Annotated in this window: 43 protein-coding genes and 1 pseudogene; 18 read left to right on the top strand and 26 right to left on the bottom strand. The window is 65.9% G+C overall.

Annotated elements, in window-relative coordinates:
* The first annotated feature begins 80 nt into the window (after window positions 1-80).
* Window positions 81-1,505 (top strand): mycothione reductase, encoded by a 1,425-nt coding sequence (locus AC1DIM_RS09245; protein ID WP_477710193.1) that lies wholly within the window; start codon window positions 81-83, stop codon window positions 1,503-1,505.
* Between the two features lie 24 nt (window positions 1,506-1,529).
* On the opposite strand, the gene AC1DIM_RS09240 is transcribed toward AC1DIM_RS09245, so the two are convergent.
* The 8 genes from AC1DIM_RS09240 to AC1DIM_RS09205 all read right to left on the bottom strand — a co-directional run bounded on the left by AC1DIM_RS09240 (window position 1,530) and on the right by AC1DIM_RS09205 (window position 13,209).
* Entirely contained in the window at window positions 1,530-2,555 is a 1,026-nt protein-coding gene (locus AC1DIM_RS09240) for a nucleoside hydrolase (RefSeq protein ID WP_477710192.1), read from the bottom strand.
* Between the two features lie 12 nt (window positions 2,556-2,567).
* Entirely contained in the window at window positions 2,568-3,545 is a 978-nt protein-coding gene (locus AC1DIM_RS09235; protein ID WP_477710191.1) for an aldo/keto reductase, read from the bottom strand.
* Between the two features lie 9 nt (window positions 3,546-3,554).
* Window positions 3,555-4,115, bottom strand: coding sequence for a hypothetical protein (locus AC1DIM_RS09230; RefSeq protein ID WP_477710190.1), 561 nt, complete (start codon window positions 4,113-4,115; stop codon window positions 3,555-3,557).
* On the bottom strand, window positions 4,112-4,729 hold the full coding sequence (locus AC1DIM_RS09225; protein WP_477710189.1) for a DUF402 domain-containing protein: 618 nt from the start codon (window positions 4,727-4,729) through the stop codon (window positions 4,112-4,114). The genes AC1DIM_RS09230 and AC1DIM_RS09225 overlap by 4 nt, the downstream gene beginning before the upstream one ends.
* Window positions 4,726-6,699 carry a 1-deoxy-D-xylulose-5-phosphate synthase gene (gene dxs / locus AC1DIM_RS09220; protein ID WP_477710188.1) on the bottom strand — a complete coding sequence of 658 codons (1,974 nt, stop codon included), beginning with the start codon at window positions 6,697-6,699 and terminating at the stop codon, window positions 4,726-4,728. Before dxs ends, AC1DIM_RS09225 begins: the two co-directional genes overlap by 4 nt.
* 129 nt (window positions 6,700-6,828) lie before the next feature.
* Window positions 6,829-9,642, bottom strand: a complete 2,814-nt coding sequence (locus tag AC1DIM_RS09215; RefSeq protein ID WP_477710187.1) for an aconitate hydratase — start codon at window positions 9,640-9,642, stop codon at window positions 6,829-6,831.
* A 166-nt stretch (window positions 9,643-9,808) separates the two neighbouring features.
* A complete protein-coding gene (locus tag AC1DIM_RS09210) occupies window positions 9,809-11,236 on the bottom strand; it encodes a class I SAM-dependent RNA methyltransferase (protein ID WP_477710186.1) in 1,428 nt (475 codons plus the stop codon).
* Window positions 11,233-13,209 carry an APC family permease gene (locus AC1DIM_RS09205; RefSeq protein ID WP_477710185.1) on the bottom strand — a complete coding sequence of 659 codons (1,977 nt, stop codon included), beginning with the start codon at window positions 13,207-13,209 and terminating at the stop codon, window positions 11,233-11,235. Before AC1DIM_RS09205 ends, AC1DIM_RS09210 begins: the two co-directional genes overlap by 4 nt.
* A 118-nt stretch (window positions 13,210-13,327) precedes the next feature.
* On the opposite strand from AC1DIM_RS09205, the gene AC1DIM_RS09200 reads away from it, so the two are divergent.
* Together AC1DIM_RS09200 and AC1DIM_RS09195 are read left to right on the top strand one after the other, a co-directional pair.
* A complete protein-coding gene (locus AC1DIM_RS09200; RefSeq protein WP_477710184.1) occupies window positions 13,328-13,999 on the top strand; it encodes a potassium channel family protein in 672 nt (223 codons plus the stop codon).
* Complete coding sequence (locus AC1DIM_RS09195) at window positions 13,999-14,745, top strand: potassium channel family protein (protein WP_477710183.1); 747 nt, start codon at window positions 13,999-14,001, stop codon at window positions 14,743-14,745. Before AC1DIM_RS09200 ends, AC1DIM_RS09195 begins: the two co-directional genes overlap by 1 nt.
* Here the strand turns inward: AC1DIM_RS09195 and AC1DIM_RS09190 are convergent.
* The 4 genes from AC1DIM_RS09190 to dut form a co-directional block, all read right to left on the bottom strand.
* Entirely contained in the window at window positions 14,712-15,497 is a 786-nt protein-coding gene (locus tag AC1DIM_RS09190) for a DUF3159 domain-containing protein (protein WP_477710182.1), read from the bottom strand. The genes AC1DIM_RS09195 and AC1DIM_RS09190 overlap by 34 nt on opposite strands.
* Window positions 15,494-15,856 carry a hypothetical protein gene (locus tag AC1DIM_RS09185; RefSeq protein ID WP_477710181.1) on the bottom strand — a complete coding sequence of 121 codons (363 nt, stop codon included), beginning with the start codon at window positions 15,854-15,856 and terminating at the stop codon, window positions 15,494-15,496. The genes AC1DIM_RS09190 and AC1DIM_RS09185 overlap by 4 nt, the downstream gene beginning before the upstream one ends.
* Window positions 15,849-16,571 carry a DUF3710 domain-containing protein gene (locus AC1DIM_RS09180; protein ID WP_477710180.1) on the bottom strand — a complete coding sequence of 241 codons (723 nt, stop codon included), beginning with the start codon at window positions 16,569-16,571 and terminating at the stop codon, window positions 15,849-15,851. The genes AC1DIM_RS09185 and AC1DIM_RS09180 overlap by 8 nt, the downstream gene beginning before the upstream one ends.
* A gap of 123 nt (window positions 16,572-16,694) precedes the next feature.
* Window positions 16,695-17,237, bottom strand: coding sequence for a dUTP diphosphatase (gene dut, locus AC1DIM_RS09175; RefSeq protein WP_477710179.1), 543 nt, complete (start codon window positions 17,235-17,237; stop codon window positions 16,695-16,697).
* A 114-nt stretch (window positions 17,238-17,351) separates the two neighbouring features.
* On the opposite strand from dut, the gene AC1DIM_RS09170 reads away from it, so the two are divergent.
* The gene (locus tag AC1DIM_RS09170; RefSeq protein ID WP_477710178.1) at window positions 17,352-17,840 is read left to right on the top strand and encodes a DUF3093 domain-containing protein; all 489 of its coding nucleotides are present in this window, start codon (window positions 17,352-17,354) and stop codon (window positions 17,838-17,840) included.
* A gap of 36 nt (window positions 17,841-17,876) precedes the next feature.
* Here the strand turns inward: AC1DIM_RS09170 and AC1DIM_RS09165 are convergent, their stop codons facing one another.
* Complete coding sequence (locus tag AC1DIM_RS09165) at window positions 17,877-18,176, bottom strand: DUF4193 domain-containing protein (protein WP_477710177.1); 300 nt, start codon at window positions 18,174-18,176, stop codon at window positions 17,877-17,879.
* Between the two features lie 183 nt (window positions 18,177-18,359).
* Between AC1DIM_RS09165 and sepH the strand changes: the two genes are divergently transcribed.
* Entirely contained in the window at window positions 18,360-19,733 is a 1,374-nt protein-coding gene (gene sepH, locus AC1DIM_RS09160) for a septation protein SepH (protein ID WP_477710176.1), read from the top strand.
* Between the two features lie 3 nt (window positions 19,734-19,736).
* Here the strand turns inward: sepH and AC1DIM_RS09155 are convergent, their stop codons facing one another.
* Genes AC1DIM_RS09155 through AC1DIM_RS09145 form a run of 3 tightly spaced genes read right to left on the bottom strand, consistent with a single transcriptional unit; the run spans window position 19,737 to window position 24,441 of the window.
* A complete protein-coding gene (locus AC1DIM_RS09155) occupies window positions 19,737-20,969 on the bottom strand; it encodes an alkaline phosphatase family protein (RefSeq protein WP_477710175.1) in 1,233 nt (410 codons plus the stop codon).
* 1 nt (window position 20,970) lies between these two features.
* Window positions 20,971-21,714 (bottom strand): DUF5998 family protein, encoded by a 744-nt coding sequence (locus AC1DIM_RS09150; RefSeq protein ID WP_477710174.1) that lies wholly within the window; start codon window positions 21,712-21,714, stop codon window positions 20,971-20,973.
* Between the two features lie 42 nt (window positions 21,715-21,756).
* Window positions 21,757-24,441 (bottom strand): bifunctional acetate--CoA ligase family protein/GNAT family N-acetyltransferase, encoded by a 2,685-nt coding sequence (locus tag AC1DIM_RS09145; RefSeq protein WP_477710173.1) that lies wholly within the window; start codon window positions 24,439-24,441, stop codon window positions 21,757-21,759.
* Window positions 24,442-24,553: 112 nt separating this feature from the next.
* Here AC1DIM_RS09145 and AC1DIM_RS09140 point away from each other — a divergent pair, with 112 nt between their 5' ends.
* Complete coding sequence (locus AC1DIM_RS09140) at window positions 24,554-27,064, top strand: DNA gyrase/topoisomerase IV subunit A (RefSeq protein ID WP_477710172.1); 2,511 nt, start codon at window positions 24,554-24,556, stop codon at window positions 27,062-27,064.
* A 9-nt stretch (window positions 27,065-27,073) separates the two neighbouring features.
* Window positions 27,074-27,592, top strand: a complete 519-nt coding sequence (locus tag AC1DIM_RS09135) for a DinB family protein (protein WP_477710171.1) — start codon at window positions 27,074-27,076, stop codon at window positions 27,590-27,592.
* A gap of 80 nt (window positions 27,593-27,672) precedes the next feature.
* Here AC1DIM_RS09135 and cydD read toward each other — a convergent pair whose 3' ends face one another.
* From cydD to AC1DIM_RS09120, 3 genes are read right to left on the bottom strand one after another with little or no spacing between them, the layout of a single operon-like run.
* Window positions 27,673-31,233: a thiol reductant ABC exporter subunit CydD gene (gene cydD, locus AC1DIM_RS09130; RefSeq protein ID WP_477710170.1), complete on the bottom strand. Its 3,561-nt coding sequence runs from the start codon at window positions 31,231-31,233 to the stop codon at window positions 27,673-27,675.
* Window positions 31,234-31,239: 6 nt separating this feature from the next.
* A complete protein-coding gene (gene cydB, locus AC1DIM_RS09125) occupies window positions 31,240-32,289 on the bottom strand; it encodes a cytochrome d ubiquinol oxidase subunit II (RefSeq protein ID WP_477710169.1) in 1,050 nt (349 codons plus the stop codon).
* 21 nt (window positions 32,290-32,310) lie between these two features.
* The gene (locus tag AC1DIM_RS09120) at window positions 32,311-33,912 is read right to left on the bottom strand and encodes a cytochrome ubiquinol oxidase subunit I (protein WP_477710168.1); all 1,602 of its coding nucleotides are present in this window, start codon (window positions 33,910-33,912) and stop codon (window positions 32,311-32,313) included.
* 262 nt (window positions 33,913-34,174) lie between these two features.
* Between AC1DIM_RS09120 and AC1DIM_RS09115 the strand changes: the two genes are divergently transcribed.
* Entirely contained in the window at window positions 34,175-34,561 is a 387-nt protein-coding gene (locus AC1DIM_RS09115; protein ID WP_477710167.1) for a BlaI/MecI/CopY family transcriptional regulator, read from the top strand.
* Window positions 34,562-34,568: 7 nt separating this feature from the next.
* A complete protein-coding gene (locus AC1DIM_RS09110) occupies window positions 34,569-35,555 on the top strand; it encodes a M56 family metallopeptidase (protein ID WP_477710166.1) in 987 nt (328 codons plus the stop codon).
* Between the two features lie 203 nt (window positions 35,556-35,758).
* Here AC1DIM_RS09110 and AC1DIM_RS09105 read toward each other — a convergent pair whose 3' ends face one another.
* The gene (locus AC1DIM_RS09105; protein ID WP_477710165.1) at window positions 35,759-37,867 is read right to left on the bottom strand and encodes a DNA gyrase/topoisomerase IV subunit B; all 2,109 of its coding nucleotides are present in this window, start codon (window positions 37,865-37,867) and stop codon (window positions 35,759-35,761) included.
* A gap of 256 nt (window positions 37,868-38,123) precedes the next feature.
* Between AC1DIM_RS09105 and AC1DIM_RS09100 the strand changes: the two genes are divergently transcribed.
* Window positions 38,124-38,345: a DUF7455 domain-containing protein gene (locus AC1DIM_RS09100; protein WP_477710164.1), complete on the top strand. Its 222-nt coding sequence runs from the start codon at window positions 38,124-38,126 to the stop codon at window positions 38,343-38,345.
* Window positions 38,346-38,482: 137 nt separating this feature from the next.
* On the opposite strand, the gene AC1DIM_RS09095 is transcribed toward AC1DIM_RS09100, so the two are convergent.
* From AC1DIM_RS09095 to AC1DIM_RS09080, 4 genes are all read right to left on the bottom strand, one after another.
* Entirely contained in the window at window positions 38,483-39,796 is a 1,314-nt protein-coding gene (locus AC1DIM_RS09095) for an RNA polymerase sigma factor (protein ID WP_477710163.1), read from the bottom strand.
* 241 nt (window positions 39,797-40,037) lie between these two features.
* A complete protein-coding gene (locus tag AC1DIM_RS09090; protein WP_477710162.1) occupies window positions 40,038-41,246 on the bottom strand; it encodes a DUF4192 domain-containing protein in 1,209 nt (402 codons plus the stop codon).
* A 99-nt stretch (window positions 41,247-41,345) separates the two neighbouring features.
* Window positions 41,346-42,689 (bottom strand): MFS transporter, encoded by a 1,344-nt coding sequence (locus AC1DIM_RS09085; protein ID WP_477710161.1) that lies wholly within the window; start codon window positions 42,687-42,689, stop codon window positions 41,346-41,348.
* A gap of 110 nt (window positions 42,690-42,799) precedes the next feature.
* Window positions 42,800-43,738 carry a proteasome assembly chaperone family protein gene (locus tag AC1DIM_RS09080; protein WP_477710160.1) on the bottom strand — a complete coding sequence of 313 codons (939 nt, stop codon included), beginning with the start codon at window positions 43,736-43,738 and terminating at the stop codon, window positions 42,800-42,802.
* 262 nt (window positions 43,739-44,000) lie between these two features.
* On the opposite strand from AC1DIM_RS09080, the gene AC1DIM_RS09075 reads away from it, so the two are divergent.
* The 5 genes from AC1DIM_RS09075 to AC1DIM_RS09055 all read left to right on the top strand — a co-directional run bounded on the left by AC1DIM_RS09075 (window position 44,001) and on the right by AC1DIM_RS09055 (window position 50,075).
* The gene (locus tag AC1DIM_RS09075) at window positions 44,001-45,524 is read left to right on the top strand and encodes a leucyl aminopeptidase (protein ID WP_477710159.1); all 1,524 of its coding nucleotides are present in this window, start codon (window positions 44,001-44,003) and stop codon (window positions 45,522-45,524) included.
* Window positions 45,525-45,773: 249 nt separating this feature from the next.
* Window positions 45,774-47,156, top strand: coding sequence for a dihydrolipoyl dehydrogenase (gene lpdA / locus AC1DIM_RS09070; RefSeq protein WP_477710158.1), 1,383 nt, complete (start codon window positions 45,774-45,776; stop codon window positions 47,154-47,156).
* Between the two features lie 123 nt (window positions 47,157-47,279).
* Window positions 47,280-49,001, top strand: coding sequence for a 2-oxoglutarate dehydrogenase, E2 component, dihydrolipoamide succinyltransferase (gene sucB, locus AC1DIM_RS09065; RefSeq protein WP_477710157.1), 1,722 nt, complete (start codon window positions 47,280-47,282; stop codon window positions 48,999-49,001).
* Between the two features lie 99 nt (window positions 49,002-49,100).
* On the top strand, window positions 49,101-49,451 hold the full coding sequence (locus tag AC1DIM_RS09060) for a hypothetical protein (protein ID WP_477710156.1): 351 nt from the start codon (window positions 49,101-49,103) through the stop codon (window positions 49,449-49,451).
* 195 nt (window positions 49,452-49,646) lie between these two features.
* Complete coding sequence (locus tag AC1DIM_RS09055) at window positions 49,647-50,075, top strand: OsmC family protein (RefSeq protein WP_477710155.1); 429 nt, start codon at window positions 49,647-49,649, stop codon at window positions 50,073-50,075.
* Window positions 50,076-50,176: 101 nt separating this feature from the next.
* Here the strand turns inward: AC1DIM_RS09055 and AC1DIM_RS09050 are convergent, their stop codons facing one another.
* Window positions 50,177-53,695, bottom strand: coding sequence for a S41 family peptidase (locus AC1DIM_RS09050; RefSeq protein WP_477710154.1), 3,519 nt, complete (start codon window positions 53,693-53,695; stop codon window positions 50,177-50,179).
* A gap of 82 nt (window positions 53,696-53,777) precedes the next feature.
* Between AC1DIM_RS09050 and AC1DIM_RS09045 the strand changes: the two genes are divergently transcribed.
* Window positions 53,778-54,668 carry a TIGR01777 family oxidoreductase gene (locus tag AC1DIM_RS09045; RefSeq protein ID WP_477710243.1) on the top strand — a complete coding sequence of 297 codons (891 nt, stop codon included), beginning with the start codon at window positions 53,778-53,780 and terminating at the stop codon, window positions 54,666-54,668.
* A gap of 2 nt (window positions 54,669-54,670) precedes the next feature.
* Here AC1DIM_RS09045 and AC1DIM_RS09040 read toward each other — a convergent pair whose 3' ends face one another.
* On the bottom strand, window positions 54,671-56,596 hold the full coding sequence (locus AC1DIM_RS09040; protein WP_477710153.1) for a serine/threonine protein kinase: 1,926 nt from the start codon (window positions 56,594-56,596) through the stop codon (window positions 54,671-54,673).
* A gap of 135 nt (window positions 56,597-56,731) precedes the next feature.
* Here AC1DIM_RS09040 and lipB point away from each other — a divergent pair, with 135 nt between their 5' ends.
* A complete protein-coding gene (gene lipB / locus AC1DIM_RS09035; RefSeq protein ID WP_477710152.1) occupies window positions 56,732-57,400 on the top strand; it encodes a lipoyl(octanoyl) transferase LipB in 669 nt (222 codons plus the stop codon).
* Window positions 57,397-57,671: pseudogene (locus tag AC1DIM_RS09030) on the top strand (lipoyl synthase); the annotation flags it as partial. The gene lipB and the pseudogene AC1DIM_RS09030, both read left to right, overlap by 4 nt.

Raw genomic sequence — 57,671 nt, 5'->3', positions numbered from 1 at the left:
GTCTACCGGCAAGGGGGGGGCATGCGATGGATAGTAGACTCCCTGACACGTGCCGTCCTGACCTTCCGAAAGGCCGAACCATGCCCCATTACGATCTCGCCATCATCGGTTCCGGATCGGGAAACTCGCTGATCACCCCGTTCTGGGACGGCAAGCGGGTGGCCCTCATCGACGGCGGCGTCTTCGGCGGTACGTGCGTGAATGTCGGGTGCATCCCGACGAAGATGTTCGCCTACCCGGCGGCGCTGGCCGCCGTTCCCGCCGAGGCGTCACGTCTCGGCGTGGAACTGACGCTGGACAAAGTGCGCTGGAATGCCATCCGGGACCGGATCTTCAACCGCATCGATGCCATCTCCGAAGACGGCCGGCGCTACCGGGCCGAGGAGCTGGACAACGTGGACCTGTATCAGGAATACGTGCGCTTCACCGGGCCCCGGTCGCTGACCACGGAATCCGGAACCATCATCACCGCCGACCGGGTGGTGGTGGCCGCCGGGTCCCGGGCGGTGGTGCCGGACGTCCCCGGCATGGACCTCCCGCAGGTGCATACCTCGGACACCGTGATGCGCATCGACGGCCCGCCCGGCCACGTTGTGGTGGTAGGCGGCGGATACATCGCCGCGGAGTTCGCCGCCATCTTCCACGGGTTCGGGACCGAGGTGGTCCAGGTCAACCGCTCCCAACGGCTCCTCCGCGGCAATGACGGGGATATTGCCCAGCGGTTCGCCGAATCTGCCGCCCGCCGCTGGAAGCTGGAGCTTGGCTTCTCGCTGCAGGCGGTGGAGGACAACGGGGACGGCCGGGTCACCGCGGTGTTCGACGACGGCGATGGAAAGCAGTTGCGCGTCGAGACGGACATCGTGCTGATGGCCACGGGACGCGTTCCCAACACGGACCGGCTGGACGTCGATGCAGCAGGCTTCGACCTGAGCGCTGACAAGACATTGTCGGTGGACGCGCAGCTGAGGATTCTTTCCAACGGTGAACCGCTGGAGGGCGTCTATGCGTTCGGCGACATCGCCAACCGCTATCAGCTGAAGCACGTGGCCAACCGGGAGGCGCGGGTGGTGGTCCACAACCTCGAACACCCGGACAGGCAGCGGAGCATCGACTACACAGGCGTTCCCTTTGCGGTCTTCAGCATTCCGCAGGTGGCCGCCGTCGGGCTCACGGAGGAGGAAGCCCGGCACGAGGCTGCCGACGGCGCAGACATTGTGGTGGCTGTCCAGGAGTACGGGAGCACGGCCTATGGCTGGGCCATGGAAGACTCCGAGGGGATCGTCAAAGTCATCGCGGAGAAGTCCACCGGCCGGCTGCTGGGAGCCCACATCCTCGGCCACGAGGCGTCCATCCTGATCCAGCCCCTGGTTCAGGCGATCGCGCTGTCTACCCCTGTGTCCGCACTCGCGCGGGGACCGTACTGGATTCACCCGGCCCTGACCGAGGTGGTCGAAAACGCCTTGCTGGCGCTGGACGTGGACCTATCACCGGATGCGGCGCTGTAGGGCCGGGTCTCTGCACGTGACGGTTCAGCGCAGCCGGGCCGCGAGGGCGCCGATGGATCTGATCAATTCCCCGAACGCCTGCTCCGGGTTGTTGTCCGAGACGATCCGGGCATTCGGCGGGTGCTTCCACAGATTCCGGTAGTCGGCCACGGTGGTGCCCATCAGGAGTGCCGATTCAACTTCGACGTCCACCGTGGCCAGGCGGGTTGCGTAATCGAGGGTCCCGGCGGCTACACCGGCGGCGAAGTAGTCGTGGACGTGCGCCACGTAGCCCTGCCCGTACAGCCGGTGGAACTCAAAGTAGAAGCGCAGGGCGTCGGACAGGTGCCGCACCAGCGGGCTGTCCGCGGTGCTCCTGAGCCCTTCGGGCTGCTTCGGCAGGACCAGCTCCCGCTCAGCGCAGCCGGCCGCCTCCGCCAGCCGCAATACATGTTCGGGCCGCAGCTCGATCCGCTCAGTGGTGTCCAGTGAACAGACAATGGGCAGCCGGTCGACCGGCAAGCCGCGGTAAGCCGCATAGACTTCCTTAGCTGCCTGCGGATCAACGTGCGTATTCCACTCGGCGGTGGGGGTGGTGTTTCCCTGGTGGTAGAAGCTGCCGCCCATGATCACCACCTTGCCCAGCAGTTCGGGCAGCCGCGGCTCACGCCGGATGGCCAGTGCGAAGTTCGTCAGCGGCGCCGTAATCAGGGCGGTCAGCTCCCCCGGGCTCGCCCGGGCCGCCTCCACCCACAGGTCGGCGGCGTGCCGCGGCGAGACTGACCCGGTGGGCGGCGGGAGGACGGCATGGCCGATGCCCTGCGGTCCGTGGGTTTCGGGCGTGGTCACCAGCGGGATGGCCAGCGGACCTTCAGCGCCGACGGCGACCTGCACCCCTGTGCGTCCGCACAGCTCCAGCATGGCCAGGGTGTTTCGCGCCACCTGGTGCGCATCCACATTCCCCGGCGACGCCGTGACGGCGACGAACTCGACGTCGGGAAGCGAAGCGAGGTAAGCCAGCGCCAGGGCGTCGTCGATCCCGGTGTCAACGTCCAGCAGGAGCCTGGTCATCGGCGGTGTCTCCTAAAAGAGTGCGACTTTGGGGACCTTGGGGAAGATCCCGTCGAGTTCGTCCAGCTCAGCAGGTGTGGGCACCCAGGCGATGGCCTCGGCGTTCTGGCGGATCTGCTCGGGCCTGGTGGCCCCGGCGATCACGCTGCTGACCGCGGGCTGGGCCGCGAGCCAGGAGAAGGCCACCTGGATCTCGGACAACTGGCGTGCCGCAGCGAACGCGCCGAAGCGCTGGAGCTGGTCCCAGTCAGCGTCATGGACCATGTTGGTGCGGGTGTGGCTGAGCCGGGAGCCTTCCGGTGCGGTGTCCGGCGAGTATTTTCCGGTGAGGAGCCCGTTGGCCAGCGGGAAATACGGCAGGACACCCAGGCCGTAGGCTTCCGCCGCCGGGGTGACTTCCAGCTCGGCCCGCCGGTCCAGGAGGTTGTAGTGGTTCTGGGTGGAGATAAAACGCGTCCCGCCGGCGGCGCGCGCAACGAATTCCGCCTCGGCGATTTGCCAGCCCGCACGGTTTGAATGCCCGATGTAGCGCACCTTCCCGCTGGTGACGAGGTCATCAAGGGCGGACAGGGTCTCCTCGATGGGGGTCAGCGGGTCGGGGGTATGGAACTGGTACAGGTCTATCCAGTCGGTACCGAGCCGGCGCAGCGACGCCTCCGCCGCCCGCACAATGTAGCGCCGGGATCCCCTGGCACCAAAGTCGGGACCGTTGGCACCACGCATGTCCATCCCGAACTTCGTGGCTACCACCGCATCCTCACGCCGGCCGGCCAGGGCCTTCCCCAGCATCGTTTCGCTGAGTCCGGGCTCCCTGCCGTAGTTGTCGGCGACGTCGAAAAGCGTCACGCCGGCGTCGAGTGCGGCATGCACGACGGCGTCCGTCCCCTCCTGCGACTCGGTCACCGTGTTGGCACGGCCCAGGTTGTTGCAGCCGAGCCCCACTACGGAGACGGACAGCCCGGATTTTCCCAGGCGACGGTATTCAGTCATGGTTTCCCCCTAAACGCTGAAGCTGTTGGCGGGCTTCGCCGAGTGCTTGAGCTTGAAGTTTGCCGGTTCGATAAAGGGTGCCGCGCCAATGCTCAGCTTGGTGAAGTCCAAGTCCTCCCCGCGGCTGCAGACCTTGATGGCGTTGACCGCTTTGTTCACCTCGGGGCAGAGGCAGAAGATGTTCAGCTTGTAGTCGCTGAACTCGGAGCGCTCCACGGTTCCCAGGCCACGCCAGGCCAGGTGGCTGATAAGCGCGTCCTTGGCCTTCTCCTCGAGGTACCGGTCCCGGTCGGTGCCTTCCCTCGTCTTAAGCGCGAACTGGACAACAACCCAGAACTGCTCTTCTTCGGGGATTTCGGCGTAGCCGTCCTCCGCGCACTGGACCGCGAAGGCGTCCATCAGGCCTTCTGCAGCAGCGGCGTCCGCAACGTCTGTTTCTTCGGTTTTGCTCTGGTGGCCCACTACGCCGTAGTTCATCACAAACTGGCTGTAGTCCTCGTCGAACCAGCCTTCGCGGAAGTGCAGCACTGCCTCGTCGTCCCGTTTGTAGACCCTGATAATTCCGCTCATGACCGTCCCTTCGTGAACCATTCGACGTCTGTGCCGTCGAATGGTGCCTGCTGTGCCTTGACGGCCTGGTAAAGCTCTTCGGCGGCAACCTGGATGTCCTGCACCAGGCGGTCCGGATAGTTCATGGCGACTGCGTGCTCGGCAAACTCGTCCTGGTCGTCGATAAAGACGCCGCGCCCGTCCATCCGGATGACGTCCAGATCCATGTCGATCACATGGAACTCTGTGACCGCCGGCCGGATCTCTGTCCATTCGTGGGCCACAGCGAGGTCAATGTAGACCCGGACCCCGTTGGGATGTGCCGAATCATAGAAGGTGGCAACCCAGTCCCCCGAGCGCGGCACCAGCAGCACGGCATCGGACCGGGTGTAGAACGCAGCGCCGGGACGCGAACAGAACTCGTTGGTTCCTTGAAAGATCCACCAGCCGTGCCGGTCCTCTCCCAGGTACCGTCCGGGGACCACCCAGTGGGCTTTGCCGTTCCATTTCCTGTTCCGCGCCACGACCAGCTGGCCTGGCTGGAGGCCTGCGGGAATCCTCGTGGTGCTGGTATGCGTGGCCGGTCCATACTCCCCTGCGGCCCCGGGATACTTCAGGGCGTCTTCTTCCCTCACAGAATCGGGAGGCTGCCGGTAGTAGGGTGCTCCTGGCCTGGCAGGGGACGCGCAAACGGAACCTTCGTCCCCAAAACCTGCGCGACGACGTCGTGCGTTATCTGCTGTGCCGTCAGCCCCACCCGTTCCATAACCTGGCTCCTGGTGCCGTGGTCAAGGAACTCTGCGGGAAGGCCCACCTCGTTCAAGGCGGTGTCGACCCCGGCGGCGCGCATCTCCTGCCGGATCCGTGATCCCACACCGCCGGCCCTGACGCCATCCTCGATGCAGATGACCAGCCGGTGATGCGATGCCAGCGCGATGATGGAGCGGCGCACGGGCAGCACCCACCGCGGGTCCACCACAGTGGTGCTGATGCCCTGGGCGCCGAGCCGGTTGGAGACGTCCAGCGCAAGTTCGGACATTGCGCCGACGCTGACAATCAGGACATCGTTTTCGGCGGAGCCTGCCGGGCGGCGGGCCAGCACGTCCACACCGTCGCTGAGGCGTTCGATGGCTTCCACCTCGGCTCCGACGGTGCCTTTGGAGAAGCGCACCACGGTGGGGGCATCATCGATGGCTACGGCTTCGCGGAGCTCTTCGCGCAGGCGGGAAGCGTCACGCGGCGCGGCGAGGTGCAGCCCGGGCACAATCTGGACCATTGCCATATCCCACATGCCGTGATGGCTGGCTCCGTCCGGACCGGTCACGCCGGCGCGGTCCAGCACGATGGTGACTCCGGCCTTGTGCAGGGCAACATCCATCAGGAGCTGGTCGAAGGCGCGGTTGAGGAACGTGGCGTAAACAGCCACCACCGGATGGAGACCGCCGAAGGCCATGCCGGCGGCTGAGGTCAGTGCGTGCTGCTCGGCAATACCGACGTCTATCACGCGGTCGGGATGCTTGGCGGCGAACTTGTGCAGGCCCACGGGGATCAGCATGGCGCCGGTGATGCCGACAATATCGGCCCGCTCATCGGAGATGGCAGCGATCTCGTCGGCAAAAACAGACGTCCAGGACTGTGCCCCGGCCGCACTCGTGGGTTCACCGGTTTCGGGGTCGATGATCCCCACCGCGTGGAACTGGTCCGCTTCATGAGCCCGGGCGGGAGCGTAGCCATGGCCTTTTTCAGTCATGGCATGGACAATCACGGGTCCGGCATAGTTCCTGGCCGTGGACAGGGCGTGCTCCATGGCCTGGAGGTTATGGCCGTCAACAGGGCCGATGTACTTCATGCCGAGGTCCTCAAACATCCCCTGCGGCGCCCACCAGTCCTTGACACCCTTTTTCATGGCATGCAGGCTCTTGTAGGTGAACTGCCCCACCGGGCCGCCGTTCTGCAGCTTCCGTTTCCACCAGTCGAGCGTTCCTTCGTAGGCCGGGGTGGCGCGGAAGGAGTCGATGGTGGGACGAAGCGATGCGAGGTAGTCAGCGAAGCCGCCAACGGTGGGCGCATAGGAGCGGCCGTTGTCATTGACAACGATGACCACCCGGCGGCGCTTGTCTGCCGCGATGTTGTTGATGGCTTCCCAGGCCATGCCGCCGGTCAGCGCACCGTCACCAACGATCGCGACGACGTAGCGGTCGCCTTCTCCGGTGAGCTGCCGGGCGCGTGAGATGCCGTCCGCCCAGGAGAGGGACGAGGACGCGTGCGAGCTTTCCACGATGTCGTGCTCAGACTCTGCGCGGGATGGGTAGCCGGACATGCCGCCCTGCTGGCGCAGGGTGCTGAAATCCTGGCGGCCGGTCAAAAGCTTGTGTACATACGACTGATGGCCCGTGTCGAACACGATGCTGTCCCGCGGCGAATCGAAGATGCGGTGCACGGCAAGTGTCAGTTCCACCACACCGAGATTGGGGCCCAGGTGTCCACCCGTCTGGGAAACATTGGATATGAGGAAACTCCTGACCTCATCAGCCAGTTCTTCGAGCTGCCCCTGGGACAACCCATGAAGGTCCTGCGGATTCCGGATGGTGTCCAAGATTCCCAAATGACCCCTCCTTCGGGTGGTAGACGTGCCTATTAACTCTAACGCCTTGGGTGAAATGCAAAGCCGAAGCCCCGGCTGGTCGCTGACCGGCCGGGGCTTCGGGAGGGTGCTGCGTTGTTCAGATGCCTGCTAGTTAGCGGAGATCTGGCGCAGGACGTACTGCAGGATACCGCCGTTGCGGTAGTAGTCGGCTTCGCCCGGGGTATCGATGCGGAGTACCGCGTCGAAGGACTTGGCGGTGCCGTCTTCTGCGGTGGCAGTGACCTTCAGGGTCTTCGGCGTGGTGCCTTCGTTCAGGGCGCTGACGCCCTCAACCGAGAAGGTTTCCGTGCCGGTCAGGCCCAGGCTGGCGGCGTTCTGGCCGGCCGGGTACTGCAGGGGCAGGACGCCCATGCCGATCAGGTTGGAGCGGTGGATGCGCTCGTAGCTTTCGGCGACGACGGCCTTGACACCCAGCAGTGCGGTGCCCTTGGCGGCCCAGTCACGGGACGAGCCGGAACCGTACTCCTTGCCGGCGAGGACCACCAGCGGAGTGCCGGCTGCCTGGTAGTTCTGGGCGGCGTCGTAGACGTAGGCCTGCGGGCCGTCAGCCTGGCTGAAGTCCCGGGTGAAGCCACCTTCGACGCCGTCCAGGAGCTGGTTCTTGATCCGGATGTTGGCGAAGGTGCCGCGGATCATGACTTCGTGGTTGCCACGGCGTGAGCCGTAGGAGTTGAAGTCCTTGCGCTCCACGCCGTTGGCCAGCAGGTACTGGCCGGCCGGGGTGTCCGACTTGAAGGAACCGGCCGGGGAGATGTGGTCCGTGGTGACCGAATCGCCCAGCTTCAGCAGCACGCGCGCGCCGGTGATGTCCTGCACGGGTTCCGGCTGAGCCTTCATGCCCTCGAAGTACGGGGGCTTCCGGACGTAGGTGGACTTCTCGTCCCAGGCGAAGGTGTCGCCGGCCGGGGTGTCGAGCGCCTTCCAGCGGTCGTCGCCCTCGAAGACGCCTTCGTAGCCGCGGGCGAACATGCCCTTGTCGATCGAGGAATCGATGACCTGCTGGACCTCGACCGGGTTCGGCCAGATGTCCTTCAGGAAGATGTCCTTGCCGGCCTCGTCCTGGCCCAGGGCGTCGTTCTCGAAGTCGAAGTCCATGGTGCCGGCGAGGGCGTACGCGATGACCAGCGGCGGGGAGGCCAGGTAGTTCATCTTGACGTCCGGGTTGATCCGGCCTTCGAAGTTGCGGTTGCCGGACAGCACGGCAGTGACGGAGAGGTCGTTGGCCTGAATGGCCTCCGAGATCTCGGCGTCGAGCGGGCCGGAGTTGCCGATGCAGGTGGCGCAGCCGTAGCCGACGATGTAGAAGCCGAGCTTCTCCAGGTACGGAGTCAGGCCGGACTTGTTGTAGTAGTCGGTGACAACCTTGGACCCGGGAGCCACGGAGGTCTTCACCCACGGCTTGGAGGTCAGGCCCTTGTCCACGGCGTTGCGGGCCAGCAGTGCAGCGGCCAGCATCACGGACGGGTTGGACGTGTTGGTGCAGGASGTGATCGACGCGATCGARACKGCACCGTGGTCCAGTTCGAAYTCGCGGCCATCGGCGGTCTTGACGGCCACCGTAGTGGACGGGCGTCCGTTCGACTTCGGGCCGTGGGAGTGCGGGGCCACTTCGCTCAGGTGTGTCGTCGAAGCAGTGAACGACGGCGAGTCGGAAGCCGGGAAGCTTTCGTCAATCGCTTCGTCCAGGCTGCCGTCGGCGAGGTCTTCCTTCACGTAGTTCCGCAGGTCCTCGCGGAACTGGGCCTTCGACTCGGTCAGGATGATGCGGTCCTGGGGACGCTTCGGGCCGGAGATGGACGGAACAACCGTGGACAGGTCCAGTTCGAGGTATTCGGAGAACTTGATCTCACGCGACGGATCGTGCCAGAGGCCCTGTTCCTTGGCGTAGGACTCCACGAGTGCCACGTTTTCGTCCGAGCGGCCCGTGAGGCGCAGGTAGTCCAGCGTGACGTCGTCGATCGGGAACATTGCGGCCGTGGAACCGAATTCCGGGCTCATGTTGCCAATGGTGGCGCGGTTGGCCAGCGGCACAGCCGCAACGCCTTCGCCGTAGAATTCCACGAACTTGCCCACCACACCGTGCTTGCGGAGCTGCTCGGTGATGGTCAGSACSACGTCCGTKGCGGTGGCGCCGGCCGGGATGGACCCGGTCAGCTTGAAGCCCACAACGCGCGGAATGAGCATCGAGACCGGCTGTCCCAGCATGGCTGCTTCGGCTTCGATGCCGCCAACGCCCCAGCCCAGGACACCCAGGCCGTTGACCATGGTGGTGTGCGAGTCGGTGCCCACGCAGGTGTCAGGGTACGCCCGGACAACACCGTCGATTTCGCGGGTCATGACCGTGCGGGCCAGGTACTCGATGTTGACCTGGTGCACAATGCCGGTTCCCGGGGGAACCACCTTGAAGTCATCGAACGCCGTCTGGCCCCAGCGAAGGAACTGGTAACGCTCGCCGTTGCGCTGGTATTCGATCTCCATGTTGCGCTCCAGCGCGCCGGAGTTACCGAAAACGTCGATCTGCACGGAGTGGTCAATGACCATTTCCGCCGGAGCCAACGGGTTGACCCGCTTGGGGTCACCGCCGAGTTCCTTGACCGCTTCACGCATGGTCGCCAGGTCCACCACGCAGGGGACGCCGGTGAAGTCCTGCATGATCACGCGTGCAGGCGTGAACTGGATTTCTGTATCGGGTTGGGCATTGGGATCCCAGCCGGCCAAGGCACGCACGTGATCGGCAGTGATGTTCGCGCCGTCCTCGGTCCTCAACAGGTTTTCAAGCAATACCTTGAGGCTGAACGGAAGGTTTTCTGCACCTTCAACGGAGTTCAACCGGAAAATTTCATATTCGGTTCCGGCTACATTAAGTTTGCCTTTTGAACCGAAGCTGTCCACTGTGCTCATCGCAGGACTCCTCTCGCAACAGTTTCATCTTTGTCGCGCGGTAGACCGCTTGCTAGTTAGGCAGGCCTAATTAGTGCTGGCCACACAAATTGCCTGAGGTCAGCCGTGAATACTCAGCCGTGAATACGGTGCGCGACGTGGGATTACTACCGCCATCCTAGTAGCATCACGGGGCGGGCGTCAGCAACGCCACCGTCTCCAGGTGGTGGGTGTGCGGATACAGGTCAAACGCACGCAGTCCGGCCAAGGACCACCCGGCCTGTTGGAAGTACCCGACGTCCCGGGCAAACGATGCCGGATCACACGAAACGTAGGCAACCGCGCGGGGCCCGGCCGCAACCAACTGGCTGACCACGGCCTTCCCTGCCCCCGCGCGGGGCGGATCCAGCAGCAAGGCATCGAAATTCCGCGGTTTCTGGCGGAGGACGCGCTCCACGCGGCCTTGCACGATTTCCACCTGCGGGGCGCCGTGAAGGTTCTTGCGGGCATCCCGGCTGGTTCCGGGAGCGCCTTCCACCGAGAGGACAGAGCCGGTCTCGCCCACCGCGTCGGCCAGCGGTGCCGTGAACAGCCCGGCTCCGGCGTAAAGGTCCGCCACCACGGAACCTGCTCCGAGGAAGCCGCCGCCGTGGAGGAATTCTGTGACAGCCCCCACAAGCGTGCCGGGCGCGTCGCGGTGGATCTGCCAGAAACCCGCCCCGGTCACCCGGTACTCGTGGCCGGCCGCGGATTCCTGGACCCACGTCCGGCCACGCAGCTGCCGCACTTCTTCGGTGAGGGGATCGAACGAGGCCACGGAAACGTCGTCGGGAAGCTGGGCAGCGACAGCGTTGAGCCGTTTGGGACTGGTTCGGGGTGCGGGAGCGAGCAGCACCAGGGGGCGCGAGCCGTTCGACGGCGCTGCTACTTCCACGCGCTCGATGCCTTGGAAATCGAGGTCCCACAGCCGCAACCGGTTAATGCCGTCGGAGGCCAGGGGCATCTCCCGGACGGCAATGATGTGATCTGAACGGTGCGCATGCATGCCCAGTTTTCCGCCGGCGGTGACCGAGAAGCTGGCGCGGGTCCGCCACCCCAGCCCGGTGCCGGCGTCGTACGTTGCGTCCGTACCGGGGACTGCCTCTGAACCCCGCCCGCTTCCCTCCACGGCCTCCACCAGGCTATCCATGTCGGGAACCCCGGGTACGCGTTCGACGCCGGCGAGGCGCCTCAGCTGTTCGGCCAGTACCGCGGACTTCAGTCCGCGCTGGCGCGCCAGCGAGATGTGGCCGAATTCGGCCCCGCCCACCGGCGGATGCCCGCGCTGCCAGGAGCGGAGCGAGTCCGCCGCATGCCAGAAGTGATCCGCCCGGTCCGGGGAGGCCTCCAAAACTTCGACCACGTCGGCCCGCCAAAATTTGGCCGACTCCCCCGCGTCGGTTAACCGGACACGGACTTTTTCGCCGGGAATCCCGTGCCGGACAAAGATCACCCTGCCTTCGTGGCGTGCCACGCAGTGGCCTCCGTGAGCCACAGGGCCGACCTCGAGCACCAACTCGACGGCGGCTTCCTGGACGGGTGCGGTGGTGGAAGGGCTGTGGGACTGGGGGGTCATTGAATATCCTGCAGGTTCTTTGCTTCTTCGGATGATTTGAGCTGCCACGGGACACTGGCCACCATGACGCCAGATTCGAAGTGCAGCCGGGTCTTAATACGCAATGCTGTCTGGTTATGGACCAACTGTTCCCACCACTTACCCACCACATACTCGGGGATGTACACCACCACGAGGTCGCGGGGCGAGTCGCGGCGCATGTTCTTTACATACTCCATGATCGGGGTGATGGTCTCGCGGTAGGGGCTGGCCAGGACCGTGAGCGGCACAGGGATCTCCAGCTTTTCCCAGTCGGCAACGGTGTGCGCAGTTTCCTCGGCGTTGATGTCCACGGTGATGGCATCCAGCCGCGAAGGCCGTGACGCCCGCGCGTACGCCAGGGCACGCAGCACGGGTTTGCGCACATGCGAGACCAGCAGGACTGCGTGCACTCGGGACGGCAGGGCCCGGGGCGAGGAATCCTCATCCACGGCCAGCTCCTTGGCCACGTTGTCATAGTGCGCGCGGATGCTCCACATGATCAGGAACAGCACCACCATGGCCAGCAGCGCGATCCAGGCACCTTGTTCGAACTTAGTGATCAGCACGATGACCAGGACCAGGGCTGTCATGCCGAAGCCGATGGTGTTGATGGTGCGGGATTTCATCATCCGACGCCGCACCGCTTTGTCCTTGGCGAGTTTCAGATGCCTGCCCCAGTGAATGATCATGCCCAGCTGGCTCAGCGTGAAGGAGATGAAGACGCCCACAATGTACAACTGGATCAGTTTGGTGACGTCTGCGTTGAACGCCACGATCAGCACCAGTGCGCCGGCGGCCAAGGCAATGACGCCGTTGCTGAACGCCAGGCGGTCTCCCCTGGTCCGCAACTGGCGGGGAAGGTAACCGTCCTGGGCCAGGATGGAGCCCAGCACGGGAAACCCGTTGAACGCCGTATTCGCGGCAAACACCAGGATCACGCCCGTGGCCGCCACCACGATGTAGAACGGGATGGACCCGGGCCCGAAGATGGTCTGCGCGATCTGGCTGATGGCCGGGGTCTGGATGTAGCCCTCGGGCAGCGGCAGGCCGTTCAGCAGGAATTCGGTGGCAGGGTCAAGCACAATGTGGACCCTGGTCGCATTGGCCAGGTAGATGATGCCTGCCAGCATCGCTGCGCCGATCGATCCGAGCAGCAACAGCGTGGTGGCCGCGTTTTTGCTCTTGGGGACTTTGAAGTTGGGCACCCCGTTGCTGATGGCTTCAACACCGGTCAGGGCGGCGGCGCCGGAAGAGAAGGCCCTCAGGAGCAGGAACGCGCCTGCCAGTCCCACCAGCCCTTGATCGAAGCCGGGAGCCGGCACAATCTCGAAGTTCGCCGAGGGCGCCTCTCCCAGCTGGCCGGTGGCCGCCTGGAACACGCCCACAGCTGTCATGCCGAGGATCGAGGCCATAAAAATGTAGGTGGGGACGGCAAAAACGCTACCGGCTTCCTTGATACCGCGGAGGTTGACCAGGGCGAGGAGGGCGACGCCGATGGTGGCCAGGAGCGCCTGCTGCCCATGCAGGGAGGGAATTGCCGTGGTGAGGTAGGCGGCCGCCGAAGACATCGAGACCGCCACGGTCAGGACGTAGTCCACCAGGAGGGCGGAGGCCACCGTCAGCCCGGCATACTTGCCGAGGTTTTCGTTGGCGATTTCGTAGTCTCCACCACCGGAGGGGTAAGCGTGCACGTTCTGGCGGTACGACGCGACCACGGTCAGGAGCACCACCATGACGGCCAGGCCAACCCACGGCGAAATGGCAACGGCACTGACGCCGGCAAGGGCAAGGGTCAGCAGGATTTCATCCGGCGCGTAGGCCACCGATGACAACGCATCGGAGGCGAAAACCGGAAGTGCTATCCGTTTGGGCAGCAGGGTGTGGGCCAGCCGGTCATTCCTGAAGGGTCTGCCCACCAGCACCCGTTTTACGGCATTCAGTATTGTCAGCACTCCACAAAGTTAGTCTTATTCGCGTCGCATGTCATGACGACGTCGAAGCGGCTGATGAACGCGGGCTGCCGGTAGAGTTCTAGAAGCAGCAACAGCCGACGGAAGGTAAGGAAACACGGTGGCGCATTTCGTGATCATGGGATGTGGCCGGGTGGGGGCAACCCTGGCGCACACACTGGAGGACGCAGGCCATTCCGTCGCGATTATCGACCAGGACGACAGGGCGTTCCGCCGGCTCCGGCAGGGCTTCACCGGTCGCAAGGTCACCGGAGTGGGCTTCGACCGGGACACGCTCCAACAGGCCGGAGTCGCCGAGGCCTACGCTTTCGCGGCTGTGTCCAGCGGCGACAACTCCAACATCCTGGCAACCCGGGTGGCGCGGGAAACCTTCCACGTTCCGCATGTGGTGGCCAGGATCTACGACCCCGGCCGGGCGGAAATCTACCAGCGGCTCGGTATCCCCACAGTGGCGGCCGTGCGCTGGAGTGCTGACCAGGTCCTGCGCCGCATCCTCCCCGAGCAGCACATCGCCGGCGACTTCCGCGAGCCTTCAGGCCGGCTGGTGCTCGCCGAAGTGGATCTCGACGCCGGCTGGATCGGCCACCGGATCACCGCGATCGAAAAAGCCGCAACCATCCGGGTTGCCTACCTCACCAGGTTCGGCGAAGGTGTGCTGCCTGAGTCCGGCACCCTCTACCAAGACGGCGACACCGTGCATGCCATGCTGCCGGTGGACCGCAGTTCCCAGGTCGCCCAGATCCTGGCCAAAGCACCTGCCAAGGAGTTGTAGTGAAAGTTGTTATCGTCGGTGCCGGCAGTGTCGGGTCATCGATCGCCCGGGAACTGCTGGCGCACAAACACGACATCCTGCTGATCGACCTCAAGCCGGAGGTCATCGGCCGCAGCGGCCTGCGCGGCGCGCACTGGCTGGTCGGCGACGCCTGCGAGCTCAGCACCCTGCAGGGGGCAAAAGTGGAGGACGCCGACGTCGTGGTTTCGGCAACCGGGGATGACAAGGTGAACCTGGTGGTCTCACTCCTGGCCAAGACCGAATTCGGCGTGGGCCGCACGGTGGGCCGGGTCAACAACCCCAAGAACGACTGGATGTTCAACGATTCCTGGGGCGTCGACGTTGCCGTCAACACCCCCCAACTGATGACGGCGCTGGTGGAAGAGGCGGTGGAAATCGGTGACCTGGTCAGGCTGCTGACCCTGCAGACGGGGGTTTCTTCGCTGGTGGAGTTCACCGTGCCGCACGATTCCCACGTCATCGGCCTGACAGTTGGCGACATCACGTGGCCAGAGGACGCCACGCTGGTGGCTATCCTCCGTGACCATGCGCCCATCACGCCCAGCCGCGACGACGTGATCGACGGCGGCGACGAATTGTTCTTTGTCACCACCATCGCCGCGGAAGACGAACTGCGGGCACTGCTGTCCGCCGAATTAGCCGAGACTGCGGATAACACCGGCGAGCCCGGAGCCGTGCAGCACGCCGCGTCTCAGGCCCCGGAGGACGACGGCTTCGACGGCTGAGCGCCGGCCCCGGCCGGCGCCGGCCGGGTGACCAGCCAGGCGATCCAGACGCCCAGGATATACAGCGGGGCCGCCATGATCAGGCGCGTGGTGGCGAGGGCAGCGAGTCCGTCCTCCCCCATCAGGTACAGCGGAACCTGGACCACCAGCCGAAGTACCAGCACCGCCACGATGATCCACGTGCCCAGGCGGTAAGCCTTAACCCTGGCAGCGTCCTTGCGCCACTCAAGGGCTTCGTTGCGGATGAATCCAAACAACAAGCCCGCCAAAGGCCATTTGATGGCGATGGAGATGACCATGGCGAGGATGTAGGCGGCGTTGGTGAAGAAGCCGGGAAGGTAGAAGTCCTCAGCCTTTCCTGTGGTGTTGGCGAGCCAGGCCGATATGCCCACGCCCACCACTCCGGCCAGGGCCTGGGTCAGCGGCCGCCGTTGGACCAGGCGAACCACGGTAAAGACTGCCGCGGATGCCAGCGCAGCCACCAGCGACAGGGTGAGGTCCCGGGTGATGGTGAACGCCACGAGGAAAACCACGCCCGGGACGGTGCTCTCCGCGATGCCTTGGACTCCGCCGGCACTCTTGAGGACGTCGATCCGGCCGTCATGGGTACGGTGCAGTCCGGCTTTGGCCGCGTAGTCCTCCGCCAGTCCCGCCATCGGAGACGGTTTCGTACGGGACGCCTCGGGACGGCCAGGTTCCGGACTGTGCCGGTCTGGTCCGGAGGACGGCTCGGGCAGCTGGGACGGGGTCATTCGTGCTCCTGGCTGGAGATGATTTCGTAGCGCGGATTGAAGATGGTGGGCAGGCYGTGGCTTTGGGTCAGCATGCCTTCGACGCGAACTTCCGTACCGGCCTCGATCCCCGGCACCCTGTGCCGGCCCAGCCAGACGACGCGGAGGCGCTTTTCGCTTCCTTGTCCGGCGCCGGTGCCAGCGCGTTGGTCGTCAGGGTCAGCCATGACCGCCGTGAACGCAGGGCTTTGATTGGCCGGCAGGAAGGTCACAGATTCGATGAACCCTCGGCACAGCACCCGCCCCCTGTCCGGGAGCCCGCTGACCGGTACCCCGGCGCGAGGCGACGGGTCCGGAGACGCGTGCTGGGAATCAGCCAATCTGCGTGGTTTCCGGACCGCGCTCCGGCTCCTTGAATTCAGTGGCGGAAGGCGGCGGGGTAACGCTGGCGTCCTTGGGTAAACGGAGTTGAAGCAGGTCGCGCGGCGGCATGGGACTATCGCCACGGATCACCACGATCCGGCGGAACAGGTCTTCCAGCGGAGCGGCGGCCTCACGCTCCATTGCCGCTTCCCCGCCGAGGACGCCGCGCAGGAACCACCGCGGTCCGTCCACGCCGATGAAGCGCGCCACCCGGTAACCCTGGCTTCCGTCCGGGGCACCGGCAGGCAGCTTGGCGACCAGTTCGGTTCCGAAAGCGCCCTGGACTTCCTCCACCTGGCCACCCTGGCTTCCTACGGACTGACCGATCTGCTCGCGGATTTCGTCCCACAGCCCCTCGGTCTTGGGGGCGGCAAAGGCCTGCAGCTGCAGGCTTGAACCGTTCAGGTCCATGGTCACGGCCACCACGCGCTGGGTAGCTTCTTCGACCTCGAGCCGCAGCTGGAGTCCCTCGCTCGGGGCGACGAGCAGGGCACCGAGGTCAACGTAGCCATCGTGGCTGTCGATTTCGGATACATCGAAGGGTCCGTTGGCCCGCCGATCCGTATCTTCCGAAGCCGCCCGGCCGGAATCCCCTGATTCCGCTGACGCGGAGGATTCGTCCCGTTCGGCGTCCTGTTCCTTCTTGGATTTCCTGCCGAGCCCAAAAACCATGGGTTTGTCTCCTAAGTTGTGAAAGTGCCCGGCCGGGCCCCGGGTCCGGCTGAAAGTCAAAGCTGCTGCGGGCAGCCCCCGCGCCGCTGCATGCACTGTGCGGGTGAACGCACGTGGCCGGTGTCAGGCGTTTCGCGGCGTGAAACCACCGGTGGAACCGAACCCGCCGGCGCCCCGAACGGATTCACTCAATTCGTTGACAGGAACAAACTGCGCGTATTCCACGCGCTGAATGACCATCTGTGCAATTCTATCGCCGCGCCGCAGTTCGATGGCGTCGCGGCGATCGGTGTTCAGCAGCGTCACGGAGATTTCTCCGCGGTAACCGGCATCCACGGTGCCAGGAGCGTTGACGATAGTCAGCCCATGCTTCGTGGCGAGGCCGGACCGGGGGTGGATCAGCGCCACAAACCCGTCCGGGAGGGCGATGGAAACGCCCGTTGGCACCAGCTTCCGCTCGCCCGGCTGCAACACCACATCTTCCCTTGCCCTGAGGTCAGCACCGGCATCACCGGGGTGGGCGTACGACGGCGCGTCCAGGCCGGCGTCGAGCATTTTCAGCTGTACCTGCAGCGTGGGCGCACCGTAGGCGGCGGCTGCCCCCGTCGCAGGGCCGGAGACAACAGGGTCAGGTGCGGTTTCAACCGTGGCGAGTTCGTCAGTCACAGTCACTCACTCTAACGCCCAGCCGCCGTTCCCTCCTAGACGCACACTGGACGCACGGGTACCCCGGCGGAACGCCAAGATGAATTAGCCGGGCAAAGATGGAAAGCTGATGGCATGCCCGAATCCAGTTCAACTGCACCTGTCCCCAACACCCCCTCCGCCGGCGCCCCGGCCGTCTTCCGGGAGAGGCTGTGGCCCAACGTCTGGATCTGGATCATCGCGGCGGGAATCTCCGGCGCCGGCATCCTGGTCTTCGCCCCGATCAGCATGACGGCGGGCTACACCGCCGCAGTGGTGATGTTCGCGATCATTGCCGTCCTGCTGGTGCTCTCGACTCCCACCATCATGGTCACCGAAGAAACCCTGACCGTGGGCCGGGCCACCATCGAGCGCCGTTTCGTCGGCCTCGTGGAGACCTACAAGGGCAAGGAAGCCACGGCTCAGCGTGGCACGAAGCTCAACGGTCTCGCCTACCTCTGCATCCGGGGCTGGATCGACCCGGTGGTCCGGGTGGAAATCACCGACCCGTCCGACCGGACGCCCTACTGGCTGACCTCCTCGCGGCGGCCCGGGGAACTGGCCGCTGCGCTGTCCGGAAAGTAAGGCCCGGCAACTCAGCCCCAGGGAGTGGAGCGGGGCTCACCCTTCGCATTCCGTGCAGTAGAAGTGGCCGTTCTGTTCCCGGGCGACCTGGGAACGGTGGTGGACCAGGAAGCATGAGGAACAGGTGAACTCGTCCGGCTGGGGCGGTACCACCTGGACCAGCAGCTCCTCGCCGGACAGATCGGCGCCCGGGAGCTCGTAGCCCGCAGCGGGGTCATTTTCGTCCTCCTCCACCGCTGCCGCCGGCTTCTCGGTCCGCCGGGACTTTAGCTCCTGCAGCGAATCCTCACTGAGGTCTTCTTCAGACTTGCGCGGCGCATCGTAGTCGGTGGCCATGTCCGCACAACTCCGTTCCTCTCACGTCGGCGGGTATCACCGTTGATAACGCAGCGCACCTCCGGTTTGTGCCCGGCGCGCGAAAGTCCCGGAATATCGCGGCGCGCCCTTGCTCCTAACCGAAAACAGTGCCCGTCAGTGGCAGAGTTTCGATTGATAGTAATGCCAGGGTGGAGGATTTGCATGCAGGATCTACGGCTTGTAGGCGTACACGACGACGGGGAGCATCTCCTGTTGAGCGGTGCCGGCGGCGAGATGTTCCAGCTGCCGATCGATGAGGCACTGCGGGCGGCCAGCCGGTCGTCGGCGAAAGCCGCAACAGCAGTTGCGCCCATTGTCATGTCCCCGCGGGACATTCAGGCACGCATCCGCAGCGGTGCCACAGCATCGGACGTGGCGGAGCTCTCCGGGCTGCCCCTTGCCAAGGTGGAGCGGTATGAGGGCCCCGTCCTCGCCGAGCGGGAATACGTGGCCCAGCAGGCGCGGAAGGTTGAAGTGGCCTCGCCCTCCCCCGGCCACGACACCTACCGCTCAATTTTCGGCKACAACCCCGCCACCCTCGATGACATGGTGAAGCACCGGCTTTCCACCCATGGAATTGAACCGTCCACGGTGGAATGGGATTCCTGGCGGCGCCAGGACGGCAACTGGACGGTGGCGGCCCGCTTCGAGCCGCAGCGGGAGGGCCAGGCCGGTATCGGTGAGGAGCCGCCTGCGCTGTGGACCTTCAGCCCGGCCCGCAAGTCGCTGCAGAACGCGAACCGCTGGGCCCAGCAGCTCAGTGAACTCGAGCCGCTGGACGGCCCCGTCCCCGCTCGCCGGCTGACGGCAGTATCCGACCGGCCCTTTGATTTTGAGACCGACGCCGAAGCGGCCGCCCGCAACGCAACCGGCCCGCAGCCCATTCTGCAGGCCAAGGAGTCCGATGGACTCCTGGATATGCTTCGTTCCCGCCGCGGCCAGCGCCTGGGCGTGGATGAGGACGCCGATGACGCATTGGCACTGCTGCTGACTCACGGAGTGCCGGCTGCGCACCCACGCCCGTCAGAGGTTGTGCCTGAGCAAGGCGCCAGCGAGGACTCGGACCAGGACAGCCAGGAAGACCCACCAGCGGAAACCACCGGTCCGGACAGCACGGCACCGGCCGCACACGGCGATCCCCAAACCCGCAGGCGTGACGGCCGGCCGTCCATGCTGTCCCGCCTGAGCCTCATCCCGCCGCACCGTGATGCTGACGATGAAGACGACATCCTGAAACTGCACGACGGCGTCAGCACCGAGACGCGGGAAATCACCATTGTGGCATCTCCTCCACGTCCCGCAGGTCCGGTTGCGCCGGAGGAGGGACGCGAGGGCCCCGTGCCGGCCGTACCGAGCGTGGGCCTGGACGAACTCCTGGGTGGCAGTCCCCGCCGGGCAGCCTACGCGGCCGGCAGCGATGAACCTGCACCCGGCCGTCATCATGACGCCGACCTGCCTGAGCGGCAGCCGGCAAAGCCGAAACGCTCAACCGTGCCCAGCTGGGATGAGATCGTCTTCGGGACGAAGCGGGACTAGCGCCTAGCGTCCCCGGGCCTTGCCTTCGGCCGTGAAACACAGGAACGGAACTTCACGTTCGGCCTTGGTGAGCGAACCGTGCTGGCCCACCACCTCCATGGCCGCAGGCCGCACGCGGCGGGTGTCATAGAGGGCAAGAGCGTCCCGCGCGGCAATCATGACGTCACCGATCCGGGGCCCGGCAGCCGGGCTCACGGCACCAAACAGCCCGGCCGCGGTGGCGTCCTCCCGGCTGAATGCCCAGATCCTGTCGCCGAAGCGGGTGCGCCAGGCGGCCAGCAGGCGTTCACGGGCCCCGGGATCGGCCGGATCCTCAAGGTAGAGGTGCACCATCCGCGGTTCTCCCGCTGTATGCCGCACGCCCTCGATCAGCGACGGGTCCGCCGCGTAATCGATCCGCTGTTGTTCGGGCACGTCCAACATGCCGTGGTCTGCGGTGAGAAGAATGGTGGTCCCGGCAGGCAGGGTCGAATTGAGCCGCTTGACCGTGGCGTCGAGCTCTTCAAGCTGGTGTTCCCATTGCTCGGACTGACAGCCGTAGCGGTGGCCTGCCTTGTCCAGTTCGTTGACGTAGAAGTACATCAGGGCAGGGCCGGCTACGGCCATGGCCTTGGCGGCGGCAGCCGTGCGGGCGTGGGCGGTGACCGCGGAGACGAAGTTCCCGCCGCGGAGGGCCGCCCGGGTCATGGGCGAGTCGCCGAACTGCGGCAGGCTGACCGTGGTTACCGTGACTGATCCGGCCGCCCGTTCGAACACGGTGGGGTGCGGCTGCCAGGCCAGGGGTTCCACATTTGCATCCCAGTTGCCCAGCATATTGACCACTTTGTCTTGCGCGGGATCCAGGACGTCGTAACCCACCATGCCGTGCTGGCCCGGCGGGAGTCCGGTGCCAAAACTGGCCAGGGCCGCTGCGGTGGTTGAGGGAAACGTGGAGTCCAGCCAGACCGGGACCTCGCCCTGCCCGGCCTGCATCACGGACCGCAGGAACGGGGTGTGGGCGGACTTTTGCTTCAGCAGGTTCCGGCCCAGCCCATCCGCCAGGACCACGCAGACACGCGACGCCGGCGGCAGCCCCAACGTGTTGGCAAACCCTTCCACCCCCACGCTGGCCGCGGCGCTGGTGAGGACCTCGGCAACGGACCGCCGGCCAAAGGCAGGAGCCGGCGGCACGTTCAGTGGCCTGGCGTTGCCTTCGGACGGGGCTGCAGGGAGAGTTGCTTTTGCTTGCTCCGGCATCTCAGCGCTGGTGCCCGCGGCTGAGCCTGTTGCCGAACACGCCGGTCCGGGGCCGGGGCTGCAGCGTCTGGCCTGCATGGGTCACCGGGGCTGTGGAACCGGTGTTCACGGCCCGCAGGGCCCGGGCAAAGAGTTTGGCGTCCTGGACTGCCTGGGGACCGTCCGCTTCGGCACTGATGCGCAGGACGATGTCTTCCTGCGCAATCGTGCCGCTGTAACCGTGATCGGCCTCGCACTGCGGATCACCGCAGCTCGCGGGCCCCATGTCCAGACGCTGGCCGCCGGACCAGGCAATGGCGAGGGTGACTTCCCGAACCGGATCGGACGGCTTGTAGTTTTGTGGCTGGGAATACATGTAGCTCAGGACCACGGAGCGGATCTGCGCCACCGGCACAGACTCGGTGGAGATCTGGGCGACGATTTGCTCGCCGGCCTCATCGAGCTGCTGATCATCCACGTGGGTGATCACCAGCATGTCGGAGGTCAGGACCAGCACCGTGATGTGGCGGCGGACCTCAGCCCGGTCGAAGTGCGTTTCCAGGTGCACCAGGTGTGCCACGCATTCGCGGCCGTCCAACGCGTCGTCAACGACGTCCGCAACCAGGGGCGGGTAGAAGCCGGCCTTCTGGAGGGCGTCGTCCAGGCTCAGCGCCTGCGGCGTGTGGCTGTGTGAGCTGTGGGGTCGGGGTGCCTGGTTCTCATTGCCGGGCGTGGATGGCGTCGACGGGGAAGGCTGTGAGCTCATGCCTTCATTTTCACAGATCGGCCGGGGACATGCTAACCGCGTTCAGCCCTGCATGGCACGGCGGGCACTGTCGGTGCGCCGGGCAGCGTTGCCAATCCGGATCTCCGCGGCCAGGATGGACAAGCCTTCTGCTCCGCAAAGCACAGGGTTGAACTCAACCAGGGCTATTTCCGGATGGTTGTCCTTCATCCAGGCCAGCCGGCCGGCGAGGTCCTCAAGGGCAGCCAGATCGACGGCCGGCAGGCCCTGGTAGCCCAGCAGTTTGCGGGCAGCCCGGGGCCCGCGAATGAAGTCGTTGACATCAGCAGCCGAGAGCGGCGGTACACGGTGCGCCCAGTCGTCCAGCAGGTTGACGGCGTCCCCGGCCAACCCGAAGGAGATCACCGGCCCCAGCAGCGGATCTTCAATGGCCCGGAAGGTGCAGGCCTGCCCCACAGGTGCCATCGATTGCACCTCCAGGGAGCGCGAACCGTAGGGCGCCAGCGACCGCCGCATCTGCGCAATGGTCCGGCGCAGGGAGTCGGCATCCTCGATGTCCAGCCGCACTCCGCCCAGGTCCAGGCGGTGCCGGAGGGCCGGATCCGTGGTTTTCAGCGCCACCGGCCAGCCCAGCCTGCCCGCGGCGTCGACCGCTTCGTCAGCCGATTCGAACCCGGCGGATGGCAGCACGGGAATGCCATATTTCGCCAGCAGCGATGCCGTGGACGCAGCATCCAGGGACTTTAGCTCAGCTCCCTGGACGTCGCGGAGCAGCTCGTCCAGGAGGACCCTGGCGCTTTCCGGATCGCAGCCTGGGGGCTCGACAAAATGGCCAGGGTCCCGGGCGAGCCATTCGGAATAACGCACGACGGCGGCGAGCGCCGCCACTGCCGCGCCCGGGTTCGAGAAGCAAGGTACGGTCCGCGCCTCGGAGCCCACCATCCCTTCGACGTAGACGGAGGCATCAAGGATTCCCGTGAAGGCCGCCACCACCGGTTTGCCGGCCGCCGCTGAGCATTCGGCCAGCACCTCGGCGATGCTGTCCACTGTGAGGCCGCGGACCGGCAGCAGTGCCGCCACCACGGCGTGCACGGCGTCAGACGCGAGCGTGTCCTGGAGGCTGCGACGCAGGGCCGGCAACGCAAGGGACATCCCGGCGTCGAGATCCACGTCGGTGACGATCCCGTTCACGGCCAGCCCGTGGGCTTCGGCGCTGTCGGCCACCACTTTGCCAAGCGCCATGGAGTTGCTGAAGATAGCCAGCCCTGGCCCGGCGGGCAACGGCTGGCCGGCTACGACCTGGGAGACATCCATGAGTTGCTCAATGGTCTCCACCCGGATAACGCCGGCCTGCCGCATCATCGCGTCGAGCGCCCCGGCGGGCGCCTGGGTAGTGCGGACCACGTGGCCGGGCGGCAGCCGCAGGCCCATGGTCTCAGACTTGGCCACGACCACCGGCTTGGTGCGGGCCAGGCGCCGGGCGATCCGGGAGAATTTGCGCGGGTTGCCTATTGATTCCAGGTAGAGGCCCACGGCGGTGGTGCCGGCGTCGTCCTCCCAGAACTGCATCATGTCGTTGCCGGAGACGTCCGCCCTGTTGCCTGCCGAGAGGAACGTGGAGAGTCCCAGCCGCCGGCGGCTGGACGCTGCGTAGAGGGATACGCCGATGGCCGCCGACTGGCTGAACAGCCCCAGTCCGCCGCGCAGCGGCATCGCGGGTGCCATGGACGCGTTGAGGGAGACGTCCGGATCCGTGTTCACGATCCCGAGCGACGACGGCCCAATGACCCGCATGCCGTTCGCCCGCGCCCTCCGGACCAGGTCCCGCTGGCGCTGGAGGCCGCGTTCACCGTCATCCGCGAAACCGGCGGACGCAATCACCAGGCCTTTGACTCCGGCGGCGGCGCAGTCATCCACCACACCCGGAACTTCGGCATAGGGAACAGCGATGACCGCAAGCTGTACCGGGTCCGGGACCTCGGATAGCTTGCCGAACGACATCATCCCGGCGAGTTCCAGTGCCTCGGGGTTGATGGCGTACACAGGCCCCGGGAAGCCGCCCTCGATGATGTGTTCGAGCAGTTGGTGACCTATGGTCCCCCACTTGCGGCTGGCTCCAATGACGGCAATCGACGACGGCGTCAGCAGGTCCCGCACGCTCCTCGCCTCGGCGCGGTGCTCGCGTGACTCCATCACGGCCCGGGATTTCTCGGTGGACCCGATGTTGAACTCCAGGCTGACGACGCCGTCGTCGAAATGGCGTTTGACGTCGTAGCCTGCGTCGGCGAAAACCATCAGCATTTTGCGGTTTTCCGGCAGTACTTCGGCGGTGAAGCGGCGGATTCCGTTTTCGTGGGCGGCTGCGGCGAGGTGTTCCAGAAGGATGGAACCGATTCCCCTGCCTTGGTGGGCGTCTGCGATGTTGAAGGCGACCTCGGCCTCGGCCGGGTCATCGAGCCTGTCGTAGCGGCCAATACCCAGGATTTCACCCCCGAAGGTGATGACCAGCGCCACCCGGTCCTTGTAGTCCACTTCGGTGAAGCGTTTGAGCTCCTTGCTGGACAGCCGGGCCTTGAAGGTAAAGAAGCGCATGTAGATTGAGTTCTGGGACTGTCCGGCGTGGAAAGCCTGGACAGCCTCCGCATCACTGGCATGAATCGGCCTCAGGTGCGCTGTGCCGCCGTCCCTGAGCACGACATCGGCTTCCCAATGTTCCGGATATTCGCCGTCCCCGGGCTGATCCACCATAGGCTTAGCCTAACCACAAACAGACGCCGCAGGCCCTGCGCCAACGAAACGGCGCCAGGAAACTGCGCCCCACCAGAGCACCACCAGTAACCCAGAAGGATCCACCAGCCCCATGGCCCGCCGCCAAAGCCCACCCCCAGCCGGGGAAGCCACCCAGGATTTCGTCGAGAACATCGTGGACATCGATGTCACGTCCGAGATGGAAGGTTCCTTCCTGGAGTACGCCTATTCGGTGATCTACTCCCGGGCCCTGCCCGATGCCAGGGACGGACTCAAGCCGGTGCAGCGCCGGATCCTGTACATGATGAGCGAGATGGGTCTCCGGCCCGACCGCGGCCACGTCAAGAGTGCCCGTGTGGTGGGCGAAGTCATGGGTAAGCTCCACCCCCACGGCGACACAGCGATCTACGACGCCATGGTGCGCATGGCCCAGGACTTCTCGCTGCGCCTTCCGCTCATCGACGGCCACGGCAACTTTGGCTCGCTCGACGACGGCCCGGCGGCTCCCCGGTACACCGAGGCCCGCCTGGCGGCCGCGGCCCTGACACTGACTGACCACCTCGACGAAGACGTGGTGGACTTTGTCCCCAACTACGACAACCAACTGACCCAGCCGGACGTGCTTCCGGCTGCGTTTCCCAACCTGCTGGTCAACGGGGCCACGGGCATCGCCGTCGGCATGGCCACCAACATGGCCCCGCACAACCTCGTGGAGGTCATCTCCGCAGCACGGCACCTGATCGCGCACCCGGACGCCACGCTGGAGGACCTCATGCGGTTTGTCCCCGGGCCGGACCTGCCCACGGGCGGCCGGATCGTGGGCCTGGACGGCATCCGTGACGCCTACGCCACTGGCCGCGGTTCCTTCAAGACCCGGGCCAAGGTGGAGATCGAGCAGCTTTCCGCCCGGCGCACCGGGCTGGTGGTCACCGAACTGCCCTACATGGTGGGTCCGGAAAAGGTGATCGAGAAAATCAAGGATGCGGTCAACGGCAAGAAGCTGACCGGCATCAGCGACATCGTTGACCTCACGGACCGCAAGCACGGCCTGCGCCTTGTCATCGAGCTGAAGAACGGGTTCAACCCGAATGCCGTGCTCCAGCAGCTGTACCGCTACTCCCCCATGGAAGATTCCTTCGGCATCAACAACGTGACGCTGGTGGACGGCCAGCCGCAGACCCTCGGGCTTGTGGCTTTGCTGTCCGTCTATGTTGGCCACCGCATCGATGTGGTCCGCCGGCGCACGGCCTTCCGTCTCGGCAAAAAGAAGGACCGCCTGCACTTGGTGGAGGGCCTGTTGATCGCCATCGTGGACATTGACGAGGTCATCCAGATCATCCGCTCCTCGGACGAGGTGGCCGCAGCCCGCGAACGGCTGATGTCCATCTACGACCTCACCGAAATCCAGGCGAACTACATCCTGGAACTGCGGCTGCGCCAGCTGACCAAGTACTCACGGATCGAGCTTGAGAAGGAACAGGATGAGCTGCGCCGCGAGATAGCGGAGCTGGAAGCCATCCTCGGCTCGGAGGAACGGCTGCGGGGACTCGTGTCCACCGAGCTCGGCGAGATTGCCGAAAAATACGGCACGCCGCGCCGGACCGTCCTGCTCGAATCCGAGGCTGTCTCCCCCACCGTGGCAGCCGCCCTGGCTGCCGCACCCGGCGCGAAGGGCAAAGCCACGCCGCTGGCTCTGGAGATCGCGGACGATCCCTGCTGGGCGATCCTCACGGCGTCGGGGCAGATTGCCCGTACGTCCAACCAGGAACCGCTCGCCGAGGCAGGCCCGCGCGTCAGGCATGATGTGTTCCGCTCGGTGGTCAGGACCTCCGCCCGTGGTGAAATCGCCGCCGTCACCTCGCAGGGGCGGATGTTGCGGCTCCAGGTCATGGACATGCCGGTGCTGCCTCCGATGTCCGGGCTGCCCAACCTGGCAGGCGGTGTCCCGGCCAGTGACTTCATCACCCTGCTGAAGGGTGAACAGCTGGTGGCCTTCGCCCCGCTGGATGAGATCCTGGCCATCGGCACGGCGCAGGGTGTGGTCAAGCGGGTCCAGCCGGACTACCCCCTGAACCGCGAGGACTGGGAGGTCATTGCCCTCAAGGACAAAGACGTGGTGGTGGGTGTGGCCCCGGCCGGATCGGAGGACACTGATCTCGTGTTCCTGACCAAGGAAGCACAACTGCTCCGGTTCAGCGCCGCCACCGTACGTGCCCAGGGCCGGACAGCAGGCGGCATGGCCGGCATCAAGCTCAGCGCCGGAGACCACGTGGTGTTCTTCGGTGCGGTGGCACCGAACGATGACGCCGCCGTCGTGGTAACCATCGCGGGGACCGACGGCGCCCTGCCGGGGACCGCGCCCGGTGCGGCGAAGGTAACGGCCTTCGCCGAGTATCCGGCCAAGGGCCGAGCGACGGCCGGGGTCCGCGCCCACCGGTTCCTTAAGGGCGAAGACACCCTGCTTCTCGGCTGGGCCGGGCACGGACCGGCCAAAGCATCCTCGCTGGCCGGCGTGGCCCGGTCCCTTCCGCAGGAACACGGCCGGCGCGATGGTTCAGGCATTCCCCTGTCACAGGCCGTGGATGCGGTGGGACCTGCCATGGCCTGGACCGATCCGGCCTAGACTGCTGCCATGCCTATCATTCCTGATGATAAAGACTGGACCTGGGTACTCTCCCGGCCGTGCCCGGAGTGCTCCTTCGACGCCTCCACCGTCACCCCCTCCACGGTCCCTGGCAGTGTGGCGAACATGCTGCCGCGCTGGCGGGCAGTCCTCCGCAGGCCAGAGGTTGCCGAACGTCCGGACGAGGGCACCTGGTCGGCGTTGGAGTACGCCTGCCACGTCCGCGACGTTTTTGCGCTGTTCGACCAGCGGCTGAACCTGATGCTCGATTCCGAGGATGCACGGTTCGACAACTGGGACCAGGACCGGACGGCAGTCGAGAAGGATTACGCTGGCGCCGATCCCGCAGTGGTCAGTGCTGAGTTGACGGCAGAGGGCGAACAGATCACTGCGTCCTTCGCCGGCGTCCGGGAGTCGGAGTGGGGCCGGACGGGCCTGCGGGGCAACGGCTCGGAGTTCACCGTCCTGACCCTGTCGCAGTACTTCCTGCACGACGTGGTCCATCACCTTCACGATGTGGACGGCTGATTACAGCTGCTTATCCCGCGCCATGCTGCGGTGACCGTCCGGTAACCCATCGTGGTGCTGACATGGGGCCTTGAATCAGGCTAGCGAAGGCTCCCTTCCGGGTACGGCACCCTGGCGCTGCCCGCGACGCCCGTCAGTGACGTCGCGGACAGGTCAAGAACGGCGTCAGCCGGGTGGATATCGGCCGGGTTGTGGGTCACCATGACCACTGTGCGGTCCTTGAGGCCCGCGCGGAGGTCGGCCAGCATTTCCCGTCCTGCTTCCGCGTCCAGATGGGCTGTGGGCTCGTCCAGCAGGATCACTTCGGCGCCCGTCAGGATGGTCCGGGCCACCGCGAGCCGTTGCCGCTCGCCGCCGCTCAGGAACGAGCCGCCCGGCCCGATCCTGGTGTCCAGGCCGTCAGGCAGGCGTGACACCAGGGCATTAAGGCCGACGGCGGACAGCGCCGCCGCCAGTTCCGGGTCACGTGCGGCCGTTCGGACCGTGCCGTGGTCCGGCGAATCGTCGGGTCCGGCTTCAGGTGCCGCAGCGGGTCCCGGTGCCGAAGCCGGCAGGCCGAGCAGCAGGTTGCCGCGCAGGGTCGAATCGAACAGGTGCGCCTCCTGGGGGCACCAGGCGGCCTTCCCGGTCACCGCGGCCCAGCCGGCCGCGGCCGGCAGGAAGCCCAGGAGTACCGCGAGGAGCGTGGATTTACCGGTGCCGGAAGGCCCGGTGACGGCCAGCCAACTGCCCGGCCCGGCTGCTGCCGACACCCCTGAGAAGACCGTGCCGCCGCCTGGCCAGGCGGCCGCGAGGTTGGACAGTTCCACCCCCGGGGCTGCACCGGGGCGCGGCGGGACTTCGTGCAGCCCGTCGCCATCAGCGGCGTCCGCTGTGGTGGCGTCAAGCACGCCGGACTCCGCAACCCGCCGCATGACCGCACGCAGGGCAGGGTACTGGCGGACCGCCGTCGTCATGGCTGCGTACGGTTCCACGAGCGCCAACTGCAGGAGCACGATCACCGCAGCTATCGCGGGTTCCATGGCGCCGGCAATGATCTGGGGGGCGGTCAGCACGGCGGCGGCCAGTGCCGCAGTTCCGCAGGCAGCCGCTGTGATCGCCTGGCCGAGGCCTTCCGCCCAGGCAGAGCGCTGGGATGCTTTGGTTGCCGTGCGGTCCTCGGACCGGAGCGCGTCCAGGACTGCTGCGGCGATGCCGTTCACGTGCAGTTCAGCACGGGCGTCCAAAGCCGCCGACGTGCGCCGCAGGACTCCGGCGCGCAGCCGCTGTTCCGCCGTGGCCGACTGCCGGTCACCCCGGAGGGCAGCTGCCGGTGCCACGATCAGGCTCAGGGCTGCGGCAATGGCCACCGCGGGCAGCGCGGCCGGGGCCACCAGGGTTGTCGCCAGCAGTGCCGAACCGGCCACCGCAACGGCAGTAACGGGTGGCAGGACAACGCGCGGCAGCAGGTCCCGGATGGTATCGACGTCGTCAATCACCGTCCCCAGGACGTTGCCGCCCTGCAGGAGCCGCCGCAGGGACAGGGCCTTACGGCTCAGCGATTCCCAGAGCCGGCCGCGGAGCCGGGTGAGGGCACCGAAGACGGCGTCGTGCAGCAGGAGCCGTTCCCAATAGCGCAGGACGGCGCGTCCGATTCCGAAAAACCGCACGCCGACGATGGCGGTCAGCAGGTACAGGATGGGCGGCTGCTCGCTCGCCCTGATGATGAGCCAGCCGGACAGTCCGGACAGCGCCACGGCGAAGATGGCGGCAAAGGTCCCCACCACGGCTGCGCCCGTGAACCGGCCGGCCACGGGCGCCAGAAGGCTGCCCAGCAGCCGTGCTGTGGGAGCCGCCTGGCCATTCCCCGCAGCGGGCCGGGGCGCGCCCCGGCCGGCAGTTCCGGGAATCTGCTGATCTTCACCGCTGCCTGTTGCCTTGCCCGGGCCTGCGGGATGCTCCGCCGTGTCCGGCATCGATGTGGTCAGCGACCTCGCCGTGACGCCGCGGGCCGAGACGGGCACCAGATGGTCAGCCAGTTCGCGGGTCTGCTGGTCGTGGGCCACCAGGATCACGGTGACCTGTCCGCGGAGGGCGCGGATGGACTCCTGTACCAGCCGCGCCGAAGCCGCGTCCAGGTGGGCTGTCGGTTCGTCAAGCAGGAGGACGGTGGCACCAGCCCGAATGCGGGCCAAGCCGCGGGCCAATGCGACGCGACGCAACTCCCCGGGGCTTAGCTCGGCCGGGTGGTGGCCTGCGAGGTGGCCGGCGGCAGATGCGGCCAGGCACTCGCGGGCGGTTTTGTGCGCTTCTTCCGCAGATCCGTTGTTGACGTAGAGCGCGACCTCCTCAAGGACCGAATCCGCCACCATGACCGGGTGCTGTGGAACCCAGGCGATGGCGCTGCGGTCGAAGCCGGAAAGGTGCCCGGCCACCTCGGTTCCGCCGCCGTCGCCCACCGTCCCGGCCAGCACGCCAAGGACTGTGCTTTTGCCTGCGCCGCTGGGGCCGTCGAGGGCGGTGATCCGGCCCCGCGGGGCGGTAAAGGTGAGAGGCCCGACGGCGGCTCCCGCCCTGCCCGCATAGGTGACCGTGAGATCGGTGACCCTCACTCCCTGTGAATCGGGCGCGGAAAGCCGGGGGCCGCCGTCGCCCGCGGGACGCAGCGGAACACTAGGGGTGGCGCTTTCGGTGGACTCAGCGGGGCCCCCGGCAGGCAGCGGCCGCGGCTCGGGTGCATCGGTGACGGCCCGGGTGGCGGCGAGCGCTGCCCGGCCATCATCGCTGGCGTGGTGTGCAGTCCCCAGTTCACGAAGCGGCAGGTAGCAGTCCGGTGCGAGGATGAGCGCCAGGAGGCCTGCTTCGAGGGCCATGTCACCGTGCACCAGTCGGACGCCGATGAAGACGGCCACCACGGCCACCGAAATGGTGGCGATGAGCTCCAGCGCCAGGGCGGAGAGGAACGCGGTTCGCAGCGTGCCCATCGTCCTGGTCCGGTATTCCTCGGAGATCTCCTCGAGGGCCTTGCGCTGCGCGGTGGCACGGCCCAGGCCCACCAGGACGGGCAGCCCCTTGGCCAGCTCCAGCATGTGGGCGGACAGCCGGGTAAGGGTTTCCTGCGCCTCGCGGACGTGGTCCTCGGTGTACCGGCCGATCAGCACCATAAACAGCGGGACCAGCGGAACCGTCAGCACAACCACAACGGCGCTGACCCAATCCGCGAAGAGGATGCGTGCCCCCAGCAGCAGCGGGATCGTGGCGCAGTTCACGAGTGCAGGAAGGAACTGGGTGTAGTAGCTGTCCAGCGCATCCAGGCCGCGCGTCGCCAGGACAGCCAAACCGCCGTCGGCCGGCCCGGTGCTGCGTGCACCGTTGCGGAGGGCGCGGGCCAGCAGTTCCTGCCTCAGTTCCTCCTTGATGCCCAGGGCGGCCCGGCGGGCGGCGATACCCTGCGCCCACACGGTGATTGACCTCAGGACCACGCCTGCCAGGCCCCAGGTCAGCTGGTCCTGCCAGGCATCATTCCCGGTGGCCAGCCCGGCGAGCATGCCTGCCACGGCCTGCCCCATGAGGACCAGAGCGAGCGCCTTCAGCGCTGCCAGCATGCCAAGCCAGTAGACGGCGGAACGGGTGGCCGGTCCGGCCGGAAAGTCTGGGCGCACGCGGGGTCAGTCCTTCGTGGTGAATGCCCTGACGGCCACTGCCGGCAGGAAACTGTGGGCCGCCGGGATGTGGGCGGCGCTGACACGGCGGCGGAACACCCAGTACGTCCACGCCTGGTAAGCGATCACCAGCGGCAGGCCCACCGCTGCCACCACGCTCATGAGGCCGAGGGTGTAGGCGGAGGAGGAGGCGTTGGCGATGGTCAGGTCAAACGCCGGATCGAGCGTCGATGGCAGCACCACCGGGAAGACTGCGCCAAAGATCGAGGCACTGCCCAGGAGCAGGAAGGCCCCCATGGCCATGAACGCGTGGCCTTCGGCTCCGCGCCGTGCCTGGAACCATGCCGCGACGGCAGCCACTACGGCCAGGAGCACCGCCGCCCAGGTCCACAGCTCGCCCGCCAGGAACTGGATGACCAGTGCCCAGGCGGCCAGGGGAAGCAGCAGGACGGGGAGCAGCCGGACAAACCAGGCGCGCGCACGGTGCCGCACGTCGCCGTCGGTCTTCAGTGCAAGGAACGCCAGGGCATGCAGCAGGGAGAACCCCACCACGGCCAGCCCGCCCAGGACGGCGTAGCCGCTGAACCAGGCCATGGCACCGCCTACGCGGTCACCGTTCGCGTTCAGCGGCAGCCCGGTGGTGGTCAGTGCCAGGGCAGCGCCGACGCCGAACGCGGCGAAGAAAGAGCCCAGGGCAATGGCCCAGTCCCAGCGTGCACGCCAGCTGTCGTTGTCCACTTTGCCGCGGTATTCGAACGCCACCGCACGGAAGATCAGGGCGACGAGGACCACCAGGAGGGGGAGGTAGAGGGCGGAGAACAGCGAGGCATACCAGAGCGGGAAGGCCGCAAAGGTGGCGGCGCCCGCCGTAATCAGCCAGACCTCGTTGCCGTCCCACACCGGGCCGACCGTGTTCAGCAGCACCCTGCGCTCGGTGTTGTTCCGCGCGAACAGCTTCATCAGCATTCCGACGCCGAGGTCAAAGCCTTCAAGGAAGAGGTAGCCGGTCCAGAGCACCGCAATGATGATGAACCAGATAGTGGGCAGCAGTTCCATATCGAATATCCTCTGCTCTTCTTAGTAGGCGAATGCCAGGACGTCGTCGCCGGATTTTCCGGCGTCCGGACCCTTTGGCCCGGGGGTGGCGTCCTCGTCCTCATCAGCCGGCACATGGGCCAGTTCCGGCATGGCAGAGACCACTCCGCCGCGGATGTACTTGACCAGGAGTTTGACCTCCACCACCAGCAGGACTGCGTAGACGGTGGCCAGGACGATGAGTGACGTCAGCAGCTCACCGGCCGACACTCCGGGCGAGACGGCCGCTGCGGTGAACATAAACACCTGGTCGATGCCGTTCAGGTCCGGGTTGGGCGCCACCACGAACGGCTGCCGGCCCATTTCGGTGAAGATCCAGCCCGCGGCGTTGGCGCCGAACGGGGCCAGGATGCCGAAGACTGCCAGGCGCATCAGCCACGGCGATGCGGGAACGGTGCCCTTCCTGGTCAGCCACAGGGCCACAAGTGCTGCCAGCGCCGCCAGTCCGCCGAAGCCGATCATCATCCGGAAGCCCCAGTAGGTGACTTCCATAACGGGCACGTACTGGATCTCCTGGCCTGCACGCTCGCCGTAGATCGGGTTGTCCGGCAGGTGCGTTCCATAGTCTGCCTTGTACTGGTCCAGGAGGCTGTTAACGCCCTTGACCTCCGTGGTGAAGTCGCCTTTGGCGAGGAAGGACAGGATGCCCGGCACTTCGATCACGGCCGTGATGTCGTCGCAGTTCTTGGAACCGAGGTTTCCGACGCTGAGGACCGAAAACCCGGTGCCGTCATGGCAGGCGGCTTCGGCCGCGGCCATCTTCATGGGCTGCTGCTCAAACATCAGCTTGCCCTGCAGGTCACCGGTGATGGCCGTGCCTGCGAAGGAGATCATGGCGACGACGGCGCCGATCCGCAGCGAGCGGATCCAGACTTTGTAGTCGGAGTTGTCGCGGCCGGGTATAGCGGCTTCGCCGGGAACCACCCTGCCGTCGGGGCCGATGGTGTCGATGCCGTCCTTGCGCCTGCGCCAGAGGTGGTACCAGGCGATCCCCAGGAGGAAACCGCCGGCCACGGCCAGGGCTCCCATCAGGGTGTGCGGGAAGGCCACCAGTGCGGTGTTGTTGGTGAACACTGCCCAGGCGTCCGTCATGACCGGCCGGCCGTCGATGATTTCGGCACCGACCGGGTGCTGCATCCAACTGTTGGCCACAATGATGAAGTAGGCGGAAAAGACCGATCCCACCACCGCAATCCACAGGCAGGCGAGGTGGATGGCCGGCTTCAACTGCTTCCAGCCGAAGATCCACAGCCCCAGGAACGTGGACTCCACAAAGAACGCCAACAGCGATTCCAGTGCGAGCGGAGCCCCGAAGATGTCGCCCACGAACCGGCTGTATTCGCTCCAGGCCATGCCGAACTGGAACTCCTGGACGATGCCGGTGGCCACGCCCATGATGAAGTTGATCAGGAACAGCTTGCCCCAGAACTTGGTCATCCTGAGGTATTCGACCTTGCCGGTCCGATGCCAGACGGTCTGCATCACGGCCACCACCAGGCCCAGCCCGATGGTGAGGGGCACCATCATGAAGTGGTACACGGTGGTGATGCCGAATTGCCAGCGCGCGATTTCCAGAGCTTCCACAGCAGTCCCTCGGGGTCGGGGTTCAACTTCTACGTATCGTAGAACTGTAACTTCTACAGAGTGTAGAACAATGCGGCGGGCACTGTAAAAACAAGAGTTGCACGTCACCACGAGCCCTACAAGGCCATGGAACACGCTGTGTTCTACCGGACGTAGAAACTCAGCCAAAAAACAGGTAAATTTGATCTTGTATCTGTAGCGAAGAATGTGCAGGCACCGCGGCGTTCAGCCGGCGGATGCGGGAACAAGAAGGATGTAGGCAATGGCAAGTCTTGGGGAACTGGAACGGGCAGTGATGGATCTGCTCTGGGCGGGCCATGAAGCAGCCACCGCAAATACCCTGCGTGACAAGCTGGCAACCAGCACAGAGGCTAAAGGGGACTCGGCAGGCCATGAGGGCAAGGAGCTTGCCGTCACCACCGTCCTGACTGTCCTCTCACGGCTGGAGAAGAAAGGCCTTGTGGAGCGGGAACGTGGCACCAGGCCGCACCGCTACCAGGCGGTGTCCAGCCGGGAAGAACATACAGCCGAACTGATGCACGAAGTGCTGGGCTCCGCCCCTGACCGTGAAGCTGTCCTGGCGCAGTTCATCGGGTCTGTTACCGCAAGCGAAGCCGAAACACTGCGCAAACTGCTCGGCCACGTCTAGCGGGCCCATGTTCTGGACCTCGTACCTGCTGGCGGTCCTCGCGATAGTCCTGGCGTGGCCGGTGCCTATCTTCCTTTCCCGTGCCCAGTGGCCCGCCCGGTCGCCCTTCACCGCAATGCTCCTGTGGCAGGCAATTGCCCTTGCCGGCGGGCTCTCGATGATCGGCGCCATGCTGGTCTACGGCCTCGAACCGGTCGGCGACAACCTGATTGCCGGCCTGCGTGCCCTCGCGGGCATGGTGCTCTTTAATGCGCCCACCACGGCACTCGGCTTCTGGCATCTTTTTGCCCTCTCCGCCGCAGCCCTGCTGACTGCACACCTGGTTTTCACCCTGCTGCTCACCTACTACAAGATCCAGCGGCAGCGGCGGCGCCACCGTGAGCTGCTTGCCCTCCTGGCTTCGCCTTCCGCAGAGGGAGCCGGAACCGTGGTCATCAGCCACGACTCCCCCGTCGCCTACTGCCTGCCCGGCGGGGCACGCTCGGTCACTGTGCTCTCCGACGGCCTGATGGCAGCTCTTGAACCGGCAGAGCTGCGGGCAGTCCTGATCCATGAGAACGCCCATCTCAACCAGCGCCACCACCTTCTCCTCTGGGCATTCGCTGCCTGGCGCCAGGCGCTCCCCTGGCTTCCCACTACCAGGCTGGCCCAGGAGTCCGTGAACTCACTGATCGAGATGCTGGCTGACGACGTCGCACTGAAGACGGAGAGCCGGACAACCCTCATCAAGGCCATCGCGATCGTGGCCAGCGGCTCCGCGGGGGGCGGCGCGTTCCGGCCGGCCGCCCAGGCAGGCCTTGCCCTCGACGGCCTGGAGGCAGCAGCGGGTGTTACAGGCTCCGACGCGGCCCGGACCACGGCTTCACGGGTCAGCCGGCTGCTCTCACCACAGCCCGAACTCTCTGCCACAGCCCGCGCCACGGTGCAGGTCGGCTGCGTCCTGCTGCTTGCCCTGCCCACGGCCCTGCTGATCGTGCCGGGCTTGCTGGGCTAAAGTGCCGCCGCCTGGCTGTGCCGGGCTCGTCAAGGCGTCCGCCGCTCCGTCAGCGCCGAGAGCCCCATCGATTGATCCCCACCGGCACCCTAACCTCGCAAGCTCGGCCAGGGAACCCTGCCGGCGTGGGCCCTGGGCCCTTTTGAGCGCCCATAAGGGCCGCTGTGGAGCAACCGATGGAACAGGCTGGTGCCGCCGCCTGTTCAGGCGTCGATCCGCTCCCGGTCCAGGCTGGAGGCGCCGGCGATGATGAAGTCCTTCCGCGGCGCAACATCGGAGCCCATCAGCAGGTCGAAGGTGTCCTCCGCCTGTTTGGCGTTCTCGATGCCCACTTTGCGCAGGGTCCGGTGCCGGGGATCCATGGTGGTCTCCGCCAGCTGTTCGGCGTCCATCTCGCCGAGTCCCTTGTACCGCTGGATCGGCTCTTTGTAGCGTTTGCCCTCCTTGGCCAGCCGGGCGAGCAACACGTGGAGTTCGGCTTCGGAGTAGGTGTAGATCATCTCGTTGGCCTTCTGGCCCGCATTGATCACTTCAACGCGGTGCAGCGGCGGAACGGCGGCATAAACGCGCCCCTCATCGATCATGGGCCGCATGTACCGGAAGAACAGGGTCAGCAGCAGCGTCCGGATGTGGGCGCCGTCGACGTCGGCATCGGTCATGAGGATGACCTTGCCGTACCGGGCGGCGCTGATGTCGAAGCTGCGGCCGGAACCGGCGCCTACCACCTGGATCAGGGCGGCACATTCTGCGTTGGAGAGCATGTCCCCCACAGATGCCTTCTGGACGTTGAGGATTTTGCCGCGGATGGGCAGCAGCGCCTGAAAGTCCGAGGACCGTGCCAGCTTCGCCGTTCCCAGCGCGGAGTCACCTTCGACGATGAACAGTTCGGAACGCACGACGTCGTCCGTCCGGCAGTCAGCAAGCTTGGTGGGCATGGAGGACGTTTCCAGGGCGTTCTTGCGTCGCTGCGTTTCCTTGTGGACCCGCGCGGAAATACGGGACTTCATCTCGCTGACGATCTTCTCAAGGAGCAGCGCAGAGTGGGCTTTGTCGTTGCGGTTCGCGGAGTTCAGCCTTGCGGTGATCTCCTGCTCCACTACCTTCGCGACGATGGCCCGGACTGCCGAGGTGCCCAGGATCTCCTTGGTCTGGCCTTCGAACTGCGGCTCAGCCAGCCGGACCGTCAGGACAGCCGTCAAGCCGGCGAAGATGTCGTCCTTTTCGATCTTGTCGTTGCCCGCCTTGAGCTTGCGGGCATTGGCTTCCACCGCTTTCCGGAACGTCTTGACCAGGGCCTGCTCGAAGCCTGACTGGTGCGTTCCGCCCTTGGGGGTGGCAATGATGTTCACAAAGCTGCGGACGGTGCTGTCGTAGCCGATCCCCCAGCGCAGCGCCACGTCCACTTCACAGTCACGCTCGACTTCGGCGAGCTGGCTATGGCCGCGCTCATCGAGTACCGGCACAGTCTCCTTGAACTTGCCCGAGCCGTGCAGGCGCCAAATATCGGTGACGGCGGGGTCTGCGGCGAGGAATTCGACGAACTCCGAGATGCCGCCGTCGTGGTGGAAAACCTCCACATACGGACCTGCTTCACCCGGCGTACCGGCCAGCCTGCGTTCATCGCGGACTGTGAGCTTGAGCCCGGGAACCAGGAAGGATGTCTGGCGCGCCCGGGCGGCCAGCTCGTCATAGGAGAACTTCGCGTCCGGCGTGAAGATCTGGCGGTCAGCCCAATAGCGAATCCGGGTCCCCGTGACCCCGCGTTTTGCCTTGCCAATAACGTCCAGGACCGAGCCGTCCACAAACGGCGCGAAGGTCGCGGCGGGATCGACTTTGCTGCCTTGGTCCTGGAAGCGTCCGGGTTCGCCGCGGCGGAACGACATTTTGTATGTTTTGCTGCCGCGGTCGACTTCCACATCAAGTCGGGCGGACAAAGCATTCACCACGGACGCGCCCACACCGTGCAGGCCCCCGGAGGCGGTGTAGGAACCGCCGCCGAACTTGCCGCCGGCGTGCAGCTTCGTGAACACCACCTCGACGCCGGTGAGTCCCGTCTTGGGTTCAACATCCACCGGGATTCCTCGTCCGTCGTCGTGGATTTCCACCGAGTTGTCCGCGTGCAGGATGATCTTGATGTCGTGCCCAAAGCCCGCCAGTGCTTCGTCAACCGAGTTGTCAATGATCTCCCACAGGCAGTGCATCAGGCCGCGGGAGTCGGTGGAGCCGATGTACATGCCCGGGCGTTTGCGGACGGCTTCGAGGCCCTCCAGGACGGAAAGGTGCCGGGCGGTGTAATCAGAACTTGGTGCCACGGGTGGTGAACTCCTTCAGTGACGGAACAGCTGGCGCTGCGGACGCTCGTTCAAGCCTAGTCGGCGCCGGCCCGGTGGGCCTGCTGCCACACCTCGCCGGGGCTGTGGCCGGGGCCACTCGTGATGTCCCCGTGACCCTATTCCGCGGCTTGAGACATTCTTGTGGCTACGCGGTCAGCGAACTTGACCCGTCCTTGCGATGGGATTGCTACGAATGCTGGTTATATAGACATACAGATCTACTAAGGAGGCCGATATGACAACAGCAGTGGCAGACCGCACACTCAACGCACTGGACCGGTGCGATCGTTGCGGGGCTCAGGCTTATGTCCGCGTTGTGCTTGAGACCTCCGGCGGTGAGCTGCTCTTCTGCGGCCACCATGCCCGTGCAGTCGAGGCGACACTCAGGCCCTTGAGCTCTGGCTGGCACGATGAGACCGGCAGGCTTCACGAGAAGGCTCCCGTAGCCGTCGACTGACCTGCAAGACATCCGGACAGGACCCCCTCCCTTGGGAGGGGGTCCTGTTTTGCGTTAAGAGAAACGCGGGGTCAGTTTCCACCCGAAAATCCTTCGAATTCAGGCGAAAACTGACCCCGCGTTGCGTGGGTCTTGATTTAGTCCAGGTAGTCCCTGAGCACCTGCGACCGTGAGGGGTGGCGGAGCTTGGACATGGTCTTGGACTCTATCTGGCGGATACGCTCGCGCGTGACGCCGTAGACCTTGCCGATTTCGTCTAAGGTCTTCGGCTGGCCATCGGTGAGGCCGAACCGCATGGCCACCACACCGGCTTCGCGTTCCGACAGGGTGTCCAGCACCGAGTGGAGCTGTTCCTGCAGCAGCGTGAAGCTCACGGCGTCGGCGGGGACCACGGCTTCGGAGTCCTCAATGAGGTCACCGAACTCGGAGTCGCCGTCCTCGCCAAGCGGGGTGTGGAGCGAGATGGGCTCGCGGCCGTACTTCTGGACCTCCACCACCTTCTCCGGGGTCATGTCCAGTTCGAGGGCCAACTCTTCAGGCGTGGGTTCGCGGCCGAGGTCCTGAAGCATCTGACGCTGGACGCGKGCCAGCTTGTTGATGACTTCCACCATGTGCACCGGGATGCGGATGGTRCGGGCCTGGTCMGCCATGGCRCGGGTKATRGCCTGRCGGATCCACCAMGTGGCGTAGGTGGAGAACTTGAAGCCCTTGGTGTAGTCGAACTTCTCCACTGCACGGATCAGGCCCAGGTTGCCTTCCTGGATAAGGTCCAGGAAGAGCATGCCGCGGCCGGTGTAGCGCTTGGCCAGCGAAACCACCAGGCGGAGGTTGGCCTCAAGCAGGTGGTTCTTGGCACGCTTGCCGTCATGGATGACAAACTCAAGCTCACGCTTGAACTTGGCGTCCATGGAACCGTCGTCGGCGTTGATCTTCTCTTCGGCAAAGAGCCCGGCTTCGATCCGGAGCGCCAGGTCGACTTCCTGCTCGGCGTTGAGCAGCGCAACCTTACCGATCTGCTTGAGGTAGTCCTTAACGGGGTCGGCCGTGGCGCCTGCGGACATGACCTGCTGGACGGGGGCGTCGTCGTCGTCGGCGTCCGAGTAGACAAAGCCCTTGCCGGTGGCAGCTGATGCGGCTTTGGCGGCGTCAATCTCGGTTTCTTCGCCGGCATCGATCACGACGTCGTCAAGATCCTCGACGTCGTCGTCATCGGAATCCGATGCACCACGTGCGGCTTTTCCTGCTGCCTCGGCAGCAGCCTTGGCACCGGGCTTCGGCCCGCGCTTCTTGGGCTCAGGCTTGCCGTCGACGGCGGTGCCACCGGCAGCATCCTTAACGGCCTTGTTGGCTGCCCGCGTCGCTGCTCGCTTGGCGTTCGTTGCAGCCTGCTTCTCCTCAGGGGACAAGACGTCCTGGGTGGCGGGWTCCTTCTYSGCGGAAGACGGGGTCACAGAAAACCTTTCTAGCGGCGGTCTGTGGAATCACCATRSGGGCAACACCACTATGACCCTGTCAAGTCCGTGATCAACATCAGGTGCAAACCACGGCCGGCAGAGCCTACAAGTAGAACTGCCGGGGCGGCTGTAATGTTCCCGTCAGGGCCCATCACATGCACTTGATACACGGACCCAACCGGGTCTCGGCATCCATTGTCTCACGGTTTTCCCGTATAAGGCTCAGATGCGGCTGAACCTAAGCTGCATCCGGTTCGAATCGACGCCAGGCAGCCTCCTTCCGGGCAGCCCAGCCGCACAGGGTTCCGCGACGCACGAGTTCCAACATGAGCTCAGCAAGCCGGTAGCCCGGTTCTTCGTCAAGAGCCCGGCTGAGGAAGGCGGCAGCGTAAGATCCCCTTCCCCGGCACCACGCAATCCAGCCGCGGCCGGTCAGGGCAGCAGCGCCCGGCTGTCCGCCGCAGGCCGAAAGCTGTTCCAGTGCCGCATCCAGGTTGTTCAAGCTGCCCCAGGCCGGAACTTCAGGCTCCAGGCCCAGCAGGACCTCGCCGTAACCTGGCACACCGAACCCACCATCGGAGGCGCTTCCGGAGGCGCCCCTGCCCAAACCCACCGGACCAACCGGACCAACCGGCGCCAGGCTGCAGTCGTCGTCGAAGATGCCAAACGCTTCGGCGCCAGCGAGGGCCGCCGGCGTGCCCGCCGCGGCCATGACAAAGACCGCATCACGCCAGGCGGGAACGCGCAGCGAGGCCCGCAGGAATGCGACGTCGTCCGCCGGCAAGTGCTGAACTGCGCTGGTCAGGACGGAGCCCCACTGGGCCAGAAGGCTGCTGAATTGTTCCCTGCTCCCCCGACGCCGGTCCAGTTGCGCCGCCCAGGCGTCCTCCGAAGCCAGGACTGCGGCTCGCTCCTCAGCGGAGACCGCAGCCGTTGGAAGGGCGCCATCTTCAGGCGCGGGCCCCACGCTGCTGCCGCGATAGACCATTTCAGCGTTCAGCATGCTGTCCTTGATCACCTGCACCGGCATGCCCGGCAAGGGGCAGCACACCGGGTCGGTGCAGTTGGCGCTCCGCCAGTAGTCATCTCCTACGTACCACGAGTCGCGTACGGTCATGCCTGCGGCGTCGAGGCTACTCTCCAGGGCGTCGAGGAGACCCCGGTAAATCCCCGGCGGTTCCATCCAGCCGTTGTTGGTGAAGATGGCCAGCAACGCGCCGTCGGCATTGCGGTCGGCCGAGAGATAGTCGCGTACGGTCCGGGCATAGTCCCGCGGGTCTGCAAGCGTTTCCGGGCGGGGGAGGTCAAGCCGCAGGGTCGCTCCAAGCCGTTTGCCCTGCATGGTCATGGCCACCAGGCTGTCTGCGGGCCAGTACCCCAGTGAATGTGGAATGAACCCGAGGACGTCTTCAGGGCCTCGGACGGTCAGGTGTTCTGGAGGTTTCATGACTCCAGCTTTGGGCCAGCGCCGGCCGCGTTGAAGTCCCCACCTCCGCTATGTCAACAACTGCCGCGGACCGGCAGATGTGGAGGAGAAGTGCCGGTCCTATTCAGTGTTGCCGTGTCGGCGGCGCTGTGCGAGGCTGGCCCGCCGCTGCTGTGCCATGGCCTGGAGCAGAGGGGTCACCACCACGCCCTGCGCCGCCATCTGGCGCCGCACCTTGCGGCGAGTCTGAAGCATCATGACGGCCCCGAACCCAAGCAGCAGGAAGTGCACGCTCAAAGCAATCCGGAAGGGTTCAAGCCCGTATAGTTCGCCGCCGGAGTAGCCGCTGGCCAGAAGGACGTCCAGTACGAAGCCGATGAGAAATATCGCCACCAAGGCAGCGATGAATCCTCCCACGTTGACGATCCCCGTGGCCGTGCCGATCCGGTGTGCGGGATTGAACGTCCGGGCGAAATCAAAGCCGATCATGGACCCGGGCCCGCCAATCGCCAGCACCACCACCAAGATGGCGAGCAGCCACAGCGGCGACCGGCCCGGCGTGAGCAGGACGGCGGCCCAGGCTGCTGCCGTAGCGCCGGAGATCAGCAGCACCATGGTTGACCTGCGGAGCGGGTGCCTGGCGACAAAGCTGCCGATGAAGGGGCCGGCGGCGAGTCCTGCGGCAACGTAGAGCGTCATCAGCCCCGCCACCGTTCCCGCATCCAATCCTTGCCCCGAGATGAGGAACGGGTAGCCCCAGGTCATCGCGAAGACGGTGCCGCTGAACTGGATGGTGAAGTGGCTCCACATCCCCAGCCGGGTCCCCGGCTGGCGCCACGCACTGGCGAGTGAGACGCCGGTTGCCCGCAGGCCACGCTGGACTTCTGGGGTCACGGTTCCGGGCGGCTGGTCCTGCAGGAGAACCGCCACCAGGACTACGGCCAGTCCGGACATGCCGGCGAGCATCAGGAAGCCAGGGGTCCAGCCGAAGGAATGCAGGACAAAGGCGAACGGCAGCACGCTGAAAAGCTGTCCCAGCTGGCCGGACATGCCCGTCAACTGGGTGACCAGGGGCACCCGCGCGGGGGCGAACCACAGGGGAATCAGGCGGATCACGGAGATGAACGTCATGGCGTCGCCGGCACCCACCAGCACCCGCCCCGCCACACCGCCGGGAATGCTCTCCGCAAAGGCTAGTTGGAACTGGCCCAGACCCATCAGGATGGCTCCGCCGGCGATCATGGCCCGCGAGCCGAACCTGTCCACCAACACGCCCACCGGGATCTGCAGGCCTGCGTAGACAAGCAGTTGCAGCACGGTAAAGAAGGAGATTGCGGAGGCACTGGCATGAAACCGTTCGGTGGCTTCGAGCCCCACCACGCCGAAGGACGTGCGCTGCGAGACCGCCACCAGATAAGCGAAAATACCGATGGTCCAAATCAGCCAGGCACGGGGGGAAGTCACTACCTCATTATGCCCGGGCCCCGGCGCGGACCATGGCAACCCTCTGCCAGGCGGACACGCATGCCCTTCCGGGCCGGTGCAGGGTGCGCCTGAGCCGGGAACCGGACAGGCTAGAGGCCCGGGTTCTCGCGGGCAAGGTACGCCTCGACGGCGGCGCCCAGTTCATCCCCGTTCGGCAGTTCGTCGTTTTCGTCGGCCAGGAGCGACCGCCGGACGGTGCCGTCCGCCTTTTCGTCGTACCGTTCCTCCAGCCGGGAAACCACCTGGCGGACATCATCCGACGCTTCCACCTGCTCACCGATCTGGCGGGCCACTTCCCGGCCTGCTTCGCGCAGCCTGTCGGTGGGGAGCATCAGGGACGTGGCCGCGCCGAGGAATTCCAGCCCGGCAACTGCGGCGGTGGGATATTCCGCTTCGGCGAGGTAATGCGGGACGTGGATCACATAGCCTGCAACATTGCGTCCGGCGTCCACCAACCGCAGTTCCAGGATGTGCCCCACAGCCGCCGGGACGTCCACCGTGGGCTTCCAGACCGAAATGCCCTCGATGAGTTCCGGCCGGTTGCCATGGACGGTGACACCCACCGGSCGGGTGTGCGGCACGGGCATGGGGATCGAGTGGATCCACGTCACGAGGTTCACATCGAGCTTCTCCACAATGCCGACGACCGCGCGTGCGAACCGCTCCCACTGCAGATCGGGCTCAAAGCCGGCAAGCAGGAGGAAGGCGTTACCGAGCCCATCCTTTAACTTGTACAGGGCCAGCTTCGGCGCCTGGTAGTCCTGCACATGGTCTTCCACGAAGGAGATATGGGGCCGTCGCGACCGGTAGTCGATGAGCTGGTCGGCGTCGAASACWGCCACCGTTTCAGCGTCGAGGGTGTCCAGCAACTCCGCGTTGATTTGCTTCACCACGTGGCCGGCATCGGCAAATCCGGTGAAACCCATCATCAGGTTCAGCCCGCGAAGCGCCGGGCTGTGGAACAGCTCGATGTTGCTCGCGTAGAGCGCATCGGGGTCCAGCAGTGAGCCGGAAATCCGTTCAAGCACAGCGTCTTCCTTTCAAGGATTCGGGTGGGTAAGTTGTACAACGCTGCCGGGCCTCCCGGCATTCCGCTGGCCGGTGTGGCGCAAGTCTCAGAAGATTCCGCTCCCGCGGCCGGCAGCGGCTACGATCGACAAGTGGCCTGCCGGACGGGCTTAGCCGGCACCCCGGCCACGTCGCGACCGGACGGCCGAAGGATTTCCATTGCCAGCGCCGAACATCCATTCCTGCGCGAACAGCCTTTTCGAGAATTGAGGACTTTACCCCGTGGTCAAGAATACTGAAATCAACCTTAGTACCCTCGCCAAGGACCTGAAGAGGGCCACCAGTGACGCCGTTGTGATCGGCGTGGGACAGGGCCCCGACGGCCCTGTCCTGCTCGAGAACCCGCTGACCGCGAAGTCAGCCGAGGCCCTGGCCGATTCCCTTAAGGTCCTGGGGATCACCGGGGCCGCCGATCAGACCGTACGGCTTCCCGGCCTGCCCGAAACCGGCGCCGGCGTGCTGGTCCTGGCAGGCGTGGGCAAGGTTGCCGCCGGCCAGCCGCTGTCCGAAGAGGCGCTCCGGCGCGCTGCCGGTTCCGCCGTCCGCCAGTTGGCCGGCCTGCCCACCGTCGTCCTCGCATTCCCGACGACGGGAGTCGCCGACGTCGCGGCAGTCGCCGAGGGTGCCGCACTGGGCGCTTACGCCTTCACCGAGCACAGGTCCACCAGCGATGGGCTGAAGGACCCGGTCCGCAATGCGGTGATCTACACGGACGTGCCTGCGAGCGACGAACTCAGCGCAGCGCTGAAGCGTGCTGGCCTGATCGGCGAGGCAGTCAACGCCACCCGGTCGCTGGTCAACCAGCCGCCCAGCCACCTCTACCCCGAATCATTCGCCGAAGCCGCGAAGGAACTGGCCAGGGGCCTGCCCATCAAGGTGACGGTCTGGGATGAAAAGCGGCTGGAGAAAGAAGGCTTCGGCGGCATCATGGGCGTGGGCAAGGGCTCCGCGCGCCAGCCGCGCCTGGTGAAAGTCGAGTACTCCCCCGCAAAGGCAACAAAGAAGATCGCCCTCGTCGGGAAGGGAATCACCTTCGACACCGGCGGCATTTCCTTGAAGCCGGCACTCGGCATGGGTGACATGAAGAGCGACATGGCAGGCGCCGCCGTCGTACTTAACACTGTGCTGGCGATTGCCCGCCTTGGCCTGCCCGTTAAAGCGACCGCGTGGCTGTGCATCGCCGAAAACATGCCCGGTGGCGCGGCATCGCGCCCCGCCGACGTCCTCACCATGTTCGGCGGCAAGACCGTTGAGGTGCTGAACACCGACGCTGAAGGCCGCCTGGTCATGGCGGACGGAATCGTCGCCGCCAGCCGCGAATACCCGGACGCGATCATCGATGTCGCAACGCTCACCGGTGCGCAGCTTATTGCACTCGGCAACCGCACGGCGGGGGTCATGGGCTCGGACAGTGTCACCGGACCGCTCAAGGCCGCCGCCGACCGCGCCGGCGAACTGGTCTGGCCCATGCCCCTGCCCGAGGAACTGCGCCCCAGCATCGACTCCCAGGTGGCGGACCTGGCCAACATCGGCGAACGGCACGGCGGCATGATGACCGCCGCGGTCTTCCTGCGCGAGTTTGTGGGCAAGGACAAGGACGGCGAACAGATTCCCTGGGCCCACATTGACATTGCCGGACCGTCCTTTAACAACGGCAGCCCGTACGGCTACACCCACAAGCAGGCCACGGGCTGCACCGTAAGGACCCTGGTGGCCTATGTGGAGGATGTCCTGGCGGCAGCCTGACCACATTCCGGTCTGTGACGCGGCTTTGTGCTCCGGCGTGATCCGTCGGGCATAAAGCCGCGTGACACTCACCACAAGCGCCCCACAAACGCGGCGGCGAGGTGGAGCATGGATAGGTGGTTCGCTAAGGTAAACCACGGTAGTGACAAATGAAAGAGAACCTGCCTGCCGGCACAATCACGGCAGGACAAGTTCCAAGACCAGATGATGCGCAAGCTCGCGTCATCGTTCACGCGAGGGAGCGTCTAAGTGGCCGATCAGGCAACTGCGCAAGAATTCGACATCCTGGTACTCGGTGGCGGAAGCGGCGGCTACGCCACCGCCCTGCGGGCCGTTCAGCTTGGCTTCACCGTTGGTCTCGTTGAAAAAGGMAAGCTCGGYGGTACMTGCCTGCACAACGGCTGTATCCCCACCAAGGCCCTGCTGCACTCSGCYGARCTGGCCGACCACGCMCGCGACTCCGCSAAGTACGGCGTSAAYGTCACSYTGGACAGCATCGACATCACGGCYGTSAACGCYTACAAGGACGGCATCATYGCCGGTAAGTTCAAGGGCCTCCAGGGCCTGATCAAGTCCAAGGGCATCACCGTCATCGAAGGCGAAGGCAAACTGACCGCCCCGGACACCGTCACCGTCAACGGCACGGCCTACAAGGGCAAGAACATTGTGCTCGCCACCGGCTCGTACTCGCGCACGCTGCCGGGCCTGGAAATCGGCGGCAAGGTCATCACCTCCGACGAAGCCCTCACCATGGATTACATCCCGAAGAGCGCCATCATCCTCGGCGGCGGCGTGATCGGCGTCGAGTTCGCCTCCGTGTGGAAGTCCTTCGGCGTCGACGTCACCATTGTCGAGGGCCTGCCCTCGCTGGTCCCGAACGAGGACGCGACGATCGTGAAGAACTTCGAGCGTGCCTTCAAGAAGCGCGGCATCAAGTTCTCCACCGGCGTGTTCTTCCAGGGCGTTGAGCAGAATAACGACGGCGTCAAGGTCACCCTGGTGGACGGCAAGACCTTCGAGGCGGACCTGCTCCTCGTTGCTGTTGGCCGCGGCCCCGTGACAGCCAACCTGGGCTACGAGGAAGCCGGCGTCACCATCGACCGCGGTTTCGTCATCACCAACGAGCGCCTGCACACCGGCGTTGGCAATATCTACGCCGTGGGCGACATCGTCCCCGGCGTCCAGCTGGCCCACCGCGGCTACCAGCAGGGCATCTTCGTGGCCGAGGAAATCGCCGGCTTGAAGCCCGTCGTCGTCGAGGACGTCAACATCCCCAAGGTCACGTACTCCGAGCCGGAAATCGCCACGGTTGGTTACACCGAGAAGGGCGCCAAGGAGAAGTTCGGCGAGGACCAGGTGGAAACCCAGGAGTACAACCTCGCCGGAAACGGCAAGAGCTCCATCCTGGGCACCAGCGGCATCGTGAAGCTGGTCCGCCAGAAGGACGGCCCCGTGGTGGGCGTGCACATGATCGGTGCCCGTATGGGCGAGCAGATCGGTGAAGCGCAGCTGATCGTGAACTGGGAAGCCTACCCGGAGGACGTGGCCGCACTGGTCCACGCCCACCCGACCCAGAACGAGGCCCTGGGCGAGGCCCACCTCGCACTCGCGGGCAAGGCCCTGCACGGCTAAAAGCCCCCGTTTCACCGCAAGACATCAGGGTTTGGTGCACCCGGCTCAAACTGCCGGGTGCACTAAGCTCGAACAAGGCAGCAATCATCCGCACTAAAGATCAATAAGGAGAACGGGGACGACATGTCTGAATCCGTTAACTTGCCCGCCCTCGGTGAGAGTGTCACCGAAGGAACTGTCACCCGCTGGCTCAAGCAGGTAGGTGACCGGGTAGAGGTGGACGAACCGCTGCTTGAGGTTTCCACCGACAAAGTAGACACTGAAATCCCCTCTCCAGTAGCCGGCATTATCGAGGAAATTCTCGTAGCCGAAGATGAGACCGCCGAAGTCGGCGCTCCCCTGGTCCGCATCGGTGACGGTTCCGGCGGCGGGGCGGCCCCCGCCGCTGCACCAGCCGCAGAAGAGGCGCCTGCCGCGCCGGCAGAAGAAGCACCGGCAGCGGAAGCTCCCGCCGCACAAGCTGAGGAAGCTCCTGCCGCAGCGCCCGCTGAAGAGGCTCCGGCCGCTTCCGGCGGCGAAAGCCACGATGTCACCCTGCCTGCCCTGGGCGAAAGCGTCACCGAAGGCACCGTCACCCGCTGGCTGAAGGCCGTGGGCGACTCCGTAGCTGTTGATGAACCGTTGCTCGAGGTGTCCACCGACAAGGTTGACACCGAGATCCCCTCCCCTGTTGCCGGCACGCTCCAGGAAATCCGGGTGAACGAGGACGAGACCGCCGAGGTTGGCGCGGTCCTCGCCGTCATCGGCTCCGGCGCCGCCGCTCCCGCAGCAGCTGCCCCCGCAGCACCCGCAGCACCCAAGGCCGAGCCGGCAGCACCTGCCGCTGCGCCCGCCCCCGCTGCGCCCGCAGCACCCAAGGCCGAAGCGGCTCCGGCTCCCGTGGCTGCCCCGGCCCCCAGTGCAGAGCCCGCCGCAGGCGGCGAGTCCGGCTACGTCACCCCACTGGTCCGCAAGCTGGCCAACCAGCACGGTGTTGACGTCTCCGCACTGTCCGGCACCGGCGTCGGTGGCCGCATCCGCAAGCAGGACGTGCTGGCCGCTGCAGAAGCCAAGGCAGCCCCGGCTGTTGCTCCTGCCGCAGCCGCTGCCAGGCCGGCCGCCGCGCCGGTAGTTGCCTCCAGCCTCCGCGGAACCACTCAGAAGGCTCCGCGCATCCGCCAGGTCATCGCCCGCCGCATGCGTGAGTCGCTGGACCTTTCCGCCCAGCTGACCCAGGTGCATGAGGTCGACATGACCCGCATCGTCAAGCTCCGGACCGCAGGCAAGGATAACTTCCTCGCCACCAACGGCGTGAAGCTGACCTACCTGCCGTTCATCGCCAAGGCCGTGGCCGAGGCCCTGAAGCAGCACCCGAAGCTGAACGCCGAGTACAACGAGGAAACCCAGCAGATCACGTACCACAACGCCGAGCACCTGGCGATTGCGGTAGACACGGAAAAGGGCCTCCTGGTTCCCGTTATCTCCAACGCCGGCGACCTGAACCTGGGCGGCATTGCCGGCAAGATCGCTGATGTCGCCTCCCGCACGCGCCAGGGCAAAATCGGCCCTGACGAACTGTCCGGCGGGACGTTCTCCATCACCAACATCGGCAGCGTCGGGGCGCTCTTCGACACGCCGGTCATCAACCAGCCGAACGTCGCCATCCTGGGCACCGGTGCGATCGTCAAGCGCGCCGTTGTGGTGGCCGATGACAACGGCGACGACTCCATCGCCATCCGCTCCATGATGTACCTGTCACTGACGTACGATCACCGCCTGGTGGACGGCGCTGACGCAGGCCGCTTCCTCCAGACGCTGAAGGCACGCCTTGAAGAAGGCGCCTTCGAGGCCGACCTGGGTCTCTAGAGCCACTACCGGTCTTTAGACCGGGTCCGTACAGGGCACCTTCCCGCAAGGGAGGGTGCCCTGCGGCGTTTACCGACAGTTTGTCGCTAAGCTGAAGCCATGGACATTCTCAAATACTTTCTGGTCTTCCTGCACATCCTGGGCGCCGCCGCTATCGTCGGTGGCTGGTTCGCCACCTTCAGGAAGCCCACCGTCCTGCCGGTGCAGCTGTACGGCGCCATTGCGCAGTTAGTCACCGGACTGGCGCTCGTAGGGATCGCGGGCGCCACCCATGATCCGCTGAACTACGGCAAGATCGCGGTCAAACTGGTGATCGCCGCCATTGTGCTGGTTGCCGCAGTCATCGGGTACCGCAAGGCCACTTCCGGTGCGGGCGTCCCCAAGGGCCTGGCACACGCCGTTGGCGGGATGGCACTTATCAACATCGCAGTCGCCACTCTCTGGAACTGATCGCTCACTGCACAACCCACGACGGCGCCGCTCCCCTTTCCGAGGAGCGGCGCCGTCGGCGTTTGAGTATCTTTCGCGCCCACTATCCTCTGAGAGCGGACAGCCCGTGCAAGCGTGCACAGGAATCCCTAGGATGGGAACCGGCGGGCTGCGGCAACTGCCGGGCCCCGGATGGAATCAATGTTGAGGAGCGACATGGCTACAACACGCAACGCGCACACTGTTTGGACCGGAAGCCTAACGGAGGGCTCCGGCAACACTACGCTCGACAGCTCAGGCCTCGGCACGTTCGACGTCACCTGGAAGGCCCGCACCGAAGCCGCCGAAGGCAAGACCAGCCCTGAGGAACTGATCGCAGCGGCACACTCCGCATGCTTCTCCATGGCGTTCAGCCACGAACTGAGCCAGGCCGGCTTCACCCCGGACGAAGTCAACACCAAGGCCGAGGTAGGTTTCCAGCCGGGCACGGGCATCACTGGCAGCCACCTGACCCTCAACGCCCGCGTCCCCGGCATCTCGGAGGACGATTTCCAGCGCATTGCTGAGTCTGCGAAGAAGGGCTGCCCCGTATCCCAGGCCCTCACAGGCATCGAAATCACCCTGGACGCCACCCTGCAGTCCTGATCCGGCTGGCGGCCTAATACGCCGCTGAACCGCGACAAAAGGCCCTGCCCCCGCCGGATAATCGGTGGGAGCAGGGCCTTTGTAGTGGACGGCGAACGCCGTCAGGCGCGGCGGGCCGGGAGCGGCGCAGGCCGGAGGCGGCGGTAGCCTTCACGCGCCGGTGGCCGGTCGGTAGGCAGTTCCTCGATCATTTCCCTCAGGGCGCCGATGCCATATTCCAGCTGCGGATCCCGCCCCGCCGCATAAGCGTGCGGCGGATAAGTGACTTCGATGTCGGGATCCACGCCGTAGTTTTCCACGGACCACCCCACTCCACCGCCGAACCAGGTGGCGTAGCGCGGCTGGGTGACGCCTGTACCGTCAGCGAGGGCGAACCTGTTATCGATGCCGACCACACCGCCCCAGGTCCGCGTGCCGATCACAGGTCCGATGCCCCGCAGCTTGGACACCTGGGTGATGATGTCGCCGTCGGATCCGGCAAACTCATCGGCGAGGATGATCACCGGACCCCGCGGGGCGTGGTGCGGGTACGTGCGCGGGCGTTCCCCGCGCGGCATGCTCCAGCCGGTGACCTTCCGACCGATCAGCTCGGCCACCAGCTGCGATGTGTGGCCGCCGCGGTTGCGCCGGACGTCCACAATCAGCCCGTCGAGGGCCGTTTCGGTGTCCAGGTCACGGTGCAGCTGGGCCCAGCCGTTGGCCATCATGTCCGGGATGTGGAGGTACCCGTAACGACCGCCCGAGGCCTCCCGGACGGTACGGCGGTTCGCCGCCACCCACTCCTGGTACCGCAGGCGTTCCTCGTCCTTGACCGGGACGACGGCGATGCGCCGCTGCTTCCCTGCCTCAGCTCCGTGGCCGGCGCCGTTCCGCAACGTAAGTTCGACAGCGCGCCCGGCGGCGCCCACCAGTTGCATGGCCGGTGTCACCGTGCCGGACAGCGGCACGCCGTCAATGGCGAGGAGCACGTCCCCGGCAATGGCGGCAGCACCCGGGCGGGTCAGCGGCGAGGTGGCCAACGGATCGGACGACTCTCCCGCAAGGATGCGCGTGATCTCCCAGCCGGCGGGCGTAAAGGCGAGATCGGCGCCCAGCCGTCCCTGACCGGTGCTGCCGTTTTCCGTGACCATTGCGGGCCGGACGTAGGCGTGGGATGTGCCCAGTTCCCCGTGCAGTTCCCAGAGCAGGTCCACCAGGTCGTCATGCGATCCCAGCCTGTCCACCAACGGACGGTAGCGGTTGTGGATCGACTCCCAGTCCTGGCCGGCCATGTCCTCTGCCCAGAAGAAATCGCGCTGTAGGCGCCATGCCTCGTCAAAGGCCTGGCCCCAGACGCTGACCGGGTCCATCATGACCCGGATCCTGCCCAGGTCAACCTTGACCAGCTGCCCGGATTCCTCGTCCGCCTTGGCGGCGGAAGGAACAACACTGACCTGCTTGTCGCTGATCAGCACTACCTTTTGGCCGTCCTGGGAGACCCGGTAGCTGTCCAATGCCTCGACCAGGGTGGCGGGTTTGCGCCGTGCGAGGTCGAAGCGGACCAGGCTGGGGCGGGCGTCCTTGTCTTCCTGGCTGGCCTTGCCGTCGCCCGTGACGCCAGCGAGTGCCCAGTCGAGCCAGAGCAGTGCACCCTCCGTGGCTGTCAGCGCCGTGTAGTTGCCCTGGGGTACGGGGACACCGATGACGCGGTGTGCGAGTCCGTCCGGATCCACCTGGACCGGGCCCGCTGCTTCCTGGTCGGTTTTCGTGTCCGCGCCGGTGGCCGGTGCCAGGTCAACAGCCGGACCAAAGGGCGACGGCGTCGTGGCCGCCAGTGCCACGAGGTAGGGCTTGATGGGGCTGGGAAACGAAAGGTCGAACGAGTGTCCGTCGTAGACCGGGTCAAAGCTGCGGTTCGACAGGAACGCCAGGAACTTGCCGTCCGGCGTGAAGCTCGGCGATAGGTCGCAGAAGCGTCCGTCAGTGACCTCAACAATTCCCTCACCCGGCTCCGCCACACGTGTTAGCCGCAGCCGGCTCCGGGAACCGAACGACGTGACCGGTTCAGACCAGGCCAGCCACTGTGAATCCGGCGACCATGCCAGCTCCGCAATGGTGCCCTCACCGATGCTGGTGACCAGTGACAGCTCCCCTGTAGCCGTGTTGGCCACGTACACATCGCCGAAGGAGGTCCCCACAGCAAGCCAGTTACCGTCCGGGCTTGCTTCCATGGCGCTGGCGCGCGACGGCTTCGGGAAGGCGATGCGGGACCGGCCCCGGGCCGGGGATTCGCTCAGGGCGGTCCCTGTCTGCGCCTCGGCAGCATCGGCGCCGGGGGTATTCCCTCCCGCAGCGGGGCCGCCACCGTGGGAGGTGGCGTCATCGGGAACCACGACGTCGGCAGTCACCGCTCCGGCCGAACCCGCCGCCGGAACGGGGCGGGGAAGCGGCGGGGCCAGTTCCGCCGGTGCGGCTCCATCACGGGCGGTTATCGCAGCGGCAGGAAGCGCAGGTGCGTGCGCTGCCGCGACGGTGCCTTCAAGAGGGGCAACGTCGGCGGCAATTTCCTTGATGTAGATCGCCTCCACACCGTCGTGGTCGGCAACATACGCGAGCCGTCCGCCGTCGAGCGGCCTGGGCAGCCGCGCCCGGACCCCGGGGGTGGCTTCGACGATGCGGGAAGGTCCGTCCTTGTGCAGGGTCCAGTGGACGGTGCCGTGTGCCTCGACGGCGCTGGCGGATCCGCTGGCGTCCGGGACTACCGCTCCCAGGTGCTTGGCGGCCTTGAGCAGGCCCGGGCGCCGCGACTGCGACGCCGAGCCCAAGGTGATGTCCAGCCGTACAGCCTCCGAGGACAGATCATGGAGGACCCAGAGCTCACCAGCGGATTCGAAGACCACCCGTTCGCCGTCGCTGGCGGCATGCCTGACGTAGAAGTCCTCATGGTCTGTGTGCCGGCGCAGGTCCCCGCCGCCGGGAAGCACTGAATACAGGTTGCCAAACCCCTCGTGGTCAGAGAGGAACGCGACCCGCCCCTTGACCCACAGCGGGTCGGTGAGGTTTCCATCCAGCTCGGGAACCAGGCGTTCGAACTCGCCGTTGCCGTCGGCGTCAATCCACAGTTTGCCCGCGGTTCCCCCGCGGTACCGCTTCCACCAAGCGGGCTCGCGGGAGAGCACGCTGGCCAGGACAACGGGCCGTTCGTCTCCGACCTCGGGTCCGAAGGCCACTGACTCCACGGGTCCGAAGGGGAGCTCTTCGGCCCAGCCACCGTCAACGGGCAGGCTGTAGGCGTAGGTGTGCCGGCTTTCGGCTTGGCGGAAGGCGCTGGTCACCACTACATCGCCGGCGGCGGTAAAGCCCTTGACTTTAGTGGTGCCGTGGCCGAAATAAGTCAGCTGACGGTAGCCGCCGCCGTCGACCTCGGCAGAAACCACTTCCGGCGCTGTCCCCTGGATAACAGTCCAGACCAGCCGTTTGCCGTCCGGTGTGAAGCGCGGGTTGCGTGCGGGCAACTGCAGTGACGAAACACGCCACGCCCGGCCGCCGCTGAGCGGCGCGATCCAGACGTCGTCCTCTGCCACAAAGGTGACCAGATCGCCGTGGACGTGCGGAAATCGGAAGTAACTCGAAGAAGTCATCGTTCGATCATAGTCAACCCACGCTGACGTCCCCGGGAGGTCCCACGGTTCCGTCAAGGGTCGGGCCGTGGTGAGATGGGTCATGCACATCGTCATTGCCGGAGCCTCCGGGCTGATCGGGACACATTTGTCCGCAACGCTTCGCGGGGCAGGGCATGCGGTGGTCACCCTCGTCCGCCACCAGCCATCCTCCCCCACTGAAGTCCAGTGGGATCCCGCGGCCCGCCGCCTGGACCCGAAGGCGCTGGCCGGTGTTGACACCGTCATTAACCTCTCCGGCGCCGGAATCGGCGACAGGCCCTTGAGCCGTCACCGGATCACCGAGCTGTTCACATCACGCCTGAGTGCCACGCACACCCTGACCGAAGCCATGGGCAGGCTCGACGCACCGCCCAGGACATTCATTAGCCAATCAGCTTCCGGGTACTACGGCGACTCAGGATCCGCGCAGCTCCAGGAAACTGCCTCACCGGGTTCCGGCATCCTGGCGCGCCTCTGCCTTGAGTGGGAGGCCGCCGCGCAGGAGGCCCCGGCCGCCGTCCGCGTGGTGACAACCCGGACGGGGATTGTGCTCAACCCATCCGGCGGCGCGATGGGGCGCTTGCTGCCGCTGATCCGGCTTGGGGTGGGCGGTCCGCTCGGCAACGGCAAGCAGTACTGGCCCTGGATCACGTTGCCCGACGTTTCAGCGGCGTTCGCTTTCCTGGCCGAAACGGAAATCCGCGGTCCGGTCAACGTGTGCGCCCCAGAACAGGCAGACGTGAACACGCTCATTGCAGCCCTGGCATCGGCGTTCCACCGGCCGGCTATCTTTCGGGTGCCCGCACCCGCCCTGCGCCTGGTGATGGGAAAGCTCGCCGACGAACTTTTGCTGCCCAGCCAACGGATGGAGCCTGCAGTGCTGGAATCAGCCGGATTCCGGTGGCAGCACCCCGTCCTTGCCCAGGCCGCTGCCTGGCTGGCCGGCGGCTAGCGTCAGGAGCCTGGGAGGACATCAGTGATCCGCCACTGCCCCTCCAGGGTGACCAGCACAAGCCGAAGGGCCAGTTCCGTGCCGGCGGCACCGGCGGCCACTACCGCGCCGGAGCTGTCCTGTTCCACATACGACGACGTAGCCGAAGTGACTCCCACTATCGCCTGGCCGGCTGAACTTCCGGGCTGAACCCGGACATCGGAAACTGTGCTGGTGAAGCCCGCGAGGACGTGACCGGATCCCCGGAGCTCGTCCTTGAGGTTTGCATCGGCGGCGGCCGCCGCGGAGCCCGGGGCGTTAACAAGGTCCAGGAGCCCCAGCCGCCCCGAGCTGAAGGCCAATGAACGAACGGCAGCCAGCCCGTAGACTGCCTCGGCCGGGTCAGTTGAACCCAGCTGCGCCGCGACGGCGGCCGGAATCATGGTGTTCTCGGCTCCCTTGGCCGCCTGCCGGGACGAGTCCTGATCGAACCCATTCCGCGCTGCGAGGGCCGAGTCACTGCCGGCTGCCGGCTCTTCGAGGCCGGCCACGCCTGCGAGCGGTTCGCCCGGCCCGAAGGCGCCGGCCGTCCAGATGGCCCCTGCCACCACGGCAACAGCGCCCGCGGCCAGCACAGCGGTCCCCCGCCGGTGCGCCGCCTTCGGTATTTCCCTGCTCCGTCCTCGGGGACCGGAGCGCAGTCGGTCCGAGGGTTCGGCAGCCGGTGGTTCCGCAGCGGAGGCTTGCGGAGGCGTGTCCGGCATCCGGCGCTTGGCCCCCGGATGCCCGGCGTGCTTGCCGCGCGGCGTGGGTTCTTCCCCTCCGGTGGCCACGTGCTGCCTGGCAGGGAGTGCCGCGTTTGCAGTGCAGGTTTGCGGCTCAGGTTCTTCCGCCTCCGCCGGGAAAGGGAGCGCCTGCCGAACTCCGATGAGGCCGGACCAGCGCGACGTCGAGAGCTTTCTATGCCAGGCCCGCAGGCCATCCAGGGCAGCGCTGTGCGGATGCTCCGGAACACGTCGCCGGGTCAGCAGCTGCGGAATAACCGTGGCATGGACAGAGGACGCGAGGTCTATCGGCAAGGGCGCCGCGCTGCGGTAGATCGCCGTCGCCAGCTCGGCGGCGGTGGGCCGCTGGCGCCGGTCTTCATTCAGCCCGGCCTCAAGGGCGGCGGTCAGCTCGGGTGGCACCTCCGGGAGCAGAAGCGATAGCGGCGGGCGGTCCGCACTCCGGCGTGGCGGCTCACCCGTCAGGCAGTACCACCCCAGGGCTGCCACAGAATAAACATCACGCTCTGGCTGCAGGCCGGCCCGGACGGCATCCACCGGCGCCGGGTCCACAAAGCCAGCCGTGCCAACGTCCGCCACTGACGAAGCATCTCCCACCATCCGGGCAACGCCGACGTCGGCAAGCATCGGTTTGCCGTGCCCCGTGAAAAGGACATTTCCGGGCGAGACGTCGCCGTGCGTAAACCCTTTAGCGTGCAGGTAACCCAGCACCTGGGCGATGGGGGTCAGGACCGTGACCGTCTCCCCAACGGGGAGTTTGCGGCGGCTGGCCACCAGGTCTGCCAGGGAGCCGCCGGGAGCGTAGTCCAGCAGCAGGCCAATCCCGGAGCCGCCGGCCTCCGCGGCACCGTCCTCCCCCGGCTGCCGCCCGAAGCAGACGGCGTCGTGGGCCTTGATGAGATGCTGGTGGTCCAGCACCGAGAGGATCCGGATCTCACGGCGGAGGTCTTCCGCCTCGGCGGCGGCGGCGTCCGGTATGGCGCTAACGCCGCCCGTTCCCCCGCCGCCTTCGACGGCCTCCACAGCTTGGATGCCGAGGCATTTCAGCGCAAATTCCCGGCCGCTCCTTTCTTCGGTGACCAGCCACACTGTCGAGCTCCCGCCGCGGCCCAACATGCGTCCCACCTGGAAGCCCGGAATATCCGGAGCAGTGAAATGATCCATGAGTCATGTCTAGCGGAATCCCTGAATGCGCGCAGAAGTTATCCACAGGCATGCGTCGCGGGGCCCACCCGGGCCGCATGAGAGGTACGCCACTTATATCGGACCCTTCAGGGGCCCGGGTCTAAGCTGGATGCCATGACTCTTGAGTTTTCACAGGTGGGTCTCGCCCCGGACTTGGTCGACTACACCCGCGGTTGGGACCTGCAGCGCGAAATCCACGCCAAGGTTGTCGCCGCCAAGGCACCCAGCACGGTCCTCATCCTTGAGCACGCCGCCGTCTACACCGCCGGGAAGCTCACTGAAGAGCATGAGCGCCCGCTGGATGGAACGCCCGTGATCCCTGTGGACCGCGGGGGCAAACTGACCTGGCACGGCCCGGGCCAGCTGATCGCCTACCCCATCCTCAAGCTGAAGAACCGGTCGGGAATCCGCGACTATGTTGAACGGCTCGAGTCCGTCATGATCGCTGTTATGGCCGGCTACGGCATCAACGCCGTCCGTATCAAGGGACGCGCCGGAGTGTGGATCACCGCGGATGACAAAGGCCCGGACCGGAAGATTGCTGCCATCGGCATCCGCGTCCTGGACGGGGTTACCATGCACGGAGTGGCCATTAACTGCAACAATCACCTGGCGCCCTACGAACAGATCATTGCCTGCGGCATCACCGACGCCGGCGTCACCACGATGTCCATCGAAGCCGGCAGAACCATCAATCCGAGTGATATAGCAGATGCGTTTATGGACGAGTTCCGCAAACACGAAGAAGCACTCGTTTCAAACCCCGAAGGAGCGCTCCTGTGACATTGGCACCAGAAGGCCGGAAGTTGCTGCGTGTTGAGCAGCGTAACTCGGCTGTCCCCGTGGAGCGGAAGCCGGAGTGGATCAAGGCCAAGGTCCAGATGGGTCCTGAGTATGTCCAGCTCAAGAACCTGGTGAAGAAGGAAGGCCTGCACACGGTGTGTGAGGAGGCCGGCTGCCCGAACATTTTTGAGTGCTGGGAAGACAAGGAAGCCACGTTCCTGATCGGCGGCTCCGAGTGCACCCGGCGCTGTGATTTTTGCCAGATCGATAC

This window comes from Pseudarthrobacter sp. 01T43, from assembly GCF_056398665.1.
This window is presented reverse-complemented; position numbering and strand designations above follow the sequence as displayed.

Excerpts from the sequence above, each read along its gene's own strand:
- AC1DIM_RS09245 (WP_477710193.1), top strand. The coding sequence starts at position 81 with ATGCCCCATTACGATCTCGCCATCATCGGTTCCGGATCGGGAAACTCG.
- AC1DIM_RS09240 (WP_477710192.1), bottom strand. The coding sequence starts at position 2,555 with ATGACCAGGCTCCTGCTGGACGTTGACACCGGGATCGACGACGCCCTG.
- AC1DIM_RS09235 (WP_477710191.1), bottom strand. The coding sequence starts at position 3,545 with ATGACTGAATACCGTCGCCTGGGAAAATCCGGGCTGTCCGTCTCCGTA.
- AC1DIM_RS09230 (WP_477710190.1), bottom strand. The coding sequence starts at position 4,115 with ATGAGCGGAATTATCAGGGTCTACAAACGGGACGACGAGGCAGTGCTG.
- AC1DIM_RS09210 (WP_477710186.1), bottom strand. The coding sequence starts at position 11,236 with ATGACCCCCCAGTCCCACAGCCCTTCCACCACCGCACCCGTCCAGGAA.
- AC1DIM_RS09190 (WP_477710182.1), bottom strand. The coding sequence starts at position 15,497 with ATGACCCCGTCCCAGCTGCCCGAGCCGTCCTCCGGACCAGACCGGCAC.
- AC1DIM_RS09180 (WP_477710180.1), bottom strand. The coding sequence starts at position 16,571 with ATGGTTTTTGGGCTCGGCAGGAAATCCAAGAAGGAACAGGACGCCGAA.
- AC1DIM_RS09170 (WP_477710178.1), top strand. The coding sequence starts at position 17,352 with ATGCCCGAATCCAGTTCAACTGCACCTGTCCCCAACACCCCCTCCGCC.
- AC1DIM_RS09165 (WP_477710177.1), bottom strand. The coding sequence starts at position 18,176 with ATGGCCACCGACTACGATGCGCCGCGCAAGTCTGAAGAAGACCTCAGT.
- AC1DIM_RS09155 (WP_477710175.1), bottom strand. The coding sequence starts at position 20,969 with ATGCCGGAGCAAGCAAAAGCAACTCTCCCTGCAGCCCCGTCCGAAGGC.
- AC1DIM_RS09150 (WP_477710174.1), bottom strand. The coding sequence starts at position 21,714 with ATGAGCTCACAGCCTTCCCCGTCGACGCCATCCACGCCCGGCAATGAG.
- AC1DIM_RS09145 (WP_477710173.1), bottom strand. The coding sequence starts at position 24,441 with ATGGTGGATCAGCCCGGGGACGGCGAATATCCGGAACATTGGGAAGCC.
- AC1DIM_RS09140 (WP_477710172.1), top strand. The coding sequence starts at position 24,554 with ATGGCCCGCCGCCAAAGCCCACCCCCAGCCGGGGAAGCCACCCAGGAT.
- AC1DIM_RS09135 (WP_477710171.1), top strand. The coding sequence starts at position 27,074 with ATGCCTATCATTCCTGATGATAAAGACTGGACCTGGGTACTCTCCCGG.
- cydB (WP_477710169.1), bottom strand. The coding sequence starts at position 32,289 with ATGGAACTGCTGCCCACTATCTGGTTCATCATCATTGCGGTGCTCTGG.
- AC1DIM_RS09115 (WP_477710167.1), top strand. The coding sequence starts at position 34,175 with ATGGCAAGTCTTGGGGAACTGGAACGGGCAGTGATGGATCTGCTCTGG.
- AC1DIM_RS09110 (WP_477710166.1), top strand. The coding sequence starts at position 34,569 with ATGTTCTGGACCTCGTACCTGCTGGCGGTCCTCGCGATAGTCCTGGCG.
- AC1DIM_RS09100 (WP_477710164.1), top strand. The coding sequence starts at position 38,124 with ATGACAACAGCAGTGGCAGACCGCACACTCAACGCACTGGACCGGTGC.
- AC1DIM_RS09090 (WP_477710162.1), bottom strand. The coding sequence starts at position 41,246 with ATGAAACCTCCAGAACACCTGACCGTCCGAGGCCCTGAAGACGTCCTC.
- sucB (WP_477710157.1), top strand. The coding sequence starts at position 47,280 with ATGTCTGAATCCGTTAACTTGCCCGCCCTCGGTGAGAGTGTCACCGAA.
- AC1DIM_RS09060 (WP_477710156.1), top strand. The coding sequence starts at position 49,101 with ATGGACATTCTCAAATACTTTCTGGTCTTCCTGCACATCCTGGGCGCC.
- AC1DIM_RS09055 (WP_477710155.1), top strand. The coding sequence starts at position 49,647 with ATGGCTACAACACGCAACGCGCACACTGTTTGGACCGGAAGCCTAACG.
- AC1DIM_RS09050 (WP_477710154.1), bottom strand. The coding sequence starts at position 53,695 with ATGACTTCTTCGAGTTACTTCCGATTTCCGCACGTCCACGGCGATCTG.
- AC1DIM_RS09045 (WP_477710243.1), top strand. The coding sequence starts at position 53,778 with ATGCACATCGTCATTGCCGGAGCCTCCGGGCTGATCGGGACACATTTG.
- AC1DIM_RS09040 (WP_477710153.1), bottom strand. The coding sequence starts at position 56,596 with ATGGATCATTTCACTGCTCCGGATATTCCGGGCTTCCAGGTGGGACGC.
- lipB (WP_477710152.1), top strand. The coding sequence starts at position 56,732 with ATGACTCTTGAGTTTTCACAGGTGGGTCTCGCCCCGGACTTGGTCGAC.